55 protein-coding genes (2 of these 55 cut by a window edge) are annotated in these 56,389 nt (G+C 72.4%); 23 read left to right on the top strand and 32 right to left on the bottom strand.

Going from position 1 to position 56,389, the window contains the following annotated elements; all coding sequences use genetic code 11:
• A protein-coding gene (locus tag AB0N27_RS22680; RefSeq protein ID WP_364373134.1) for an NB-ARC domain-containing protein crosses the window boundary here: on the bottom strand, positions 1–968 show its beginning. 1,873 nt of this gene lie to the left of the window's left edge; 968 of the gene's 2,841 nt are visible here — the first part of the coding sequence; the start codon lies at positions 966–968; its stop codon lies off the left edge, out of view.
• Between the two features lie 152 nt (positions 969–1,120).
• Positions 1,121–1,342 (bottom strand): zinc ribbon domain-containing protein, encoded by a 222-nt coding sequence (locus tag AB0N27_RS22675; RefSeq protein ID WP_364373131.1) that lies wholly within the window; start codon positions 1,340–1,342, stop codon positions 1,121–1,123.
• A gap of 54 nt (positions 1,343–1,396) precedes the next feature.
• On the opposite strand from AB0N27_RS22675, the gene AB0N27_RS22670 reads away from it, so the two are divergent.
• From AB0N27_RS22670 to AB0N27_RS22660, 3 genes are all read left to right on the top strand, one after another.
• Positions 1,397–2,791, top strand: coding sequence for a lytic murein transglycosylase (locus AB0N27_RS22670; RefSeq protein ID WP_364373128.1), 1,395 nt, complete (start codon positions 1,397–1,399; stop codon positions 2,789–2,791).
• A gap of 72 nt (positions 2,792–2,863) precedes the next feature.
• Entirely contained in the window at positions 2,864–3,880 is a 1,017-nt protein-coding gene (locus tag AB0N27_RS22665; protein WP_364373394.1) for a GNAT family N-acetyltransferase, read from the top strand.
• A 92-nt stretch (positions 3,881–3,972) separates the two neighbouring features.
• Complete coding sequence (locus AB0N27_RS22660; RefSeq protein ID WP_364373125.1) at positions 3,973–7,251, top strand: lamin tail domain-containing protein; 3,279 nt, start codon at positions 3,973–3,975, stop codon at positions 7,249–7,251.
• A 90-nt stretch (positions 7,252–7,341) separates the two neighbouring features.
• Here the strand turns inward: AB0N27_RS22660 and AB0N27_RS22655 are convergent, their stop codons facing one another.
• Together AB0N27_RS22655 and AB0N27_RS22650 are read right to left on the bottom strand one after the other, a co-directional pair.
• Complete coding sequence (locus tag AB0N27_RS22655; protein ID WP_364373122.1) at positions 7,342–7,701, bottom strand: XRE family transcriptional regulator; 360 nt, start codon at positions 7,699–7,701, stop codon at positions 7,342–7,344.
• A gap of 478 nt (positions 7,702–8,179) precedes the next feature.
• Positions 8,180–8,527 carry a MerR family transcriptional regulator gene (locus tag AB0N27_RS22650; protein ID WP_364373119.1) on the bottom strand — a complete coding sequence of 116 codons (348 nt, stop codon included), beginning with the start codon at positions 8,525–8,527 and terminating at the stop codon, positions 8,180–8,182.
• A gap of 57 nt (positions 8,528–8,584) precedes the next feature.
• Here AB0N27_RS22650 and AB0N27_RS22645 point away from each other — a divergent pair, with 57 nt between their 5' ends.
• The gene (locus AB0N27_RS22645) at positions 8,585–9,160 is read left to right on the top strand and encodes an NAD(P)H-dependent oxidoreductase (RefSeq protein WP_364373116.1); all 576 of its coding nucleotides are present in this window, start codon (positions 8,585–8,587) and stop codon (positions 9,158–9,160) included.
• Positions 9,161–9,169: 9 nt separating this feature from the next.
• A complete protein-coding gene (locus AB0N27_RS22640; RefSeq protein WP_364373113.1) occupies positions 9,170–10,696 on the top strand; it encodes a DHA2 family efflux MFS transporter permease subunit in 1,527 nt (508 codons plus the stop codon).
• On the opposite strand, the gene hemB is transcribed toward AB0N27_RS22640, so the two are convergent.
• From hemB to AB0N27_RS22615, 5 genes are read right to left on the bottom strand one after another with little or no spacing between them, the layout of a single operon-like run.
• Positions 10,647–11,630, bottom strand: a complete 984-nt coding sequence (gene hemB, locus AB0N27_RS22635; RefSeq protein ID WP_364373110.1) for a porphobilinogen synthase — start codon at positions 11,628–11,630, stop codon at positions 10,647–10,649. The two genes, AB0N27_RS22640 and hemB, sit on opposite strands and share 50 nt — an antisense overlap.
• Positions 11,631–11,650: 20 nt before the next feature.
• Positions 11,651–13,231, bottom strand: a complete 1,581-nt coding sequence (locus AB0N27_RS22630; protein ID WP_364373107.1) for a uroporphyrinogen-III synthase — start codon at positions 13,229–13,231, stop codon at positions 11,651–11,653.
• Complete coding sequence (gene hemC, locus AB0N27_RS22625) at positions 13,228–14,196, bottom strand: hydroxymethylbilane synthase (protein WP_364373104.1); 969 nt, start codon at positions 14,194–14,196, stop codon at positions 13,228–13,230. The genes AB0N27_RS22630 and hemC overlap by 4 nt, the downstream gene beginning before the upstream one ends.
• A complete protein-coding gene (locus AB0N27_RS22620; RefSeq protein WP_364373101.1) occupies positions 14,193–15,590 on the bottom strand; it encodes a glutamyl-tRNA reductase in 1,398 nt (465 codons plus the stop codon). Before AB0N27_RS22620 ends, hemC begins: the two co-directional genes overlap by 4 nt.
• Positions 15,587–16,324, bottom strand: coding sequence for a redox-sensing transcriptional repressor Rex (locus AB0N27_RS22615; RefSeq protein WP_364373098.1), 738 nt, complete (start codon positions 16,322–16,324; stop codon positions 15,587–15,589). Before AB0N27_RS22615 ends, AB0N27_RS22620 begins: the two co-directional genes overlap by 4 nt.
• Positions 16,325–16,693: 369 nt before the next feature.
• On the opposite strand from AB0N27_RS22615, the gene AB0N27_RS22610 reads away from it, so the two are divergent.
• Both AB0N27_RS22610 and AB0N27_RS22605 read left to right on the top strand, forming a co-directional pair.
• A complete protein-coding gene (locus AB0N27_RS22610) occupies positions 16,694–17,995 on the top strand; it encodes a sensor histidine kinase (RefSeq protein WP_364373095.1) in 1,302 nt (433 codons plus the stop codon).
• A gap of 40 nt (positions 17,996–18,035) precedes the next feature.
• The gene (locus AB0N27_RS22605) at positions 18,036–18,689 is read left to right on the top strand and encodes a response regulator transcription factor (protein ID WP_364373092.1); all 654 of its coding nucleotides are present in this window, start codon (positions 18,036–18,038) and stop codon (positions 18,687–18,689) included.
• Here the strand turns inward: AB0N27_RS22605 and AB0N27_RS22600 are convergent.
• The 3 genes from AB0N27_RS22600 to AB0N27_RS22590 are packed head-to-tail and all read right to left on the bottom strand — an operon-like array spanning position 18,670 to position 21,228.
• Positions 18,670–19,335, bottom strand: a complete 666-nt coding sequence (locus tag AB0N27_RS22600) for an HAD hydrolase-like protein (protein WP_364373089.1) — start codon at positions 19,333–19,335, stop codon at positions 18,670–18,672. The two genes, AB0N27_RS22605 and AB0N27_RS22600, sit on opposite strands and share 20 nt — an antisense overlap.
• A 20-nt stretch (positions 19,336–19,355) precedes the next feature.
• On the bottom strand, positions 19,356–19,610 hold the full coding sequence (locus AB0N27_RS22595) for a glutaredoxin family protein (protein ID WP_364373086.1): 255 nt from the start codon (positions 19,608–19,610) through the stop codon (positions 19,356–19,358).
• Complete coding sequence (locus AB0N27_RS22590) at positions 19,600–21,228, bottom strand: AMP-binding protein (protein ID WP_364373083.1); 1,629 nt, start codon at positions 21,226–21,228, stop codon at positions 19,600–19,602. Before AB0N27_RS22590 ends, AB0N27_RS22595 begins: the two co-directional genes overlap by 11 nt.
• Before the next feature lie 574 nt (positions 21,229–21,802).
• Here AB0N27_RS22590 and AB0N27_RS22585 point away from each other — a divergent pair.
• The 3 genes from AB0N27_RS22585 to AB0N27_RS22575 all read left to right on the top strand — a co-directional run bounded on the left by AB0N27_RS22585 (position 21,803) and on the right by AB0N27_RS22575 (position 24,922).
• The gene (locus AB0N27_RS22585) at positions 21,803–22,759 is read left to right on the top strand and encodes an ECF subfamily RNA polymerase sigma factor, BldN family (RefSeq protein ID WP_364373080.1); all 957 of its coding nucleotides are present in this window, start codon (positions 21,803–21,805) and stop codon (positions 22,757–22,759) included.
• 288 nt (positions 22,760–23,047) lie between these two features.
• Positions 23,048–23,926, top strand: a complete 879-nt coding sequence (locus AB0N27_RS22580) for a DUF5667 domain-containing protein (RefSeq protein WP_364373077.1) — start codon at positions 23,048–23,050, stop codon at positions 23,924–23,926.
• Between the two features lie 120 nt (positions 23,927–24,046).
• Entirely contained in the window at positions 24,047–24,922 is an 876-nt protein-coding gene (locus AB0N27_RS22575) for an HAD-IB family hydrolase (RefSeq protein WP_364373074.1), read from the top strand.
• 9 nt (positions 24,923–24,931) lie between these two features.
• On the opposite strand, the gene AB0N27_RS22570 is transcribed toward AB0N27_RS22575, so the two are convergent.
• The 10 genes from AB0N27_RS22570 to AB0N27_RS22525 all read right to left on the bottom strand — a co-directional run bounded on the left by AB0N27_RS22570 (position 24,932) and on the right by AB0N27_RS22525 (position 34,594).
• Complete coding sequence (locus tag AB0N27_RS22570) at positions 24,932–25,741, bottom strand: lysophospholipid acyltransferase family protein (protein WP_244296021.1); 810 nt, start codon at positions 25,739–25,741, stop codon at positions 24,932–24,934.
• 326 nt (positions 25,742–26,067) lie between these two features.
• Positions 26,068–27,144: an NAD-dependent epimerase/dehydratase family protein gene (locus tag AB0N27_RS22565; RefSeq protein ID WP_364373071.1), complete on the bottom strand. Its 1,077-nt coding sequence runs from the start codon at positions 27,142–27,144 to the stop codon at positions 26,068–26,070.
• A gap of 161 nt (positions 27,145–27,305) precedes the next feature.
• Positions 27,306–27,407 (bottom strand): AURKAIP1/COX24 domain-containing protein, encoded by a 102-nt coding sequence (locus tag AB0N27_RS22560; protein ID WP_007465623.1) that lies wholly within the window; start codon positions 27,405–27,407, stop codon positions 27,306–27,308.
• Between the two features lie 214 nt (positions 27,408–27,621).
• Positions 27,622–27,831, bottom strand: coding sequence for a helix-turn-helix domain-containing protein (locus tag AB0N27_RS22555; RefSeq protein WP_007465625.1), 210 nt, complete (start codon positions 27,829–27,831; stop codon positions 27,622–27,624).
• 202 nt (positions 27,832–28,033) lie between these two features.
• On the bottom strand, positions 28,034–29,218 hold the full coding sequence (locus tag AB0N27_RS22550) for an ABC transporter permease (RefSeq protein ID WP_364373067.1): 1,185 nt from the start codon (positions 29,216–29,218) through the stop codon (positions 28,034–28,036).
• Positions 29,215–30,132 (bottom strand): ABC transporter ATP-binding protein, encoded by a 918-nt coding sequence (locus tag AB0N27_RS22545; protein WP_364373064.1) that lies wholly within the window; start codon positions 30,130–30,132, stop codon positions 29,215–29,217. The genes AB0N27_RS22550 and AB0N27_RS22545 overlap by 4 nt, the downstream gene beginning before the upstream one ends.
• Complete coding sequence (locus AB0N27_RS22540) at positions 30,129–31,523, bottom strand: efflux RND transporter periplasmic adaptor subunit (RefSeq protein WP_364373390.1); 1,395 nt, start codon at positions 31,521–31,523, stop codon at positions 30,129–30,131. The genes AB0N27_RS22545 and AB0N27_RS22540 overlap by 4 nt, the downstream gene beginning before the upstream one ends.
• On the bottom strand, positions 31,520–32,809 hold the full coding sequence (locus AB0N27_RS22535; protein WP_364373061.1) for a hypothetical protein: 1,290 nt from the start codon (positions 32,807–32,809) through the stop codon (positions 31,520–31,522). The genes AB0N27_RS22540 and AB0N27_RS22535 overlap by 4 nt, the downstream gene beginning before the upstream one ends.
• Positions 32,810–32,863: 54 nt before the next feature.
• Positions 32,864–33,664, bottom strand: a complete 801-nt coding sequence (locus AB0N27_RS22530) for an alpha/beta hydrolase (protein WP_364373058.1) — start codon at positions 33,662–33,664, stop codon at positions 32,864–32,866.
• A gap of 9 nt (positions 33,665–33,673) precedes the next feature.
• Positions 33,674–34,594: a proline dehydrogenase family protein gene (locus AB0N27_RS22525; RefSeq protein ID WP_364373055.1), complete on the bottom strand. Its 921-nt coding sequence runs from the start codon at positions 34,592–34,594 to the stop codon at positions 33,674–33,676.
• Here AB0N27_RS22525 and AB0N27_RS22520 point away from each other — a divergent pair.
• Genes AB0N27_RS22520 through AB0N27_RS22510 form a run of 3 tightly spaced genes read left to right on the top strand, consistent with a single transcriptional unit; the run spans position 34,593 to position 36,748 of the window.
• A complete protein-coding gene (locus tag AB0N27_RS22520) occupies positions 34,593–34,973 on the top strand; it encodes a hypothetical protein (protein WP_364373052.1) in 381 nt (126 codons plus the stop codon). The two genes, AB0N27_RS22525 and AB0N27_RS22520, sit on opposite strands and share 2 nt — an antisense overlap.
• Before the next feature lies 1 nt (position 34,974).
• Complete coding sequence (locus AB0N27_RS22515) at positions 34,975–36,141, top strand: glutathionylspermidine synthase family protein (protein ID WP_364373049.1); 1,167 nt, start codon at positions 34,975–34,977, stop codon at positions 36,139–36,141.
• A 19-nt stretch (positions 36,142–36,160) separates the two neighbouring features.
• On the top strand, positions 36,161–36,748 hold the full coding sequence (locus tag AB0N27_RS22510; protein WP_364373046.1) for a CGNR zinc finger domain-containing protein: 588 nt from the start codon (positions 36,161–36,163) through the stop codon (positions 36,746–36,748).
• A gap of 27 nt (positions 36,749–36,775) precedes the next feature.
• On the opposite strand, the gene AB0N27_RS22505 is transcribed toward AB0N27_RS22510, so the two are convergent.
• On the bottom strand, positions 36,776–37,582 hold the full coding sequence (locus tag AB0N27_RS22505; protein WP_364373044.1) for a sugar phosphate isomerase/epimerase: 807 nt from the start codon (positions 37,580–37,582) through the stop codon (positions 36,776–36,778).
• A 27-nt stretch (positions 37,583–37,609) separates the two neighbouring features.
• Entirely contained in the window at positions 37,610–38,554 is a 945-nt protein-coding gene (locus tag AB0N27_RS22500; RefSeq protein ID WP_364373041.1) for a Ppx/GppA phosphatase family protein, read from the bottom strand.
• A gap of 80 nt (positions 38,555–38,634) precedes the next feature.
• On the opposite strand from AB0N27_RS22500, the gene AB0N27_RS22495 reads away from it, so the two are divergent.
• Complete coding sequence (locus tag AB0N27_RS22495) at positions 38,635–39,432, top strand: hypothetical protein (protein ID WP_364373387.1); 798 nt, start codon at positions 38,635–38,637, stop codon at positions 39,430–39,432.
• Here the strand turns inward: AB0N27_RS22495 and AB0N27_RS22490 are convergent.
• Positions 39,429–40,022, bottom strand: coding sequence for a TetR/AcrR family transcriptional regulator (locus tag AB0N27_RS22490; RefSeq protein ID WP_364373038.1), 594 nt, complete (start codon positions 40,020–40,022; stop codon positions 39,429–39,431). The two genes, AB0N27_RS22495 and AB0N27_RS22490, sit on opposite strands and share 4 nt — an antisense overlap.
• Before the next feature lie 548 nt (positions 40,023–40,570).
• Between AB0N27_RS22490 and AB0N27_RS22485 the strand changes: the two genes are divergently transcribed.
• Entirely contained in the window at positions 40,571–41,224 is a 654-nt protein-coding gene (locus tag AB0N27_RS22485; RefSeq protein ID WP_364373035.1) for an NAD(P)-binding domain-containing protein, read from the top strand.
• Positions 41,225–41,285: 61 nt separating this feature from the next.
• On the opposite strand, the gene AB0N27_RS22480 is transcribed toward AB0N27_RS22485, so the two are convergent.
• A complete protein-coding gene (locus AB0N27_RS22480) occupies positions 41,286–41,969 on the bottom strand; it encodes a response regulator transcription factor (protein ID WP_364373032.1) in 684 nt (227 codons plus the stop codon).
• Between the two features lie 24 nt (positions 41,970–41,993).
• The gene (locus AB0N27_RS22475; RefSeq protein WP_364373029.1) at positions 41,994–43,220 is read right to left on the bottom strand and encodes an ATP-binding protein; all 1,227 of its coding nucleotides are present in this window, start codon (positions 43,218–43,220) and stop codon (positions 41,994–41,996) included.
• Positions 43,221–43,423: 203 nt separating this feature from the next.
• Here AB0N27_RS22475 and phoU point away from each other — a divergent pair, with 203 nt between their 5' ends.
• The gene (gene phoU / locus AB0N27_RS22470) at positions 43,424–44,077 is read left to right on the top strand and encodes a phosphate signaling complex protein PhoU (protein WP_364373026.1); all 654 of its coding nucleotides are present in this window, start codon (positions 43,424–43,426) and stop codon (positions 44,075–44,077) included.
• A gap of 47 nt (positions 44,078–44,124) precedes the next feature.
• Here the strand turns inward: phoU and AB0N27_RS22465 are convergent, their stop codons facing one another.
• Positions 44,125–44,892, bottom strand: coding sequence for a phosphoglyceromutase (locus tag AB0N27_RS22465; protein WP_364373023.1), 768 nt, complete (start codon positions 44,890–44,892; stop codon positions 44,125–44,127).
• A 154-nt stretch (positions 44,893–45,046) separates the two neighbouring features.
• Between AB0N27_RS22465 and AB0N27_RS22460 the strand changes: the two genes are divergently transcribed.
• Together AB0N27_RS22460 and AB0N27_RS22455 are read left to right on the top strand one after the other, a co-directional pair.
• Positions 45,047–46,330 (top strand): MFS transporter, encoded by a 1,284-nt coding sequence (locus AB0N27_RS22460; RefSeq protein ID WP_364373020.1) that lies wholly within the window; start codon positions 45,047–45,049, stop codon positions 46,328–46,330.
• A 47-nt stretch (positions 46,331–46,377) separates the two neighbouring features.
• Positions 46,378–47,652 (top strand): MFS transporter, encoded by a 1,275-nt coding sequence (locus tag AB0N27_RS22455; RefSeq protein WP_364373017.1) that lies wholly within the window; start codon positions 46,378–46,380, stop codon positions 47,650–47,652.
• Positions 47,653–48,027: 375 nt separating this feature from the next.
• On the opposite strand, the gene AB0N27_RS22450 is transcribed toward AB0N27_RS22455, so the two are convergent.
• Positions 48,028–48,351: a hypothetical protein gene (locus AB0N27_RS22450; RefSeq protein WP_364373014.1), complete on the bottom strand. Its 324-nt coding sequence runs from the start codon at positions 48,349–48,351 to the stop codon at positions 48,028–48,030.
• Between the two features lie 25 nt (positions 48,352–48,376).
• On the opposite strand from AB0N27_RS22450, the gene AB0N27_RS22445 reads away from it, so the two are divergent.
• The gene (locus AB0N27_RS22445) at positions 48,377–49,081 is read left to right on the top strand and encodes a hypothetical protein (RefSeq protein WP_364373011.1); all 705 of its coding nucleotides are present in this window, start codon (positions 48,377–48,379) and stop codon (positions 49,079–49,081) included.
• A gap of 119 nt (positions 49,082–49,200) precedes the next feature.
• Here the strand turns inward: AB0N27_RS22445 and AB0N27_RS22440 are convergent, their stop codons facing one another.
• Together AB0N27_RS22440 and mshA are read right to left on the bottom strand one after the other, a co-directional pair.
• Positions 49,201–49,716, bottom strand: coding sequence for a YbjN domain-containing protein (locus tag AB0N27_RS22440; protein ID WP_364373008.1), 516 nt, complete (start codon positions 49,714–49,716; stop codon positions 49,201–49,203).
• A gap of 74 nt (positions 49,717–49,790) precedes the next feature.
• Entirely contained in the window at positions 49,791–51,260 is a 1,470-nt protein-coding gene (gene mshA / locus AB0N27_RS22435) for a D-inositol-3-phosphate glycosyltransferase (protein WP_364373384.1), read from the bottom strand.
• A gap of 98 nt (positions 51,261–51,358) precedes the next feature.
• Between mshA and AB0N27_RS22430 the strand changes: the two genes are divergently transcribed.
• Positions 51,359–52,129: an SDR family oxidoreductase gene (locus AB0N27_RS22430; RefSeq protein WP_364373005.1), complete on the top strand. Its 771-nt coding sequence runs from the start codon at positions 51,359–51,361 to the stop codon at positions 52,127–52,129.
• Positions 52,126–52,914 carry a class I SAM-dependent methyltransferase gene (locus tag AB0N27_RS22425; RefSeq protein ID WP_364373002.1) on the top strand — a complete coding sequence of 263 codons (789 nt, stop codon included), beginning with the start codon at positions 52,126–52,128 and terminating at the stop codon, positions 52,912–52,914. The genes AB0N27_RS22430 and AB0N27_RS22425 overlap by 4 nt, the downstream gene beginning before the upstream one ends.
• Before the next feature lie 177 nt (positions 52,915–53,091).
• Here AB0N27_RS22425 and AB0N27_RS22420 read toward each other — a convergent pair whose 3' ends face one another.
• Complete coding sequence (locus tag AB0N27_RS22420) at positions 53,092–54,174, bottom strand: UDP-N-acetylmuramate dehydrogenase (RefSeq protein WP_364372999.1); 1,083 nt, start codon at positions 54,172–54,174, stop codon at positions 53,092–53,094.
• 69 nt (positions 54,175–54,243) lie between these two features.
• Here AB0N27_RS22420 and AB0N27_RS22415 point away from each other — a divergent pair, with 69 nt between their 5' ends.
• Positions 54,244–55,002 carry a maleylpyruvate isomerase family mycothiol-dependent enzyme gene (locus AB0N27_RS22415; protein WP_364372996.1) on the top strand — a complete coding sequence of 253 codons (759 nt, stop codon included), beginning with the start codon at positions 54,244–54,246 and terminating at the stop codon, positions 55,000–55,002.
• Positions 55,003–55,183: 181 nt separating this feature from the next.
• Positions 55,184–56,389, top strand: partial view of an extracellular solute-binding protein gene (locus AB0N27_RS22410; RefSeq protein ID WP_364372993.1) — the 5' portion only. It continues 102 nt past the right edge of the window; 1,206 of the gene's 1,308 nt are visible here — the first part of the coding sequence; its start codon is at positions 55,184–55,186; the stop codon falls past the right edge of the window.

The raw sequence follows: 56,389 nt of genomic DNA, 5'->3' as shown, positions 1-56,389 counted from the left end.
CCCTCCCCACCGGAGAGCAGCCGCGCGATGACCTCCGCGCACGCGGCCGGCTGCGTGTCGCAGGTGTCCAGCACGACAAGCATCCGACGACCGGCCGCGTACTCGACGAGGGTGTCCAGCATCGGGCGGCCCGGCTCCGGTCGCAGCCCGAGCACGGCGGCGATGGCGAACGCCACCAACCCCGGATCGGTCACCGAGGCGATGTCGACGAACCACACCCCGTCCGGGTACGCCTCGACCATCCCGCTGGCCAGCTCAACCGCGAGTCGGGTCTTACCAGCCCCACCGGCACCCAGCACGGTGACCAGGCGGTGCCGTTCCACCAGCAGGCCCAGCTCGACGCGTTCGGCCTGCCGGCCGACGAAGGAGGTCACCTGCGTGGGCAGGTTGTGCGCCACCGCGTCGGCGGTGCGGGGACGGGGGAACTGCCGCTCCAGGCCCGGTGCGACGAGCTGGAACAGCCGCTCCCGGTCGTCGAACCCGCGTAGCCGGTGCAGGCCCAGGTCGAGCAGGGTGGCACCGGCGGGCAGCGGGTCGGCCCGGCGGGCGGTCGACGCAGAGCAGAGCACCTGCCCGCCGTGCGCCGCCGAGGCCACCCGGGCCGCCCGGTGCACCTCGGGGCTTGCGTACTCCCCGTCGCGCGGCTCCGCGTAGCCGGTGTGCAGGCCCATCCGCACCCGGGGCGCGGCGTCAGGCGTGGGCCATTCGTGGTTCGCCAACGCGCGCTGCGCGGTCAGGCAGGCGGTCAGGGCCGCCGTCGCGTCGTCGAAGGCCAGGAAGAACGAGTCGCCCTCGGTCAACAGCTCCGAGCCGCCGGTGCAGGCGAGCGTCCGGCGCAGCAGCCGGCGGTGTTCGGCGAGCACCGGGCGGTAGTCCGGGCCGAGCAGCTGGGCCAGCCGGGTCGAGCCCTCGATATCGGTGAACACGAAGGTCACCCAACCGCTCGGGAGCTGGATCCGTGGCGACATGCGTGGAACCTCCGCCCGTGACGTCGGGTTCATGCTGCCTGAGTCCGAGCGGTCACGCATCGTGAGAACGGCCGGCCCGGTGCCGCCTCAAAGTGCCACTCGAACCCGTTCCCGGCAAGGGCAGCCCACCAGTCGGCGGCGAACCGGCCCGTTCAGCAACCGCAGGCGCCGCCGCAGCAACCGCCCCCACCCGGGGCGGCGGCACCACCGGACGGACCAGCCACGCCCCGGCCGGTGACCGCGATCGCGGACAGAAGCTTGACCGTGTCGGCATGTCCCTGCGGACAGGCCGCCGGCTCGCCGGCTGCCGCCATTGGACGGTTGACCTCGAAGGTGTCGCCGCAGGCGCGGCATCGGAACTCGTACCGGGGCATGGCATCAGGGTACGTGGACCTGACGCCCGGCGGGGCATGGGTAATACTCGACGGGTGGTGGACGGCGAGGACGAAACGCGTGTACGACCGCTACGACCGTCCGCGCCGCTGGACGGCCCGTTGGACGGTTCGGGAGCCGCGCCGGATCCGGCTCCCAGGGTGGTGCCCCGCCCTCGCCGTCCCTGGCTGAGCGGAAGCTCCACCACCACGTCCCCGACGGCCGACACGCCGAGCGGTGAACCGAAGGCCGTCGAGCCGACCGCGGACCCGGCGAAGGCGGCAACCGGATCGGACGCCTCCGCGCCGATCGGCGGACCGGCTGCCGCGAGCGCGGCGACCGAACCGAAGGCCACGGCCCCGAAGGCGGAGCCCGCGAAGGCCGAGACCGAGAAGGCCGCGACCGGCACGGCCGAGGGTGCGGCCGATGCCCCGGTCACAGACCTGGCCGTGACCACTGTGGACGCGACGCCGGTTCCGGCGGTCGCCGATCCCGGGCGACGTCGCCGGGTGCCGTTCGCGCACGCCGTACGGCTGCCACCGCCACGCCAGGCCGCGACGACCGCCGCCCGGGCGACCCGGGACTGGGCCCGCCGGCCCAGTGGCCGGCTCACCCTGCCCGGCGTGTTCCTGCTGGCCCTGGTGGCCGCGACCGCCGCGGCGGGCGCGCTGCTCGTGCCCGCCACCATCCGCGCCCCCCGACCGGTCGCCGCCGACTCGTCCGAGACACCGACCGCCGCCGCTCCGCCGGTCGGCCTGCCCTCCGGCGGGCTGCCCACCGCCCTGCCCAGCGGCGGCGTACCCACCGGCGGGCCAACCGGTGGGTACCCCACCGGCGGATTCCCGACCGGCCCGGCCGTTCCGCCGGTGGTCGGCGGACGACCCTCGGACGCGCTCGCCGGCTGGGCCCAGCAGATCGGCGCCAAGGTCGGTGTCCCGCCGGCCGCCATGCAGGCGTACGGCTACGCCGAGCTGGTGCTCGCCCAGACCAACCGCAGTTGCGCGTTGAGCTGGACCACGCTTGCCGCGATCGGTCTGATCGAGTCGGGGCACGGCTCGCACAACGGTGCCCGGCTGGGACAGGACGGCAGGGCGCTGCCGGAGATCATCGGTGAGCCGCTGGACGGCAACGGCGGCCGGATGCGGATCATCGACACCGACCGCGGCGCCCTCGACAAGGACACCACCTTCGACCACGCGATCGGGCCCATGCAGTTCATCCCGACCACCTGGCAGGAGATCGGCGCGGACGCGGACAACGACGGGCGCAAGGACCCGCACGACATCGACGACGCCGCCCTGGCAGCCGCGAACTACCTCTGCAAGGGCGGGCGCAACCTGAGCATCCCGGGCGACTGGTGGAACGCGATCCTGTCGTACAACGACGTGCGCCGGTACGCCCAGGACGTCTACGACGCCGCAAACCGGTACGGACGGGCCAGCCGCACGTGAAGTGATCGTTCACATACATTGGAGAACTGGACACTTCCCCCGGGCTGCTGTTAGCGGCAAGCTAGACGGGTGATGGTGCGCGAGTGGGACCCCAGGACCGCGTCGTCCGCCGAGATCGCGTCGCTGCTGGACACGCTGAACGCGGTTCTGGCGGCCGATCTGCCGCAGGACCCGCCCTGGCGGGAGACGTCCCTGCGGGAATACCTCGCCGAGGTGATGCCCGGCGAACGGCGGATCTCCTGGATCGCCCAGGCCGACCCGACCGACGTCGCCGACCCGGGCGCGATTCTCGGCCAGGTGCACGTGCTGCTCCTCGGCGACATCGGCGTGCTCGAGGTGCTGGTGCACCCGTCGGTCCGACGCTCCGGGCTCGGCCGTGACCTGGTGCTGCGCGCCGCGCGCCGGGTCTACCAGGAGGGCTTCCAGTCGATCGGGGTGGAGGTCGTCGGCGACACGCCGGCGGTGGGCTTCTACGAGTCGCTCGGCTTTACCCGGGAGTACGTGGAGACGCGAAGCGTCCTCGACCTGTCGGCTGTCGACTGGCCCGAGTTGGCCGAGATGGCCACCGGCGTCGCGGCGGGTTACCACCTGGAGTTCTTCCCCGGCGGGCCGCCGGATGACCTGATCGAGGCGTACGCGCGGGCCAAGGCCGAGGTGCGCGACGTCGACGACGGCGAGTTGCGGCCCAGCTCGTACGACCCGCAGCGGCTGCGGGACAGCCTGGACACCCTGCACCGGCGGGGCATGAAGCCGTACATCGTGCTGGCCCGGCACGAGCAGAGCGGCGAGGTGGCCGGCCTGACCGAGGTGGTGGTGCCGGCGCAGCACCCGACCCGCGCCGACCAGTACGACACGATCGTCGCGCAGGACCACAGGGGTTACGGCATCGACCGGGCGATCAAGGCCCGGATGCTGCTGGAGCTGCGGTCAGCCGAGCCGAAGCTGGTCGAGGTGCAGACCTGGAACGCGCAGGCCAACGAGGCGATGCTCAAGGTCAACGCGGAGCTGGGTTACCGGCCCGACCGGGACTGGTGCGAATACAGCGTCGACGTCGCCGAGCTGGTGCACCGCCTCGACCCGCCGCGCTGAGGAATTCACGAAACTGTCCGATGGGGGATGGACGATGGACAGTCGGGCACCTTAACGTGCGTTGACCCCCGTCCACCCATCGTGGAGGCCCCATGCGCCCGCGCCGCTCAATAGCCGCGCTCGCGACCGCCACCGCCGCCGTGACAGTCACGGCGCTCGGCGTCGCACCCACCGCGGCCAGCGCCGCGCCCACCGACCTGTTCATCTCGGAGTACGTCGAGGGATCGTCGAACAACAAGGCGATCGAGCTGTTCAACGGCACCGGCGCCGCTGTCGACCTGACCGCCGGCGGCTACCAGTTGCAGCTCTACTTCAACGGCTCCACCACGGCCACCACCATCGCGTTGACCGGGAGCGTGGCCGCCGGCGACGCGTTCGTGTTCGCCAGCGCGTCGGCTTCTGCCGCCGTCCTCGCCCAGGCCGACCAGACCACCGGGGCGAGCCTGTTCAACGGCGACGACGCGATAGTGCTGCGCCGGGGCACCACGGTGCTCGACTCGATCGGCCAGGTGGGTGTCGACCCGGGCGCCGAGTGGGGTGCCGGTGCGACAAGCACCGCGGACAACACGCTGCGCCGGCTGGCGAGCGTGACAGCCGGAGACACCGACCCGTCGGACGCGTTCGACCCCGCCGCCCAGTGGGCCGGCCTGCCCGTCGACACGTTCGACGGGCTCGGCGCGCACACCGTGGACGGCGGCGGCCCGGTCGACGTACCGGCCACGCTGACCTGCGGCGGGCCACTGGTCACGGCGGCAGGCACGGCCGCGAGCCGCGAGGTCACCGCCACCGATTCCGACGACACGATCGTCGACCTGGCGGTCACCGCGATCAGCCCGAGCCCGACCTCCGGCTCGATCACCCGTACCGCGTTCACCCCGGCCGACGGGGTGGGCGGCACCGCCCGTGCCACGATCAGCGCGAGCGCCGACCTCGCCGCTGGGGCGTACACCGTCACCGTGACCTCTACCGACGCGGGCGGTGGCACCGCCACCTGCGCGCTGGCCGTGCAGGTGACCCGGGAGCTGACCGTCGGGGAGGTGCAGGGTCCGACCACCGACGCCGAGTCCGGCCCCGCCGACAGGTCACCGCTCGCACCGGCGAGCGGCAACGGCACCAGCAGCACGATGTACGACGTACGCGGCGTGATCACCCAGTTGACGCTTGCCCGCACGTCGGCCGGGGCGGAGCAGCACGGGTTCTTCCTGCAGAGCCGCACCGGCGACACCGACGGCGACCCGACCAGTTCCGACGGCGTCTTCGTGTTCATGGGCGCGTTCACGTCGCTGATCGGCGGGTACGTGCCGACCGTCGGCGACGAGGTGGTGCTCCGGGCCCGGGTGTCGGAGTACTACAACTTCACCCAGCTCTCCGGCGCCTCGCTGGTCCGCCGGATCGCCGCCGGCCTGGACGTGGACACGGCTGTCGCGGTGACCGACGCGGTGCCTCCTGTCGAACTGACCGAAGCGCAGCGCTGGTGGGAGCGGTACGAGGGCGCCCGTCTGCGGGTACGTGCCGGCAGCGGCGCGGTGAGCGGCCGGGATGTCTTCTCGTCCACCGCCGACGCCGAGTTGTGGGTGATCGACCGGGACGACCCGCTGCTGGACCGCGCCGATCCGTACTCCCGGCGGGTCTTCCGGGATTCGCACCCGCTGGACAACGACCCGACCCGCCGCTTCGACGACGGCAACGGTCAGCGGGTGCTGCTCGGCAGCATGGGTGTGAAGGCCACCGCCGGGGACAGCACGGCGCTGCTCCCGCCGGCGCACACCTTCGACACGCTGCGCGCGGACGCGGTGGGCGGCGTCTACTACTCGTTCGAGAAGTACGGCGTCCAGGTCGAGCGGGCGGAGTTCGACGCCGGGGCGGACCCGTCGAGGAACAACCCGCCGAAGGCCGCGGACCGGTCCCAGGAGGTGGCGGTCGCCACGTACAACGTGGAGAACCTGTACGACTACCGCGACGACCCGTTCGACGGCTGCGACTTCGCCGGCAACGTCGGCTGCACGGGTGTTTCCCCGCCGTTCGACTACGTGCCGAGCAGCGAGGCGGACTATCGGGAGCACCTGACGTCGCTCGCCGACCAGATCGTCAAGGATTTGCACGCGCCCGACCTGATCCTGGTGCAGGAGGCCGAGGACCAGGACATCTGCACCGTCTCCGGTACGGCGTTGGCCTGCGGCGACACCGACAACGCCGACGGCGCTCCGGACAGCATCCAGGAGTTGGCGCTCGCGGTGGCGGCGGCCGGCGGGCCGGCGTACGCCGCGACCTATGACCGGACCGGCGCGGACGCCCGCGGGATCACCGCCGCGTTCCTGTACCGCACCGACCGGCTGTCGTTGGCGGCCGCGACGGCGAACGACCCGCTGCTCGGCTCGGCGCCAACGGTCCAGTACCGGGCCCCGGGACTGCCGGGCAACGCCGACGTGCAGAACCCGAAGGCCCTGAACGCGGTGCTGCCGGCCGATGTGGACACGTCGACCGGAAAGGACGGGAACAACGTCTTCACCAGGGCACCGCAGCTGGGCAAGTTCACGGTCGCCGCGGCACCCGGCGCTGCCGAGCGGTTCACCCTGTACGCGCTGAGCAACCACTACTCCTCCGGCCCGGACGGCCGGATCGGGCAGCGGCGGGAGCAGGCGGCGTACGGCGCGGCTATCGTCACCGCGATCGAGGCGGCCGATCAGAGCGCCCGGGTGGTGTACGGCGGGGACCTGAACGTCTTCCCCCGCCCGGACGATCCGATCGCCACCGGCGCGCAGCCGACGCCGTCGGACCAGCTCGCCCCGCTCTACGAGGCCGGCCTGCACAACCTGTGGGACACCCTCGTCGCGCAGGTGCCCGCCTCGGCCTACTCGTACAGCTTCGAGGGGCAGGCGCAGACGCTCGACCACCTGTTCGTCAACGACGCGCTCTACGGTGACCTGGTGCAGGTGCGCGCGGCGCACGTCAACGCCGACTGGCCGGCGGAGTTCACGGGTGACGGGTCGCGGGGCTCCAGCGACCACGACCCACAGGTGGCCCGTTTCCGCTCCCGGGCGTCGTTGACCGTCACCGACACGTCGGTGGTCGAGGGCGACCAGGGCACCCGTCAGCTCACCTTCACGGCGACGGTGTCCCGCCCGTTGTCCCAGCCGGTGCTGCTCTGCGCCGCGACAGTCGGCGTCACGGCGCAGGCGGGCTCGGACTTCGACGCGTACGCCGGTTGCCGGGTGTTGGCCGCCGGTCAGACGTCGGTGGCCTTCCCGGTGACGGTGCGGGGTGACCGCAGGCGCGAGTCGGACGAGCGGCTGACCCTGCTGGTGGCCGGTGTACCCGGTCTGCGGCTGGCCGATCCGCTGGCGATCGGCACGATCACCAACGACGACTGATCCGCAAGGCGCCGTCAGCGGCCCGCCGTCCGGGTTTCTCCCCGGGCGGCGGGCCGCTCTTCGTTGGCTCCGTCTCTCAAAGGCCGGGGTTCAGTAGTACTCCTGGACTGTTGGCGGGGGCGGGATGTGCCGGTGCTGCGCCACTCGCACCTCCCACTGGCTGCGCCGTCGTCGCGCCTCTCGATCGACGGAACTGCGATGGTAGGTCTCCGGAGGCCGGGCCAGCCCGTAGCGGTCCCCCCACCACTCCCCCGGCTCCGGGTCGAGGATGGTGTCGAGGTGCGAGGGGTAACGCCGACCCGCACCGTCGTGGACGTCTTCCCGGTCAACCATCGGCTGGACAATCCGGCCTTCCTGATCCACCACGACCAGGTAGAGGCCGCCCGCGCCGAGCAGGCGTTCCAGTACCGCAAGGCTCGGTGTCAGGCTGCCCGCCTCGATCCGCCCCACCGTCGAGGGTGACACCTGGCGAAGCGGGCCAGCCGAAGTTGACTCAGCCCGACGAGCCGACGTGCGCGGCGAACCAGACCGGCGATGGGGAACCGACCGATGGTAGGGCCAGGGGGAGGAGGAGGCTCGAGCGCCGACGTCATCTCACCACCATCACCCGCGCCGACACCCGGGCTCAATCCCTGTGGATAAACCTGTGGATGATCCGAGGTCGGGCAGGGGTGAGGGCAGGAGCAGGGCGGGGCGGGGCGGGGGCGGGGGCATCGTTCGCAGCCTTTGCTCTGCTTCAACGCACGCAACTGTTGGAGTCCTAAAGTGTTGCGTCCGTTGAAGCAGAGCAAAGGGCGCGCGAAGGGGCAACGGACCTCCTCGGGCAGGTTGTCCGGATGAGTCGTCCTGATGGCTTCGGCGACGGGACCTGGATGCTGGAGAGCCACGTGCCCGCGGACGACCAGCGGCGGATCGGGGCCCGGGCGAGTCAGAGGTCGCAGAGGCGGCGACCGGAGCCGATGTCGTCCAGTGCCGCGTGCAGGTCGCGGATACGCAGCTCGGCCTCCGCGGTCAGCCGATCGTGCAGGCCCTGCCAGTCGGCCAACTGGGGGTCGGGTGGCAGGGCCGCGAGCAGGTCGCGGATCTCGTTGACGGTCAGGCCGACGCGCTGGGCCACCCGCGCCACCCTGATCCGGCAGGCCGCGTCGGTGTCGAAGCGCCGCTGGTTGCCGCCGGTGCGGGAAGCCACGATGAGGCCCTGCCGCTCGTAGAACCGCACGGCGGAGCCGCTGACCCCGCTCTCGCGGGCCACCTCGCCGACAGTCAACGTGCCCATCGCCACTCCCCCGCCGCCATTGACTTCACCATTAGTTCAAGTCCTAGCGTCCGAGGCATGACTACGCAAGAGGGCAGCGCACCGCCGACCGTCGCCGTGCTCGTCGGGAGCGTCAGGCAACCTCGGATAGGCCGCTCGATCGCCGACTGGTTCGTCGCCCACGGGAGCCGCCGCACGGACGTCGACCTGGATCTCGTGGACCTCGCCGAGGTGGCGCTGCCATTCGCCGACACCCCTCCCGGGGGCAATTCGGCCAGCCCGATCAGTGCCCGGTTGGCGGCCGCCGACGCGTTCGTGGTGGTGACACCCGAGTACAACCACAGCTTTCCGGCCGCCCTGAAGAACGCCATCGACTGGCACTACCAGGAGTGGGTCCGCAAGCCGGTGGCCTTCGTGTCGTACGGCGCCGGCTCCGGCGGCATCCGCGCGGTCGAGCAACTCCGGTTGGTCTTCGCCGAGGTGCAGGCCGCCACGACCCGCTCCGGGGTCGTGCTCCGGGCTCCCTGGGAACGACTCGACGTCGCCGGTCGGCTGGTCGACGACGAGCCGCTGCGGCAGGCCGCCGACGGCACGCTGAGCGAGCTGGCCTGGTGGGCCGAGGCGCTGCGGACCGCCCGCCGGGCCCGGCCCTGAGCCGCCGACATGGACGCGTCCGCGCGGCGGCTCGGCTGGTACCTGACCCTGGGTGGTCTGCTCGCGGTGATCGACACCACGGTCACCGTGGTGGCCCTGCCGAGGCTGGTCGACGACCTCGACACCAACCTCACCACGATCGGCTGGGTCACCAGCGGCTATGCGCTCGCCCTGGTCGCGGTGATGCCCACCGCCGCCTGGGCCATCGGCCGCTTCGGCGCCCGCCGCACCTACCTGACCGCGCTGCTGCTGTTCACGGCCGGCTCCGTGTTGGCCGGGGCCGCCTGGAGCGTCGGGTCGCTGATCACGTTCCGGGTCCTCCAGGGGCTCGGCGGCGGACTGCTCAATCCGGTCGGGATGGCCGTCGCGCTCGCCGCGGCGCCGCCCGAACGGCGAGGACGGATGATGAGCCTGCTCGGCCTTCCGGTGCTTGTCGGGCCCCTGATCGGGCCGGTGCTGGGTGGCCTGCTGCTCGATCACGCGTCCTGGCGGTGGATCTTCTGGATCAACCTGCCGGTGGGGTTGTTGGCGATGGTGCTCGGCCGGTCGGTGCTGCCGGTCGCCGACCCGCGACGACAACGAGTCCGGCTGGACGTCGTCGGGTTGCTGCTGCTCTGCCCCGGTCTGGCGCTGGCGGTGTACGGGCTCAGCGTCACAGGCGAGCGGGGCGGGGTCGTCACCGCATCCGTGCTGCTACCGCTCGCGTTCGGCGCCTTGCTGGTGGTCACCTTCGCCTGGCGGGCCGGCCGGGTACGGCAACCACTGCTGCGCCTGGCCGTGCTGCGCGCGCCGGGGATGTCCCCCGGCGCCGCGACTGTGGCGTTCTTCGCCGCCGGATACTTCGGGTCGTTCCTGATCATCCCGGCCTACGTGCAGGTGGTACGCGGTGACTCGGCCACCCTGGCCGGGGTGATCGGCATTCCGCAGGCGCTCACCACCGGGCTGATGCTCCAGGTCGCGACCCGGCTCGTCGACCGGGTCTCGGCGCGGCGGGTGGTCGGGCTCGGCATCGCTACGGCGGTGGCCGGCACTGTGGCTCGGGTGCTGGTGCTCGACGCCGACACGTCGTACCCGCTGCTGGCCACGCTGGGTGCGGTCATCGGCCTGGGCATGGGCGCGACGCTCATGCCGACGATGACCGCTGCCAGCCGGTCGCTCTCGCCCGATGACCTGCCGTCCGGCTCCACGCTGCTCACCACCGTGTCGCACACGTCGGTCGCGGCCGGCACTGCGCTGATCGCCGCCGCCCTGTCCTGGCTGGCGGCCCGGCTCGCCCCGAGCCTGGAAGGCGGGGGCATCACGGCCGCCAACCGGCTCGACCCGGCCAGCCGGCTCGGCCTCGCGCCGGAACTGGCGCAGGCCACCCGGCTCGCGCTGGCGGTGTCGGCCGTGCTGCTGGCGCTGGCCTGGTTGACCAGCCGGCGGCTTCCGAGCGCCGTCGCGGGTGCCGACGAGATGGCCGCTCCGGCGCGACCCGCGGGGTCGGTCAGTAGCGCTGGCGGAGCAGCCCGGCGGCCTCGACCGCCCAGTAGGTGAGGATGATCTGGGCACCCGCCCGCTTGATCGAGGTGAGCGTCTCCAGCATCACCCGCTCCCGGTCGATCCAGCCGTTCGCGGCGGCCGCCTCTACCATCGCGTACTCGCCGGAGACCTGGTAGGCGGCGACCGGGACGTCCACCGCGGCCCGCACCGCCGACACCACGTCGAGGTACGGCAGCGCCGGCTTCACCATCACCAGGTCGGCGCCCTCGGCGACGTCGAGCGCCACCTCACGCAGCGACTCGCGCAGGTTGGCCGGGTCCTGCTGGTAGGTGCGCCGGTCGCCCTCCAGCGCCGACTCCACCGCCTCCCGGAACGGACCGTAGAACGCGGAGGCGTACTTCACGGCGTACGCCAGCACTGCCACGTCCTGGTGTCCGGCGGCGTCGAGCGCCCGGCGCACCACGCCGACCTGGCCGTCCATCATTCCGGACGGCCCGACCATGCCGACCCCGGCGGCGGCCTGGGCCACCGCCATCTCGGCGTACGCGGCCAGGGTGGCGTCGTTGTCCACCTCGCCGTCGGGGGTGAGCAGCCCGCAGTGCCCGTGCGAGGTGAACTCGTCCAGGCACAGGTCGCTCATCACCACTGTGGCGTCGCCGACCTCGGCCACCACGTCGCGGATGGCGACGTTGAGGATGCCGTTCGGGTCGATGCCGCCGGAGCCGGTCGGGTCCCGCCGTTCCGGAACGCCGAAGAGCATGATCCCGCCGACGCCGGCCCGGACCGCCTCGGCGGCCGCCTTGCGCAGCGACTCCCGGGAGTGCTGGAGCACCCCCGGGAGCGAGCCGATGGCGCGCGGCTCGGTCAGTCCTTCCTTGACGAACATCGGCACGACCAGTTCGGCCGGGTCGACCCGGGTCTCGGACACCAGCCGGCGGATCGCCTGGTTACGGCGCAGCCGGCGAGGCCGGATCTCGGGGAACGACATGGCAGAGCCTCCTCGAACGACTACCGGAAGCGCAGAGCGGTCGGGCCCTGCACCTTCGAGCCGCGGCGCTGCTTGGCAGGCATGGCAGCCAGCTTCTCGCGCAGCTCGACGGCGTAGGCGGCGAGCGCCTCCACCAGGTCGGGCACCGAGGCGTGCGGCGGCTGGACGTCGACCCGCAGGCCGAACTCCGTCGCGGTCTCCGCCGTCTTGGGCCCGATAACGGCAACAACGGTACGGGCGTGCGGCTTCCCCGCGATACCGACCAGGTTGCGCACCGTCGAGCTGGACGTGAAGAGCACCGCGTCGAACCCGCCCGACTTGATCGCGTCGCGGATCTCGGCGGGCGGCGGAGCGGCGCGCACCGTCCGGTACGCGGTCACGTCGTCGACCTCCCAGCCGCGCTCGGTCAGCCCGGCGGCCAGCGTCTCGGTGGCGATGTCGGCGCGGGGCAGCAGCACCCGGCCCACCGGGTCGAGGATCTCGTCGTGCGGCGAGAACTCGGCCAGCAGCCCCTCGGAGGACTGCTCCCCGGCGGGGATCAGCTCCGGCTGGATGCCGAACGCGCGCACCGCGTCCGCCGTCGCCTCACCGATGCAGGCGATCTTGACGCCGCCGAAGTGCCGGGCGTCCAGGCCGTGCTCGGCGAACTTCTCCCAGACCGCGCGGACCGCGTTCACCGACGTGAAGATCACCCAGGCGTACCGGCCGTCGACCAGGCCCTTGACCGCCCGCTCCATCTGCGCCGGGGTACGCGGCGGCTCGACCGCGATGGTCGGCACCTCGCACGGGATCGCCCCGTACGCCCGCAGCCGGGCGCTCATCGCGCCAGCCTGCTCCTTGGTACGCGGTACGAGCACCTTCCAGCCGTACAGCGGACGGTTCTCCCACCAGCTCAGCTTGTCGCGCTGGCCCACGCCCGCGCCGACGGTGAGCACCACCCGGCCGGTGAAGCCGAGCGCGGCGGCCACGAAGCTGTCCACCGTCGACGTGGTCGTGTACTGGGTCTCACCGGTGCCGTCGCCTGTCACGCCGACCCCGGTCGTGCCGTCGACCCCGGCGGCCAGCAGCCCGTCCCGGACGGCGGCGAGATCACCGGCGTCCACGGCAAGCGCGAGCGAGCCCCGGCCGACGGCAGCGGCGAGCGCCTCGAAGTCCAGTGCGCTGACGTCCTCGACGTCGGCGGCGGTACGAACACCCGGCAGGGGAACACCCGCATAGGTGGCCACGCCCTCGGCCTGGCCGACGCCCGGCACCACCTCGAAGTGGGCGGCGGTCCGGGCCACCGCCTGCACCTCCTTGACCACCGAGTCGTGGCCGAACGGGTCACCGGCGACCAGGTGCACCGCGTTCAACCCGGAGCGGGCCGCGGAGATCAGCACCTTCGCCACGTCCCCCGGCGCGCCTTCGGCAGGGGTGAACTCGGCGTCGTCTCTGGCCTCGGCGCGAACGACGGAGAGCAGCGACTCGGGGACTCCCCGGTCGTAGATCACCTGGTCGGCGTCGACCAGGGCGTCGTGCGCCCGACGGGTCAGCAGGCCCGGGTCGCCGGGGCCAGCCCCGACGAACGCGATACGGCCGACGGGCTTACGGGTGCGGGTCATTCTGTGCTCCCAAATTGCTGGGTCCCCGGGCCGGTGTGTCCTTCGTGGCCGAGGATCGAGTCGGCGCCGAGGTCGAGGAGTTCGGCGGCGAGTGCCTTACCGATCTCCGCCGCGTCGGCGGGCGTTCCGGTGCGGGACAGCCGAAGGTCACGAGTGCCATCCGGACTGATCACCGCCCCGCGCAGGTAGATCTCATCGCCGGCGTCACCTTCGGCGAGTTCCGCATAGGCGGCGACGGGTGCGCTGCACCCGGCCTCCAGGGTTGCCAGCAACGCGCGCTCCGCGGTGACCGCGGCGCGCGACGGTGCATGGTCGAGCGCACCGAGCAGCTCGACCAGGTCCTGATCGTCGACCCGGCACTCCACGGCCAGCGCGCCCTGGGCGGGCGCGGGCAGCATGAGCATCGGGTCGAGCGTCTCGGTGATCGCGTCGGTCCGACCGATCCGGGCCAGACCGGCCCGGGCCAGCACCACCGCGTCGAGGTCGGCCTCGGGGCCGAGCACCCGCGCCAGGCGGGTGTCGATGTTGCCGCGGATCGGGGTGACCTCCAGTTGCAGCCCGAGGGCGTGCAGCTGGGCGATGCGGCGCAGCGCGCCGGTGCCCACGGTGGCCCCGGGCGGCAGCTCGGCGAGCGTCCGCCCGCCCTTGGCGATCAGCGCGTCGCGCGGGTCCTCTCGGGCCGGCACTGCCGCGATGTGCAGCCCGGCGGCGCCGGCCGTGGGCAGATCCTTGTAGGAGTGCACGGCGAAGTCGATAGTCCGGGCGGTCAGCGCGTCACGCAGTGCGGAGACGAACACCCCGACGCCGAGCCGGTGCACCGGCGCGTTGGAGCGGTCACCGGCGGTGACCACCTCGACCAGCTCGACCGGTCGGCCGGTGGCGGCGATCAACGCCTCGGCGACGTGGCCGGACTGGGCCATCGCCAGGGCGCTGCCCCGGGTGCCGAGGCGCAGGGGGGCGGTCAACGTGCACCTCCGGTGGGCGGGATCTGGTCGGCGGAGTCCGTACCGAGCACCGGGTCGGTGCCGGCGAACACGGCGCCCAGGTCGGGGGACAGCACCTCGGGGACGGTGTCCACGGGTGAGGTCTGCGGCACCTGGAGGTCGAACAGTTCGCGCAGCAGGGCCGCGTACTGGTCGCCGCCGGGCTCGGCGGCCAACTGGCGGACCTTCACTGTGGGCTGGTGCAGGAGCCGCTGCACGACCCGGTGCACCGTACGGGCGACCTCGGCGCGCTGGTCGTCGTCGAGGTCGGGTCGGCGCTGGGCGAGCCGGCGCAGCTCGGCGGTGACCACGTCGTCGGCCCGGCCGCGCAGCGCGGCCACTGTGGGCGCCACGTCGGCGCCGCGCAGCCAGGTGAGGAAACTCTCCACCTCGCCGAGGACGATCCGCTCGACGGCTGCGGCGTCCGCGGCGGCGGGACCGTCGGCGAGCAGCGCCGCCATGCGGTCGATGTCGATCACCTCGACACCGGGCAGGTCGGCGACGCCCTCCTCGACGTCGCGCGGGACGGCCAGGTCGAGCAGGACCAGCGGGCCCCGGGCCCGGTCCCGCTCGGCGAGCGCCGCGCCGACCACCGCCCGGGTGAGGACCGGTTCGGTGGAGGCGGTGGCGGCCACTACGATGTCCACTGTGGATAGGGTGTCGGCCAGCTCGGTCATCGGCGCGGCGCCCGCCCCGTACGACTCGGCGAGCCGCAGGGCCCGGTCGGCGCCACGATTGGTGACGGTGAGCGGCCCCGCGCCCAGGCGGGACAGGGTGGCCACCCCGAGCGAGCCCATCGCGCCGGCGCCGACCACCAGGGCCGGCCGGCCCTCGAGGTCGCCGTCGAGATACTCGGCGGCCAACTCCAGCGCGGCGGTGACGACGCTCTGGCCGGCCCGGTCGATGCCGGTCTCGGCGTGGGCGCGCTTGCCCACCCGCAGCGACTGCTGCATCAGCTCGTGCAGCAGGCGGCCGGCCGAGTCGGCGCCGGTGGCCCAGTGGTACGCGTCACGCAACTGGCCGAGGATCTGCGCCTCGCCCACGACCATCGAGTCCAGGCCGCTGGCGACCCGGAAGACGTGGTCCACGGCGGCGGTGTCGTAGTGCACGTACAGGTGACTGGCGAGCGCCGCCGGCGGGCAGCCGGCCTGCTCGGCCAGGACGGCGCAGATGTCACCGAGCCCACCGTGGAAACCGGACACGGCGGCGTAGACCTCCACCCGGTTGCAGGTGGAGACGAGCACCGCCTCGCTCACGTACGGCTGAGCGACCAGGCGGTCAAGTGTGCGGGTGAGGTCGGCGGGGGGCACGGCCAGCTGCTCCAGCGTGGCGACCGGGGCGGTCCGGTAGGACGCGCCGACGACGAGCAGTTTCACGTGCCGATCGCCTCCTGGGTTTCGGTGGCCGCGAGCCCGCCGGGAAGGGCGGTGAGCGAGGCCTTGCGGTGCTCGTGGAAAGACAGGATCTGCAGCTCGATGGCGAGGTCGACCTTGCGCACGTCGACCCCCTCCGGCACCGAGAGTACGCACGGCGCGAAGTTGAGGATGCTCGTCACGCCGACCGCGACCAGTTGGTCGGCGACGCGCTGGGCGGCGGCGGCGGGGGTGGCGATCACGCCTATCGCGATGGACTCCTGCACGGCGATCTCCGGCAGTTCGTCGACATGCCGTACGACCAGGCCGTTGATCTCCTCACCGACCCGGGAGGGGTCGGCGTCGAGCAGTGCGGCGATCCGGAAGCCCCGGCTGGCGAAGCCGTCGTAGCCGGCCAGAGCGTGACCGAGGTTACCCACGCCGACCAGGGCGACAGCCCTGCGCTGGGTGAGCCCGAGCACGTACTCGATCTGTTCGATCAGCAGGGCGACGTCGTAGCCGACGCCCCGGGTGCCGTACGAGCCGAGGTGGGAGAGGTCCTTGCGGAGCTTGGCGGAGTTGACGCCGGCGGCGGCGGAGAGGCCCTCGCTGGAGACGGTCTCGTGCCCGCCGTCGGCGAGGTTGTGCAGGGCACGCAGGTATTCGGGGAGCCGCGCGACGGTCGCCTCGGGAAGGTCCGGGAGCGCGGGTACGGCACCGGCACGGCCGGGCGCGCCTGGGTGACGGTGCTGACTCATGAGACTCCGTGCGGTGCGATCCTCGGCCAACTCCGCTGGTGGGCCGCTTATGGACTCCCGCTGGCGACCGAGATTGCCGGCTGTGCTAGCAGGGCGCGTCGGAATCACAGCGTAGGCGCTTGTGAAGACGTGCACAAATCGCGATCTTGCCGCTGCGCGCCGCGACTCCACCAGCACCTCCATTCCACAAGATCGATTCAGTGCTCCGCGACCCCGCGTCGCCCGGGGCGATTATTGCTCAATCCCGACTTCTCTGACCAATCCCGCGTTGCGCCCGGCAGTGTCGGCCCACGGGGTAGGGACAGCCCTACGGGAGAGAGGCGGGACTTCGGGATGGGGACAGGCAGCCCGGATGCCTAGCCTTTGGGCATGACCGCCGTTGCCGCCAGTGAGAAACCGACACTGGCACCGAGCATCCCCCGCCAGCTCTTCGTCGACTCCGGGTACGTGCTGATCGGCCTGCCCCTGGCGGTGGCCAGCTTCGTCGTCCTTGCCGTGGGGCTCGTGGTAGGCGTGGGACTGGTGGTCACGGTGATCGGCCTGCCGATCCTCAGCGGCACCCTGTACGCCGCCCGTGGACTGGCCGACATCGAGCGTCTGCGGCTGCCCGCGGTGCTGCGGCAGCCGCGGATCCGACCGCACTACCGGCTGGCCGAGGCGGGGGCGAACGCCTGGCGGCGGATCTTCGTGCCGATGCGCGACGCCCAGTCCTGGCTCGACCTGACACACGGCGTGCTGCGGCTGATCGTGGCGGCGATCACGTTCGTGGTGACCCTGTCCTGGTGGGCTGCGGCGGTCACCGGCTCGTTGTACTGGGCGTACGACTGGGCGCTGCCCCGGGCCGACGGCGAGGGTGACCAGGATCTGCCGCAACTGCTCGGCCTTGGTGACTCGACCACCGCCCGGATCGGGTTGAACACCGCTATCGGTGTGTTCTTCCTGATCACGCTGCCGATCGTGATCAGGGGCTGCGCGCTGCTCCAGGCCAGCTTCGCCAAGGCCATGCTGACCGGGGTGGCCGAGATGCGGGACCGGATCACAGTGCTGGAGGAGCAGAAGCGGGCAGCCGTCTCCGCCGAGGCGTCCGCGCTGCGCCGGCTGGAACGCGACATCCACGACGGCCCCCAGCAGCGTCTGGTCCGCCTGGCGATGGACCTGAGCCGGGCCCGGATGCAGCTCGCCACCGACCCGGAGGCGGCCGGCCGGACCATCGACGAGGCGGTCACCCAGACCAGGGACACGCTTGCCGAGCTGCGGGCCCTGTCCCGGGGGATCGCCCCGCCCATCCTTGTCGACAGGGGCCTGCCCAGCGCCCTGGCCGCCCTCGCCGGCCGAGGGCTGATCCCCATCGAACTCCAGGTGGATCCGCAGCTCGGCACGCCTGGCGGCCGGCTCGACCCGGCTGTGGAGAACACCGCGTACTTCGTGGTGGCCGAGGCGCTCACCAACATCGCCAAGCACAGCAGGGCCACCGACGCCCTGGTCGCGGTGGCCCGGCAGGGCACCCACCTCCAGGTACGGGTGGGCGACGACGGGCAGGGCGGCGCGCACCTGGCCAAGGGGCACGGGCTGGCCGGCATCGCCGACCGGGTGCGGGCGGCCGGCGGCGAACTAGCGGTGGTCAGCCCCGCCGGTGGCCCGACCGAGATCCGCGCCGAGCTGCCCCTGTGAACCGACGAGGACCGCACCCGACGTGGTAGACAACACAGCCATGCGCATCGTGATCGCCGACGACGCCGTCCTGCTCCGGGAGGGGCTGGTGCGGCTGCTGACCGAGAGTGGACACCAGGTGGTGGCCGCCGTCGGGGACGGCGAGGCCCTCGTCGAGGCGGTGGTGGAGCACCAGCCCGACGTGTCGATAGTCGACGTGCGGATGCCCCCGACACACACCGACGAGGGTCTGCGGGCCGCGGTCGAGGCGCGGCGGCTGGTGCCGCGTACGCCGATCCTGGTGCTCTCCCAGTACGTCGAGGTGTCGTACGCCGATGATCTGCTCGCCACCACCGGCGGCGCCGGCGGCGGAATCGGATACCTGTTGAAGGACCGGGTGGCCGCGATCGACGAGTTCCTCGACGCGCTGCGGCGGGTGGCGGCGGGCGGCACCGTGCTCGACCCGGAGGTGGTCGGTCAGCTCTTCGCGCGACGCCGCCGCGACGAGCCGTTGCGCGAGTTGACCCCGCGCGAGCGGGAGGTGCTGGCCCTGATGGCCGAGGGGCGTTCGAACACGGCAATCGCCCGCGCGCTGGTGGTCAGCGACGGCGCGGTGGAGAAGCACGTCCGCAACATCTTCACCAAGCTCACGCTCCCACCGGACACCGAACAGCACCGCCGGGTGCTCGCCGTCCTCACCTATCTGCGGAGCTGATCTCCCGCCCGGCCAGGGCCACCGCGTCGGTGAGGGTGTCAGCCACCGGGTGGCCGGAGGCGCGCAGCCGGGCCGGATCGGTGAACCCGCCGGTGTAGAGCACCGCCCGGCCGCCGACCGCGAGCGCCGCGTCGGCGTCGTCGACGGAGTCGCCGATCAGCACCACGTCGCCGCCGTCCACGCCCAGTTCGGCCAGGTGCGCCTGGAGTGACTCGGCCTTGCGGTCACCGCCGACCGTCGCCCGCAGCCCGTCGACCCGGGTGAAGTGGCTGGTCAACCCGAAGGTGTGCACGGTGGGCACCAGCTCCTCGTGGAACCACATGGAGAGCAGGCTCTGGCTGCCCGGCCAGGCCGCCATCGCGGTCCGCGCGTCGGCGGCCAGCTCGCAGGTGGTCAACCCGTTGCGGTACGCGTCGTGGAAGATCCGGTCCAGCCGGGCGAACGACTCGTCGTCCACGGCCTGGCCGAGCACCTCGGCGTAGTAGTCGGCGATCGGCCGACGGAACCGCACCCGGTGCTCGTCGAGGGTGACCGCCGGGCCACCGACACTGGCGAACGCGACGTTCGTGGAGGCGACCACCAGGCTGAGGTCGTTGAGCAGTGTGCCGTTCCAGTCCCACACCAGGTGGGGGCGCGCGGGGGTCATCAGTGCACCTTAGGCAGCGCTCAGAGTTGCGGCGTGGTCAGGTCCCGCAGCAAGCGTTCCTCCTCGACCCGCCAGTAGCCGTGCTCCTTGCCGTCGAGCATCACCACGGGCAGCCGGTCGCCGTACTCGCGCTCCAGCTCCACGTCGTCGGACACGTCCCACTCGACCCACTTGTCGCCGGTGACCGCCACCACGCGGTCGAGGGCCGCCTTGGCGTCGTCGCACAGGTGGCAACCGGGCCGGGTGATCAGGGCGAGCCGGGCGTCAGTGGCCATCGGTTACCTCCGTGCGGGTGTCGGCGGATGGGGGCGGGCCGGCCGGCGTCGCCGACCGGAGCTGGATCTTGCGTACCTTGCCGATCGCCGAGTGGGGCAGGGCGTCGACGAACTCGACGGCGGTCGGGCACTTGAACCGGGCCAGGTTGCGCGCGCAGTGGGCGAGCAGCTCCTCGCCTGTCACCGGCCGTCCCTGCGCCGGCACCACGTACGCCCGAACAGTCTCGCCGGTCCGTGGGTGCGGCACACCCAGTACCGCCGACTCGGCCACCCCGGGGTGCCCGGCGAGCACCAGCTCGACCTCGTGCGGATAGACGTTGAACCCGTTGACCAGGATCAGTTCGCCGAGCCGGTCGACGAGGAACAGATCGCCGTCCTCGTCGGCGTACGCGACGTCGCCGGTGCCCCACCAGCCGGCGGCGTTCGGGCCGTCCCGTCCGTCCGGCCAGTAGCCGGTGAACAGGTTGGGGCCGGCCACCACGATCTGACCCGGGTCGGTGCCCGGCGTCACGTCGGAGATGTCCAGCTCATCCGGGTCGTCGTCGGGGACTGCCACGCCGTCGCGCCACAGGTCGGCGCCGTCCGGGTCGACGAGGCGCAGCCGTACGCCGGGCAGCGGCCGGCCGATCGAGCCGGCCTTGGCGACCCCGCCGACCAGGGTGGAGGTGAGCACCGGCGCGGTCTCGGTGAGGCCGTACCCGATGTGCACGACATGGCCGGTGGTCTCGGTGAAGCGCGCCGCGACGGCGGGATCCAGGGGCGCCGCGCCACAGACCGCGACCCGCACGGAGGCGGTGGCCGCGCGGGCGGTGGCGGTGTCGGCCCAGGTCAGGAACATCGACGGTACGCCTACCAGCACGCTGACCCGGTGCCGGGCGATCTCGTCGAGCCCGGCGGTCGGCCCCGGTTCGTCGAGCAGCACACCTGTCGCGCCATGGTGGACGACCGCGCCGAGCCCCGAGTTGAGCCCGTACGCGTGGAACAGCGGCAGCGCCAGCAGAACGGTGTCCGTCGGACCGACGACCGGCGGGTCGATCCGGTCGACCTGCTCGTGGTTGGCCAGTAGCGCCCGGTGCGGGAGCATCGCTCCCTTGGGGTGCCCCTCGGTGCCCGAGGTGTAGAGAAGGACGGCCAGGTCGTCGCCGCCCCGGCGCGGGCGCGGAGCGGGCCCGTCGGCGGCCGATTGCGGCGGTGCGCCGTACACGGCGGTGAGCGCGGGCAGTTCGGCGGACACCTCGGCGACCTGGGCCCGTACGCGGTCGGTGCCGATCAACACCGACGTGGCGGAGTCGGCAAGCACGTGCCGCAGTTCCGGGGCGGTGAGGCCGGGGTTGACCGGCACGGCGACCAGGCCGGCGCGCAGGGCGCCGAGCAGGCCGATCACGAAGTCGGGGGTGTTGGGCAGCGCGATCGCGACGCGGGGCGGCGTGTCGCCGGGGGCGGTGTGCGGCGCGACGGCGGTCAGGCCACGCGCGGCGGCGTCGACCGCGGCGTCCAGGTCGGACCAGGTGATGCTCTGCTCGCGCCAGTGCAGCGCGGGCCGGTCACCGTGGTCGAGAGCCGCCCGGTGGACCCGGTCGGCGAGGTTCGGCGCGGGGTTCTCCGCTGCGTCCTGCACGGTGGTCGAGTCTGGCACAGCGGACGGCGACAGGCCACGCCCGACGGAGGGGGCCGGCACGCCCCGCAAGTCCCGTCGGGGGGACTGGCCACTGTGCCACCGGCGGACCGGCCGGGTCCTGCCGATGGGACGGGTGACGCCGTCGTACGACGGCTCGGCCGGCGTACGACGACCATCGGACGCGGCGGGGCGACCGAACGGACAACGGACCCCGACCAGGGGATCCATCCTGGATCACCGCGCCGGAGGAAAGTCAATCGCACACGACGGACAACCGGTCCGGCACCGGTGCGACGGAGCGGGAAATACTTCCGCCCTGTGTAACGGACTTGCCACGCGCGGGTGACGTTGGCCCTATCATCACTCGGGTCGGCTCACCCCATTTGCCGTGAGTCGACACCCCTCAGCCCGAGGAGGCCCCCGTGCCTGTGAGCGCATTGGACCAGCACCTCAAGGGGTACTGCCGCCCGTCGGCACACCCCGGAACCGTCCTGCCCGACCGCAAGCCCGGTCGGTCGACCCCGACGACCCGCAGACCGGCCCGTCCGGCGACCACCGGGACGGGGGCGACACGGTGACCACCTTCGGTTACGCGGAACGCCCGGTCGGCGTGACCGGTCAGCCGACCCGCTCCCCGGTCAACGAGCGGCCGGCGGTCCGCGCTCCCGTGGACGACTCGCACGGCAACGCCGCGCGGGGCGATGGCGCGGCGCAACGGACCCGCAGCCGGCCCCACCACAACGAGCCACCGCCACGGCCGGCGGTGCCGGGCGGCAATGCGAAGCCGGCCGGCGGTCGGGTCGTCGTACCCGCCCGGCCGACCATGCCGACGCAGGGTCGTCGGATGGGCGACACGCCGACGGCGACCACCGATCCGGCGGCCGGTGAGACGGCGGTGATTCCGGCGGTGCCGGCCAGCACCGCCACCACGCCGACCGGCTTCCCGAGCCGGCCGGACCCGTCCGACCCCGCCACCGAGGTATGGACGCTCATCGAGCGGGCCCAGGCCGGCGAGTCCGAGGCGTTCGGTCTGATCTACGACAGGTACGTGGACACCGTGTTCCGGTTCGTCTACTTCCGGGTCGGCAACCGGCAGCTCGCCGAGGACCTCACCTCGGACACGTTCCTGCGTGCGCTCAAGCGGATCGGCAGCTTCACCTGGCAGGGCCGCGACCTGGGCGCCTGGCTGGTGACCATCGCCCGCAACCTGGTGGCGGACCACTTCAAGTCCGGCAGGTACCGGCTGGAGGTCACCACAGGCGACGTTCTCGACGCCGACCGGGAGGACCGGGGCCCGGAGGGCAGCCCGGAGGCGGCGGTTGTCGAGCACATCACGAACGTCGCGTTGCTGACCGCCGTGAAGCAGTTGAATCCTGAGCAGCAGGAGTGCATCGTGCTCCGGTTCCTCCAGGGGTTCTCGGTGGCCGAGACGGCCCGTGCCATGGGCAAGAACGAGGGCGCCATCAAGGCTCTCCAGTACCGGGCCGTCCGGGCGCTCGCCCGACTCCTCCCCGACGGCTTCCAGCCGTAGCCCGCGTCGGCGGGACCGATGGATGTCGATCGACATCCGCGCAGCTCAGGGTCGGTCCCGCCAGGTGATGACAATCACTTTCTGTGATTTTCGCTCCGCCAGGCCCGTAACCCGTGCCCGGTCCGCCGCGTTTCTCCGGGTGCGACCGGTGGTTGCCCGGCAGGCCCGGGTCTCCGAGGTCCGACCGGCACGCCGGCGGCACCTCACCTCCGTGGTGTCACATTGCCGCCCGGTCGCTGGCAACGACGGCGGCCGACCGGCCGTGACCAGCGAGAGGAGGTGCCTGCGGTGGACAACACCCTCTTCTCCCGCCGGCGCGCCGAGCGCTTCGCGCAGCTTCTCGACGAGGCCAACGGCGCCCGGCGGCACCACGTCCGGTCCCGGGTGGACGGTCAGCTCGCGCCGCTCGTCGCGGTGGGCCAACGGCTCAGCGTCGACCCCCCGGCGGTCGAGGTGGACCCCGAGTTCCGCACCGGCCTGCGAGCGATGCTGCTCGCCACTGCCGAGCGGGACGGGTTGGGCAACGCCCCGGCGGCCAGCGAGACGGTCACCGCGCGTCCCGCCGCCACCGCCCGGGGGCCGCTGCTCCCGGCGGCCACCGCGCGACGGGCCCGTGCCCGCGCTGCGATCCTGGTCGGCGTCGCCGCCGGGGCCATCGCCGTCTCCGGCATTTCCGCCGCCAGCGAGGACGCGGTCCCCGGCGACGCCCTGTACGGGATGAAGCGCTCGACCGAACGGGCCCAGCTCGCCCTGGCCAGCTCGGACATCAGCCGCGGCCAGCTCTTCCTGGACTTCGCCCGCACCCGGCTCGGTGAGGCCGCCAAGCTCCGCGGCGACCGGATCGGCTACAGCACCGTCCTCGACGACATGGACGCCGACACCCGGCAGGGTGTCCGTCTGCTGACCTCGGCGGCCGTGCAACGAGCCGAGTCCGGCAGCCTGGACACCGTCAACACCTTCGTCACCGGTCAGCGCCGGGCGGTGTCGAACCTGCTCGACGGGGCCAACCGGGCCGACCGGGAGCGGACCCGCCAGTCGCTGGCGCTGCTGGACAGCATCCGGGAGCGCTCGGACGCCCTGCGCGCCTCGATCGCCTGCGGGCTGCCGGCCCCGGCGGGCAGCGACGCCCTCGGCCCCGCCCCCACCGCCTGCCCCGGCACCCGCTGACCCCTATACCCCAGGTCAGACCGGCTCCGCCGCAGTTCGTCGCGTGCCCAGCCGGTCAACCAGGCGGGCCGGCTACCCTCGCTGGAGGCATCTGCCGTACCGGGTGAGGAAGGGAGTCGCGTGGCGCGCAGCCGCAAGGTGACGGTCAGTACCGACGCCCACGGTCACACCGCCGGCTGGGCGGAGACCGACCTGGCGCCGGTGACGCCACCCGTACCGGACCCGAGCGCCGCGGCCTTCTTCGACGTGGACAACACGATGATGCAGGGCGCCTCGATTTACTGGTTCGCCCGGGGGCTGGCAGCCCGCAACTACTTCACGACCGCCGACCTGGCCCGGTTCGCCTGGCAGCAGCTCCGGTTCCGGGTGCTGGCCCGGGAGCACGCGGGCGACATGTCGGTGGCCAAGGAGGCCGCGTTGGCCTTCGTGCAGGACTGGCGGGTGGACGACGTGGAACGCCTGTCGGAGGAGATCTTCGACGAGCTGATGGCTCCCCGGATCTGGGCCGGCACCCGGCGACTGGCCCAGGGGCACCTGGACGCCGGTCAGCGGGTCTGGCTGGTGAGCGCCGCTCCGGTGGAGATCGGCCGGGTCATCGCCACCCGGCTCGGCCTCACCGGTGCGATCGGCACGGTGGCCGAGGTGGTCGACGGGGCGTACACCGGACGGTTGGTGGGTGACCTGATGCACGGGCCGGCGAAGGCCGAGGCGGTCACCCAGCTCGCGGCCGTGGAGGGGCTGGACCTGACCCGCTGCGCGGCCTACAGCGACTCGGCGAACGACCTGCCGCTGCTGTCGGCCGTGGGTCGGGCGGTGGCCGTGAACCCGGACGGCACGCTGCTGCGGCAGGCCCGGAAGCACGGCTGGGAGGTACGGGACTTCCGCACCGGCCGCCGAGCGGTCAAGATCGCCGTACCGTCGACGGCGGCTGCCGGGCTGGTCGCCGGCGCGGTCACGGCCGGGCTGGCGATGCAGCGCCGTCGCCGCGCCGACTGACTGCCGCGCTCAGGGGCCGAACGGGTCGGGGCGTCGCTCCAGCAGCGTGTGCAGGGTCTGCTGGATCGTCTCGCGGACCTGGTCGGCGAGATTGAACACCACAAGCGGGTCGTCCGCCGAGTCGGTCAGGTGGGCGGTGGGGATCGGCGGGCAGAACTCGATGAGCCACTTGCTGGGCAGCGGCACCATGCCCAGCGGCCCGAGCCACGGGAAGGTGGGCGTGACCGGGAAGTACGGGAGCTTGAGCAGCCGCGCGAGGGGCTTGAGGTCGGCGAGCATGGGATAGATCTCCTCGCCGCCGACGATGGCGACAGGCACGATCGGGGTGCCGGTGCGCAGCGCCGCCGAGACGAAACCGCCACGGCCGAACCGTTGCAGCTTGTACCGGTCGGCGTAGAGCTTCCCGATGCCCTTGAAGCCCTCAGGGAACACGCCGACCAGCTCACCGCCGCCGAGCAGCCGTTCCGCGTCCGGGTTGCACGCCACAGTGCCGCCGGTCTTGCGGGCGATCTCCGAAACGACTGGCATCCGGAACACCAGGTCGGCACCGAGCAGCCGCAGGTAGCGGTGCGCGGGGTGCTTGTCGTGCAGCGCCGCCGAGAGGATCAACGCGTCCAACGCCACAGTGCCCGAGTGGTTGCCGACCACCAGGGCGGGCCCGTCGACGGGCACATGCTCCACGCCCGTGACCTCGGTGCGGAACCAGTCCCGGTAGAGCAGGCGCAGCAACGGGTGGAAGACCGCGTCGGTCAGATCGGGGTCGAAGCCGAATTCGTCCACCTCGTAGTCGCCGGAGAGTCGCCGACGCAGGAACGCCAGGCCGTTGGCGACCCGACGGTCCCACTGGTCACCCGGCCGGTCCGGGACGGCCGGCCGGGTGCCGCCGGGCCTCCCGCCGGTGGCCGGCTCGCCACCCGTGGCCGCCGGCTCGTCGGTGGCCGGGTCGCCACCCGCCGGCTCGTCGGTGGCCGCGGTGTCGACCTCGTCGGCCGGCTTCGGGGTCGGGGTCGGGGCGACCTGGGCCGCCGGTCGGTGTCCGTTGCGCCGCGCCGGCTCCGCGTCCGGCGCGGGCACCCCCTGCGGTACGTCGAACCGGCCGATCCCCTGCGGCTCCTGCCCCGGCCCGGTCACGCTGCCACCCTCGCTCACGACGACCGCTCCCGCACCGCGTCACGGACCTGACGGATGCCGTCCAGGACGAGCTGCTCGGCGGTGGCCAACTGTCCCCGGGTGACCACCACCCCGCCGTGGTGGGCGCGGATGAAGTCGTCGAACGCGGCGGCGGTGGAGCGGGGCGTGAAGCCGTACTCCTGCTCCAACCGGGTCGTGTCGACGACGCGGCCGTGCACGAAGAGGTCGACCTGGTCCAGACCGTACCTGCCGAAACCCATGTTGCGGGCCAGCGCGGCGGCGCCCGAGAGCCCCGGCTCCAGCACCGGTACGGCCACCCGACCGGCCCGCCGGATCGCCTGGGACAGCGACAACACGCCCGGACCGGCCACGTTGTACGTGCCGGGGTGGTCCTCCACGATCGACCGGTGCAGCACCTCCAACGCGTCGTCGAAGTGCAGGAACTGCAGGCGCGGGTCGCGGCCGAAGACGGTGGGCACGAACGGCTGCGAGAAGTAGCGGGTCAACGTGGTGTCGGCGGTCGAGCCGATGAACGGGGCGAACCGCAGCACCGTCGCCGTGACGTCGGGCCGGCGGCGGCGGAAGCCGCGAACGTACCCCTCGACGTCCAGGATGTCGCGGCCGAAGCCGCCGCGCGGCACCTCACGCGGCTCGGTCTCCTCGGTGAACACGGCCGGGTCCCGGAACGACACCCCGTACGCGGCGGTGGAGGAGCGGACCACGAGCTTGCGCAGCCGGGGTGCCCGTTGACAGGCGGCGAGCAGCTGCATCGTGCCGATGACGTTCTGGTCCTTCATGCCCGACCGGCCGCCGAGCTGCGGATCGGGGGCGCTGACCAGCGCGAGGTGCACCACCGCGTCGACGTCCAGGTCGGCGAGGATTCCGCCGAGCGAGCCGGCGTCGACGCGGATCCGTTCGACCCGGTCCAGCAGGTCGGTGAACTCGGCGCCGGCATCCGGGGCGTCCACCCCGATGACCCGCTCGATCCGTGGGTCGGCTGCCAGGCGGGCCGCCACGTGGGCACCCAGGTAGCGGCTCACCCCGGTGACGACGACGACCCCCGGAGCACCTGAGGTGCTACCGGGGGTCATCTGACGCACCTACGCCGGCAGGAGAGATCGAGCCGGGACGACCACGGCCTGATCACCTGAGCCTCCGGAGGTCGACAGTTTGGCAAGTGACGCCGGACGCCGGGCCGCCGGAACTCCGGCGCAGCATGTGCCGCCGGCCTGTCCGCCCAGCCCGGCGGCGATCACTTGCCGAGACGGCGACGCTGGACGCGGGTCTTGCGCAGCAGCTTGCGGTGCTTCTTCTTAGCCATGCGCTTACGGCGCTTCTTGACCACCGAGCCCATACGACAGCCTTTCGATACAACGTGCGGGGCGGACCGGATGACACCACGCAGGTGGCGACGGTGACCGCTTGCGGACAACGGACCGGACCAGTCTGGGCGGCAGGGAGCACCGGTGGGGTCTCGGTCGGGCTCCAGGGTAGCTGGAGAGCGTCAGCAGGACCAACGCGCCCCCGTCGATGCCGCTCACGTCGCACTCGATCGGCGCGCCGCTGGCTCAGGCGGTCTCCTGAAAGGCGCCCCGAAGATATTCGTGGACCGCGTGCTCGGGCACCCGGAAGGACCGGCCGACCCGGACGGCGGTGAGCTCACCGCTGTGCACGAGGCGATAGACGGTCATCTTCGACACCCGCATGACCGTTGCCACCTCGGCGACGGTCAGGAACTTGACCTCCGACAGCCGTCCGTCGGACTGTGACCCGGCCATGGCTCACCGACCCATCCCATGCCCGGCGCGTGCCAACCCGACGGATGCTCCGGGCCGGGCGGCGACGCGCGTGTTACCAGTACGGTAGCGGGGCCGCTGTGACCGGCGCGATCCCTTCGTACAACTGATCATGTTTTGGTCGCCTGTTCACCCGATCCGGACTGCCGTTATCTCCCCCACCGCGCCCGTCGTCCGGTTGGGGTCACTCGGCGCGCAGCGCGACCACCGGGTCGAGCCGGCCGGCGCGCTGCGCGGGGACCACCCCGAAGACGATGCCCACGGCCGCCGACACGCCGAAGGCGAGCGCCAGCGACCACCAGGTGATCGCCGCCGGGATCGGCGACAGCGCGTCCACCAGCAGCGCGGTGCCGACTCCCAACGCCATCCCGGTCAGCCCGCCGATCGTGGTGAGCAGCACGGCCTCCAGCAGGAACTGCACGCCGATGTCCTTGGGGCGGGCGCCGACGGCCTTGCGCAGCCCGATCTCCCGGGTGCGTTCCCGGACGCTCACCAGCATGATGTTCGAGACGCCGACCCCACCGACGAGCAGTGAGATGCCGGCGATGGCCGCGAGCACCCCGGTGAGGACACCGAGGATGTCGCCGAGCACCCCGAGGATCTGCTGCTGGGTGACCGCGCTGAACTCGGTGTCCGGGTGCCGCCGGTTCAGTTCGGCGACGATCCGCTCGCCCAGCTCGTCGATCCGCTCCCGGTCCGGCGCCTTCACGGCGATGCCGTCGACCCGTTGGGTGCCCCAGAGCCGCTGCGCGGCGGTCACCGGGACGTGCACCTCGTCGTCGCGGTCGACGCCGAGGCTCTGCCCCAGCGGCGCGAAGACGCCGATGACGCGGAACCGCACCCCGGCCAGCGTCACCTGCTGGCCCAGCGGATCCCGGTCCGGGAACAGGGCGCGGGCCACCGAGTCGCCGAGCACCGCCACCCGCCGGCTGGTGTCCACGTCCGTGCCGGTGAGGTAGCGCCCCCGGGCCAGCGAGCGGGTGAACACCGCGGGGGTGGTCTCCAGGACGCCCTGCACGGTGGTGAAGTCGGAACGGGCGCCGGCGCGGGCGGTCGCCCCCGAGGCGACGGTGACCGCCACCCGCTCGGGATCGCCGACCACGCGGGTCACCGCGTCCACGTCCTTGAGGGTCAACGGTGAGACGACAGGCGCGGTGCCCACCTCGATCTTGCCGGGGACGACGAGCAGCAGGTTGGAGCCGAGCCCCTCGACCTGCTGCTCCACCTTCTGTTTGGTGCCGGTGCCGATGGCCACCAGCAGCACCACCGAAGCCACCCCGATGATCACGCCGAGCATGGTGAGGGCGCTACGGAGGCGATTGGCCCGCAGCGCGTCCAGGGCCACCCGCCACGCCTCGGCGACCCTCACGCCGCACCGCCCTCGGGTTCGCCCCGACCGGCCTCACGCGTGTCGGCTCCGGCGTGACTCGGGCCGGGCTCGCGCGGAAGGCGCCCGGTGGCTCCGGCGGCGCCACCGGAGCCACCGGACGGGTGCCCCGGGCCGCTTCCGGAAACGGACCGGGGCTCCGCGCTGGGAGCGGGCACCAGTGTCTCAGGTCGACCGTGATCGACGGGCAGCGGCCGATCATGAGCGGCGCTGTCCGCCACGACCACGCCGTCGCGCATCGTGATCCGCCGCTGAGCGCGGGCCGCCACCTCCTGGTCGTGGGTGACCATCACCAACGCGACCCCGGACTCGGCGTTCAGGCGTTCCAACAGTTCCAGCACGGCGGCCCCGGTGACGCTGTCCAGGTTGCCGGTGGGCTCGTCGGCCAGCAGCACCGTCGGCTCGGTGACGAGCGCCCGGGCGATGGCCACCCGCTGCTGCTCGCCGCCGGACATCTGGTTGGGCCGGTGGTCGAGGCGGTGGCCGAGACCGACCCGGCCCAGCATCGCCGCCGCCCGCTCCCGACGCTGCCGGGCCGACACACCCCGGTAGACAAGCGGCAACGCCACGTTCTCCACAGCCGAGGTACGCGGCAGCAGGTGGAACGCCTGGAAGACGAACCCGATGGTCTCGTTGCGCAGGGTGGCCATCTCGGGCGGGGACAGGGCGTTGACGTCCCGGCCACCGATCACGAGCCGACCGCCGGTGGGCCGGTCCAGCCCACCCAGCAGGTGCATGAGTGTGGACTTGCCCGAGCCGGACGGCCCGACCAGCGCCACGTAGTCACCCGGCTGCACTGTCAACGACACCCCGCGCAGCGCCTCCACCGACACCCCGTCGAGCTGGTACGTCCGGGACACGTCCACCGCCTCGATGGCCGGTGGGGATCCGGTCACCGGACCTCCTGGCCGTCACGGACCTGGTCGGTGCCGCGCACCACGATCCGGTCGCCGGGCTGCACGCCGTTGAGGATCTGCACCAGATCGGACCCCTGGACGCCGACGGTCACCGGTGCCCGGCCCGCCCTGCCGTCGCGGACCACCCAGACCGCGTCGCGACCGTCGGCGGAGAACACCGCCGAGGCGGGGACGGTCACCGCGTCGGCGGCCTCGCGTACCCGCAGGTGCACGATCGCGTTCATGCCGGGGCGGGGCGCCGGGGCGGGCTCGTCCTCGGCCAGCTTCCCCGCGCCAAGCGTGAGGCGTACCCGGTAGGTGACCCCGCCCTGCGCGGAGCTTGTCGGAAGCACGTCGACCGACCGGACGGTGGCGTCGTAGCTGGCACCCGTGACGGCGTCCAACTCGACGGTGGCCGGTACGCCGGTGCGGACCAGCAGCACGTCCGTCTCGTCCACCTCGGCGAGCAGCCCCAACTGCCCGGTGTCCACCACGGTCAGCACCGGCGTGCCGGCGGTGACCTGACCGCCGACGGTTACCGCGTCGTCCACCCCGGCCGGCGGCCCACCCTGGCTGGGGGCCAGCACGGACGGGTCGATGCCCGCCCCACCGGCCTGCTCCAACAGCCCGGCCAGGCCTGCGTCCGCGGCACCGCCGGCACGGGTGCCGCCCGGCTGCACCACCCCGGCGATCGGGGCGCGCAGCGTCAACGCGTCGACAGTCGCCTTCGCCAGGTCGTACGCCTGCTGGGCCTGGAGCCGCTGGGCCGCGGAGAGCGCGCCGACCGCGGAACTCAGCCCGTTGATCCCCCGCTGCACCGCGCGGACCGCCTGGTCGGCGCTGCGCGCGGCGGCCGCGTACTGCCGCTGCGCCGACGTCACCTGGGTCAGCAGCGCGTCGCGCAACTGCGGGTCGGCGATCTTCTCGGCGGCCTTGCGGGCGGCGTCGAACGCCTCGTCGGCGGCCTTGTCGGTGCTGCGTCGGCTGCCGGTCAGGTCGCCGGTGGAGGCACCCCGGCCGGCGCGCTTCGCGGCGGTCAGCGCCTCCTTCGCCTGGCGCAGGCGCTGCTGAGCGGACGGCGAGTCGACCACCGCGAGGACCTGGCCGCGCCTCACCTGTTGTCCAGGCTGGACGCGCAGGCTGGACAGGGTGCCGTCGGCGGGAGCCGTCAGGGTGGCGGCGGCCCGGGCCGTCACCGTCGCCGGGGCGTCGATCACCTCGGTGACCGGGTTGCGGGCGGCGGACGCCAGCGCGAGGTCGGGATCGTCGTCGCCGCAGGACGCGGCGGTGGTGGCGGTGAGGACGACGACGGCGGTCAGGGCGACGAGCAGGCGGGAGCTGCGCACCAATCGATCGTACGGCTCGCCGTCACGGCGACCGGGAGCCGTCAGGAGGCGGTGGCGCGGATGGACGCCACGCACTCGTCGTGCAGCGTCGACCACTGCTCCCCGAACGCCTCCTCGGCTGCGGCGTCGAGGGTCCTGCGGTCGTGCACCACGGCCTTGAAGAAGGCGAGCAGCCGCTGCGGCCCGTACCTGTCGAGAAGGTGCCGCACGGCGAGGTAGCCGACCCCGTAGCTGCCGCCGACCCGCTCGGCGGACGCGTCATCGGCCGGGGTGACGCCGTCCAACTTGCCGTCCCAGCCGCCCTTGACCAGTTTGCGCACCTCGGCGAGGCCCTCGTACCTGTCGACGGGCTGACCGCCGGCGCCCGCGTACTCGGCAAGCCCCTCGACCAACCACCAGGTCAACTTGCCCGGGTAGCCGCGCGCCGGCAGGGACGCCGCGTGGGTCAGCTCGTGCCGGAGCAGGTCGTCGGTGCCGCTGCTGCTCAACCCGTCCGCGTTGAGGACCACCTCGTGGTGGCCACCGCCCACGGTGACCGCGTACCCGCCGGTCCACTGTGGGCGCCCGCCGCCGTACCAGCGCTGCCACTCGGCGCGGCCGGCGTAGAAGATCCGGTAGCGGTCCGGCCGGGTGCCGGTGACCACGTACCCGTCGGCGACCGTGGCCGCCGCCTCGGCCTGGGCGAGCAGGCCCGGCAGTTTGCCGCGCAGCGCCGGCGTGGTGGCGACGATGGTCCGCGCGCCTACCGCCACGGCCAGATCGCTGATCTCCCACGGCCGGGTGCCGGTCTCCGCCGACTTGGATTCCTCCATGGCGACGAGCAGCGGCCGGTCGCCGTTCTCGCGCCAGCGGGTGCCGATCAGCACCGGGCTGGGCTGGCAGCCCGGCGCCACAAAGCAGTACTGGAAGCGCACCAACTGCCGCCACTCGCCGGGCCTGCCGACGACAGGCGCGGGAAGGCCGCTCGGTTCGGCACGCCAGACGGTCACCTGGAGCGCGCGCAGCGCGGCGAAGCGGCGGCGCAGGTCGGGGTGCGCGGCCGGGTCGGCGATGGAGAGGTAACCGGCGCGGTCCCCGCCGAGCAGGGCCGTGGACTGCCGCTGAAGCTGGGCCGTCATCCGGTCGGACAGCCCACGGGCGACGGCTGTCGCCGGGTCGTCCGTCGCCGAGGCGCCGATCCGGCTGATCGTCGGTCGGCCCGCGGATTCGCGGATCACCCCGACGATCAGCAGTGCCGGCAGACCGCAGCCCAGGACCAGGACGATCACCAGAAACGCCGTCCACAGCGGCCACAGCCGCTGCGGTGCCGGGCGCTGCTCCCCGTCAATCACCCGCCGAAGGGTACGACCATCGCGCCGCTCGGGCGAGGCCGGCCCCGGCGGGCCCTAGCCATTGGTACACACCGCAAGGAAGGCGAGCAGCTCCTCGGCTGTCCGCTGTGGCTGGTCGGCGTGCGGATAGTGCCCGGCCTCCGCGATCATCCGGGCCTCGGCGACGCGGTAGAGCCGGCGGGCCGCCCGCGCCTCGGCGCCCGGGTCCGGGAAGTCGGGGTCCCGGGAGCCCATCAGCACCAGCACCGGTTGCCGCACCCGTGCGGCGCGGCTGGTCCAGTGCGGCCCGACCGGTGCGATCACCCCGCGCGTCGCAGCCAACCGGCCGGGCTCGCGCAGGGTGGCCACCATCGCCCGCCGGTACGCCGCGTCGTCGGCGGGCCGGTGCACCGGGAACAGCGTCCTGTGGAACATCCCGAACAGTCGCGGGCTGCGCAGCACGGCCCGCTGCGTCAGGCGCAGCAGCGGGTTCACCGCCGGCTGACCGACGAACGCGCCGATCTGCACGAGGCCGGAGACCAGTTCGGGCGCGTCGGTGGCGGCGAAGACCACCGCCGCGGCGCTGGACGAGCTGCCGACCAGCACTGCCGGGCCGGCGTCGAGGTCGCGGACCACGGCCAGCAGGTCGCCGCCGACCTCGGCCGGCGCGTACGAGGGCCAGCCGACGCTGGACTCCCCGTGCCCCCGCACGTCCACCGAGGCGACCCGGTGACCGGCGGCCACCAGCAGTGGCACGAGGTGCCGGAAACTCGCCCTGGTCTCCCCCATGCCGTGCGCGAGGACGACAAGCGGCCCGTCGCCGTGCACCTCGTACGCGATGTGCCCGCCGTCGCGCCGCACCCGGCCGGTCGTCACAGCCCCGGGCTACTTCTTGGAGACCAGGGCGCGGCCGAAGAACACCAGGTTGGCGGGACGCTCGGCGAGGCGGCGCATCAGGTAGCCGTACCACTGGTCGCCGTACGGGACGTAGGTGCGCACGGTGTAGCCCTCGCCGGCCAACCGGGCCTGCTCCTCCGGGCGGATGCCGTAGAGCATCTGGAACTCGAAGCGCTCCGGCCCCCTGTCGAACCAGCGCGCCCGGTCCTCACCGATGGCGATCATCCGCGGGTCGTGGGTCGCCAGCATCGGGTAGCCGTCGCCCGACATCAGGATGTTCATGCAGCGCACGTACGACCTGTCCACCTCGCGGGTCGACTGGTACGCCACCGACTCGGGCTCCTTGTAGGCGCCCTTGCACAGCCGGACCCGCGACCCGGCGTACGCCAGCTCCCGGCAGTCCGACTCGGTCCGCCGCAGGTACGCCTGGAGCACCGCGCCCGTCGACGGGAAGTCCTTGCGAAGCCGGCCCAGCACCTCGAGCGTCGAGTCGGTGGTGGTGTGGTCCTCCATGTCCAGGGTGACTGTGGTACCCGCCGCGTCGGCGGCCGCGCAGATCGCCCGCGCGTTGTCGTACGCCAACTCCTCGTCGAACATCTGGCCGAGGGCGGAGAGCTTCACGCTCACCTCGGCCGCCGGGGTGAGCCCCGCACCGGCGAGCATCTTGAGCAACCTCAGGTACTCGTCCCGGGTGGCGGTCGCCTGCTCGGGGGTGACGGTGTCCTCGCCGAGGTGGTCGAGGGTGACCGCGAGGCCGTCGTCGACGAGCACGCGGGTCGCGCGCAACGCGTCGTCGGTGGCGGCGCCGGCGACGAACCGGCGGACGACGTCCCGGCTGTACGGGGCGGTCGCGACGAGCCGCTCGACCTGGGATGACCGGGACGCGGCGAGGATGACGGAACGGAGCATGAGCCGAGCGTATCGCCCCTGCCAGGGGCTCCGCCGAGGGGCGGCCGGGCCGCTCGACGCGGGGGGCGGGGCGGCGGTGGTGGCGCCGATCGGCTACAACGATGCCGTGGACCAACGCCCCCGCCGCCGGCTCCGGTCGGCCTCCGTGCAGCTCGGCGCGCTCACCGCTCTCGCGCTCGCCCTCTCCGGCTGCAACATGACCTCGGACGACGACGATGACGACGACTGCGCTCTCGGGCCGGTAGGAGGCGGCGAAACCGTCGCGCTGGCGATGCGGGTGCCCGCCCCGGCCGCCGGTCGCGCCGCCCCGGAGCCGACCACCGCGGCCCTGCCCGATCGCGGCGGGTTCGGCACCCACCTCGCCTCCTGCGGGGGTTGAGGTGCGCCGCGAGACGGTCACGCCGCGCGAGGACTGGGACGCCACCATCAGGTCCCAGGGGCTCGTCTACGTCGACACCGAACTGCCCGACGGCGGCATCATGTCGTACTGGGACGAGACCGCCGCGTACGCCTTCGACCTGGACGAGGTGCTGCGGCTGGAGGAGGCCACCGAGGAGCTGCACCGGATGTCGGTGGCCGCCGCCGAGCACGTGGTGGCGCAGCGCCGGTACGCCGAGTTCGGCATCCCCGAGTGGGCGGCCGAGGCGGTGGCCCGGTCGCTGCGGGAGACGCCACCCACCCTCTACGGGCGCTTCGACCTGGCGTACGACGGCACCTGGCCCCCGAAGATGCTCGAGTACAACGCGGACACCCCCACCGCGCTCGTCGAGGCGAGCATCATCCAGTGGTACTGGCTGGAGCAGACCCGACCCGAGCTGGACCAGTGGAACAGCCTGCACGAGCGGCTGGTCGGCGCCTGGGCCAAGATCGGGGCCGGGTTGCACGACCCGCTGGTGCACGTGCTCTGGTCGAACGAGGAGGAGTCCGGCGAGGACCACATGACCGCCGGCTACCTCGCCGAGACCGCACGGCAGGCCGGCCTGAGCGCCGAGCTGCAACCCATCCAGGACATCGGCTGGGACGGCCGCCGCTTCGTCGACGCCGACGACCGCCCGGTGACCACCTGTTTCAAGCTCTACCCGTGGGAGTGGATGCTTGCCGAGCCGTACGGGCCGGCGGCGCTGGCCCCGGGCACCCCCACCACCTGGATCGAGCCGGCCTGGAAGCTGCTGCTGTCCAACAAGGCGCTGCTGGCCGTCCTCTGGGAGCTGTACCCCGGTCACGAGTACCTGCTGCCGGCGTACCTCGACTCGCCGCGCGGCATGACGGAGTACGTGGCCAAGCCGCTCCTGGGCCGGGAGGGCGGTTCGGTGCGCATCGTCACCGCCGATGAGGAGATCACCAACCCGGGCATCTACGGCGACGAGGGCTGGTGCTACCAGGAGTTCCGGGCGTTGCCGCAGTTCGACGGCAATCGGGTGGTGCTGGGCAGCTGGATCGTCGACGGCGAGTCGGCAGGGGTGGGGGTGCGCGAGAGCGCCAGTCTGATCACCGACGGCTACGCGCGGTTCCTGCCGCACTACATCGACGCGCCACGCACCCCGTGAGTCGTCTACCGTTGGGGGCGTGAACTTCGACGCGTACGCCCGGACCGGCGTTGACCTGGTCAACGCCCGCCTGGACGACCTCGACGACCTGCGGGCTCTCTTCCCCGACGAGAACGCCTGGATGCGCGACGAGGTCGCGGAACGGGACGTCACGATCTTCCGACGGGCCCAGAAGCGGCTGCGTGACGTCTTCGAGTACGGCACCTCGGGGCGTGACGCGCAGGCGGTGACCGAGCTGAACGCGCTGCTCGAGGCGTTCCCGGTCCAGCCGCGCATCTCCGGGCACGACTCCAGCGACTGGCACATGCACGTGACCAGCCGGGGTGCCTCGGTCAGCGCCGAGTACCTGGCGGGCGCGGTCTGGGGGCTGTCGGTCTGGCTCTGCGAGTACGGCAGTGCCCGGTTCGGGGTCTGCGCCGACGAGCGGTGCGGCAACGTCTACCTGGACACGTCGTCGAACTGCTGCCGGCGGTTCTGCTCCGAACGCTGCGCGACCCGGTCGCACGTGGCCGCGCACCGGGCCCGCAAGCGGGCCGCCGTGGGCGAGCAGGTGACTGTCGCCGCCCAGCCCACAAGCGGCGCCGACTCCCTCACCCCCGTCAGCTGACCCCACCGCCCGGTGGGTGACGGGCGGTCAGGCGTCGACCGGGGACGGCGCCGTCAGGTGCTGGCGGGCGAACTCCAGTGCGGCGCGCAGGTCCGCTTCGCGCACCGCGCGGCTCTTCGCGCCCCGCGTCGCTACCTCCACCGCCACCGACCCGGTGAAGCCCCGCCCGGCCAGCGAGGAGAGCAGCTCGCCGCAGGGCTGGGTGCCGCGCCCGGGCACCAGGTGCTCGTCGCGGCCCTCGCCGGTGCCGTCGCCGAGGTGCACGTGCGCCAACCCGGCGCCCATCCGGTCGGCCATGTCGAGGGGGTCGCTGTGCGACGCCGCGCAGTGCGACAGGTCAAGGGTGTACGACGGGTAGCCGGTGTCGGTCGGGTCCCAGCCGGGGACGTACGGGACGAACTGCCGGCCCGCCATCCGCACCGGGTACATGTTCTCCACGGCGAAGTGCAGCCCGGTGAACCGTTCCGCGACAGTGGCCAGACCCTCGGTGAAGTGCCGCGCGTAGTCGCGCTGCCAGGTGAACGGCGGATGCACCACGACCGTGGGCGCCCCCAGCGATTCGGCCAGCTCGGCGGCCCTGCGCAGCCGCTCCCACGGGTCCGGGCTCCACACCCGCTGGGTGACCAGCAGGCAGGGCGCGTGCACGGACAGCACAGGCACGCCGTAGTGCGCCGACAGGCCTCGTAGAGCGCCCGCGTCCTGGCTCACGACGTCCGTCCAGACCATCACCTCGACGCCGTCGTAGCCGAGCGCCGCGGCCAGTTGGAACGCCGCCGCGGTCGGCTCGGGGAAGACCGACGAGCTGGATAGGAGCACCGGAACGCGGGAAGTCACATCAGCCAGCGTAGCCCGGTGCCGCGATCAGATCGGTTCGAGTTGATCCAATCGGCGGAGGATGACGCCCTCGCGCAGCGCCCACGGGCAGATGTCGAGCGAGTCCAGATCCAGGCGGCGCATCACCGCCTCGGCGACCACGGCGCCGGCAAGCAACTGGTGGGCACGGCCCGCGCCGACCCCCTCCAACTCCATCAACTGGGCCGGCGGGATGTGCCTGATGAACCCGATGACCTGCCGCAACCCGGCCCGGGTCAGGCTGCGCCGCACCCAGAGCCCGGCCCCGGACGGCGCCGCCCCGGCCAGTCGGGCCAGGGTGCGGAAAGTCTTCGAGGTGGCCACCGCCCGGTCCCAACCCACCTCGGTCATCTGGTCGACGACCTTGTCCAGCCGGCCGTCCACGTACTCCCGCAGCTTGTCGACGGCCTCGGCGGACGGCGGCGTCGCGCTGTCCGGTGCGACCCGCAGCCGCTCCCGGGTCAGTCGCCCGGCGCCCAGCGGCAGCGAGACCGCGACGTCCGGGTCCTCGTCGATGCCGGCGGCGATCTCCAGCGAACCGCCGCCGATGTCCAGCACCAGCAGCCGACCGGCCGACCAGCCGAACCAGCGCCGCACGGCCAGGAAGGTCATCCGCGCCTCGTCCGCGCCGGAGAGCACCGCGAGACGTACGCCTGTCTCCTCCCGGACCCGGGCAAGCACGTCGGCGGCGTTCGTGGCGTCGCGCACCGCGGAGGTGGCGAACGCGATGAGGTCGTCGGCGTCCAGCCCGGTGGACGCCGTCTTGGCCATGCCCACGGCCTTGACCAGGCCGTCCGCGCCCGCCTCGGTCAACGCGCCGTCGGGGCCGATCTGCTCGGCCAGCCGGAGCACCACCTTCTCGGAGTGCGCGGGCCACGGGTGCGCGCCGTGGTGCGCGTCCACCACCAGCAGGTGCACCGTGTTGGATCCGACGTCGAGGACACCCAGTCGCATGGTGAAGACCCTAGGTGCAACTCGTTTGCGCGGCTCGGCGGCCCGCGGACGGCACCGCGCGTACGCTGGTCCGGGTGACGATGGAGCTCCGCGTGCTGGTGGACGATCCGGGCGACCCGCGCAGCCGAGAGGTGCCACTGGACTTTCCCCGGGAGTGGATCGAGTTCGCCGACCCGGCGGACGAGAGCCACCTGATCCGGGCCGACCTGACCTGGCTGCTGTCCCGCTGGACCTGCATCTTTGGTAGGGGCTGCCACGGCATCATCGCCGGCCGGTCCGCCGACGGCTGCTGTTCACACGGGGCGTTCTTCACCGACTCTGACGACGAGAAGCGGGTCCGCGGCGCCGTCCGGCGGCTCACCCCCGCGACCTGGCAGCACTTCCGACGTGGGTTCAAGAACTGGACCGACGAGGACACCATCGACGGCAAGACGCCGGCCCGCCGCACCGCCACCCAGGGCGCCGAGGGGCCGTGCGTGTTCCTCAACGACGCCGACTTCCCCGGCGGGGGCGGCTGCGCGCTGCACGCCCAGGCGCTCCGCGACGGGGTGCACCCGCTGGAGTACAAGCCGGACGTCTGCTGGCAGCTCCCGATCCGGCGGGATCAGGACTGGGTCAAGCGTCCGGACAACTCCAAGGTGCTGGTCTCCACCCTGTCGGAGTTCGACAGGCGCGGCTGGGGTGCCGGCGGGCACGACCTGGACTGGTGGTGCACCTCCTCGACGGACGCGCACGTGGGCACCGAGCCGATGTACCTGTCGTACGGGCCGGAGTTGACCGCGTTGATCGGCGCGGCGGCGTACGAGCGGCTGGCCGAGCTGTGCGCGGCCCGGGTGAGGCAGGGCATGGTTGCCCCGCACCCCGCCGACGGACTCTAGCCGACCCCCGGCGCACCGAGGGCGGCGTCGACCAGCGTGCGGGCGCTCTGCCGGGTGGCCTCGGCGATCGCCGGGTCGCCGTCCAGCACCCCGCTGGCGAGCCCGCCGTCGAGCAGCAGGGTGAGCTGCCGGGCGAGCAGTTCCGGATTGGCCGCGCCGGCCCTGCGTGCCAGCTCGGTCACCCAGGCCCTGACGACTGTCTTGTGCTCGACCGTCCGGGCGTGCACCGGGCCGCCGGCCGGTGACTCGGCGGCCGTGTTGATGAACGCACAGCCGTGGTACCCGTCGCGGCGACAGGCCCCGGTCAGGGCGTCGAACATCCCGACCAACTGGTCACGCGGGTCGTCGCCGGCCTCCCTGGCCGCCGCCCGTAGCGCGCCGAACCACGCCTGGTCGACCCGGTCGAGGTACGCCAACACGAGGTCGTCCTTGCGCGGAAAGTGCTTGTAGAGCGTCGCCTTTGCCACGCCCGACTCGGCGATGACCGTGTCCACCCCCACGCCGCGTGGCCCGTGCGCGTAGAACAGCCGGAACGCGGTGTCCAGGATCCGGTCCCGGGCCGAGCCTGCCGGCGTACGACGCTCGGGCATCGGCACCTCCCTCGCGGTGGCTGGTGGCAGGCATGATCTTACAGACAGCTCGGTCTACAGACAGCTCGGTCTACCGACAGATCGGTCTACAGACCGCTCGCCTGCGACCGCTCGTCGTGCCCGCCGCAGGGCCCGGGGCTCGGGATGACCGCGGCTCCTGTCGAGCTGCCCCAGATATGGGGCTGAGGCATGGCGGGCTGAGTCCACCGACACCGCACCGCACCATGCCACCGGCACCGCGCCGCGCCACCACATTGCACCGGCACCGGCATCGGCATCGGCATCGCACTGTGCCACCGGCAGGCACCGCGCCGCACCATCGGCACCGCACCGCACCGCACCGCACCGCACCGCACCGCGCGGCGGGGCGCGGCGGGGCGCGGCGGGGCGCGGCGCCGATCTGGCCGCCCCATTCGTGGGGCAGCTCGACAGGCGATGAAAGGTAGGTGCCCAGCCGCCTCCCGACGGGGCAGTAGCAGACAGACCTGTCTGTTAGCCTGCGGGCAATTGGCGCGAGGCCACCGCGCCCGAGTGGAGGATCGATCGACATGCGCATCGCAGTTTTCGGCACCGGCTCGGTGGGGCAGGCCATCGCGGCCCGCACGGCGGAGCTGGGCCACCAGGTCACCGTCGGCACCCGGGACGTTGCGGCCACCCGCGCCGGCGCGTACGCCGCCTGGGCCGCCGAGCATCCCGAGGTCGGCTTGGCGACGATGGCCGTGGCAACGGCCGACGCCGAGCTGGTCGTCAACGCCACAAGCGGCACCGGCTCCCTGCCGGCGCTCACCGCGGCGGGGGCGGCGAACCTGTCCGGCAAGGTCCTGCTCGACATCGCCAACCCGCTCGACTTCGGCGCGGGCTTCCCACCCAGTCTGACGGTGGACGACACCGACTCCCTGGCCGAGCGGATCCAGCGGGAGTTCCCGCAGGCCAAGGTCGTCAAGGCACTCAACACGCTCACCGCCGAGCTGATGGTGCGCCCGCGCCAGCTCGCCGACGGCGACCACAGCGTCTTCGTCTCCGGCGACGACGCGGAGGCGAAGCGGACCGTCACCGACCTGCTCGTCAGCTTCGGGCACACCGACGTGATCGACCTCGGTGACCTCTCCACCGCCCGGGGAACCGAGATGCTGATGCCCCTCTGGCTGCGGCTCTACGGCCGGCTCGACACCGCCATCTTCAACCTCAAGGTCGTCCGCTGAGCGGACGCCGACAGCCCGAAGGGGGTCCACGCCTGGCGTGGACCCCCTTCGAGTCGGCCGATCACGGCTCGAACTTGTAGCCCAGCCCCCGGACGGTGACGATGAAGCGCGGCGCGGACGGCTCCGGTTCGATCTTCGAGCGGAGGCGCTTGACGTGCACGTCAAGCGTCTTGGTGTCACCGACGTAGTCGGCGCCCCAGACCCGGTCGATGAGCTGCCCACGGGTCAACACCCGGCCGGCGTTACGCAGCAGCAGCTCCAGCAGCTCGAACTCCTTCAGCGGCAACTGCACGGCGCCGCCCTCGACGGTCACCACGTGCCGTTCGATGTCCATCCGCACCGGTCCGGCGGCGAGCGTCGGAGCGCCGGCGTCGGTGACCTCCGGGCTCTGCCGGCGCAGCACCGCGCGGATCCGGGCGACCAGTTCCCGGGGCGAGTACGGCTTGGTGACGTAGTCGTCGGCGCCGATCTCCAACCCGACCACCTTGTCGATCTCGCTGTCCCGGGCGGTCACCATGATGATCGGCACGGCCGACCGCTGCCGGAGCTGCCGGCAGACCTCGGTCCCCGACATCTCGGGCAACATCAGGTCGAGCAACACGATGTCGGCGCCGGTCCGGTCGAACTCGGTGAGGGCATCGGTGCCGGTCGCAGCGACCGACACCTCGAAGCCCTCCTTACGGAGCATGTACGACAAGGCGTCGGAGAACGACTCCTCGTCCTCGACCACGAGAACGCGGCTCAACGGGGATTTCCTTTCCATGTGCTGTCAGACCTGCCGTAGCTCGGCCGGACCGGTCTCGATCCCAACCGGCGGCAGTGTCGCCAACAGGTCGTCCGGTGGACGTGCGGGCAACCGGAGGGTGAACGTCGATCCACCACCAAGAGTGCTCGACACCTCAACCCGTCCGCCATGGTTGCTCGCGATGTGTTTGACGATGGCCAGGCCGAGCCCGGTGCCGCCGGTGGAACGTGAGCGGGCCTGGTCGGCCCGGTAGAACCGTTCGAAGATCCGGTCCACGTCGGTAGGGGCGATACCGATGCCCTGGTCGGCGACCGCGATCTCGACATGCTCGTCACCCCCGCGCAGGGTGACCCGTACCGAGGTGTCCTCGGCCGAATAGTTGATGGCGTTCTCCACCAGGTTCGCCACGGCCGTGGCGAGCTGGGTGTCGCTGCCGTACACGGTGAGGCCACGCTCGCCGTCCACCGTCACCTCGACGCCCCGCGCGGAGGCCGTGGTGCGGGTCCGGTCGACCACCTCCGCGATCACCCAGTCCAGCGCGACAGGCTCCGCCGGCGGCTGCGGCTCGGCGCCCTGCAACCGGGTCAACTCCAGCAGCTCCTGCACCAGCCGGCCCAGCCGGGTCGACTCGTGCTGGATGCGCTCGGCGAACCGCCGGGCGGCGACCAGGTCCTCGGAGAGGTCGGGCGCCGCGGCCTCGGCCGGTTCGGTGGCGTCCAGCAACGCCTCGGCGAGCAGTTGGAGCGCGCCGATCGGGGTCTTGAGCTCGTGGCTCACGTTGGCCACGAAGTCACGTCGCACCCGAGCCAGCCTGTGTGACTCGGTCACGTCGACCGCCTCCACCGCGATGAAACCGTTGCCGATGCCTATCGCCCGCAGGTGCACGCCGAGCGGGTTCTCCCCCGCGCTGTCGCGGCCCCGGGGCAGGTCCAGCTCGATCTCGCGCCGCACGCCGGTGCGCCGCACCTGGCCGGCGAGGGTACGGATCAACGGGTGCGCGGCGATCGTGCCCGGGGTGCCGCCGGCACGCAGCAGACCCATCGCGCGGGCGGCCGGGTTGATCAGCACGGGTACGTCGTCGTTGTCCAGCACCACGACACCGGCCCGGAGCGAGTCGATCGTCCGGCGGCCGAGCCCGGCCTGCTGCTCGTCGGCTATCGCGGGCCTCCCCAGAATCCGGGGCAGCATGAATCCGACGGCCAACCCGGCCGCCAACGCCACGGCCACCACGACCGCCACCGCCCACTCCACCCGGCGATCGTAGGGTCATTGTTAACCTGGCTACCACACAGAACGGGACGAACCACCCGCACTTCGAGGAATGTTCACCCCCGCGTCTGGCGTCGTTCACCGTGGTTCATCCGGGGTCCGTCCGCGCCACCTACCGTTGGCGTCGCACCTGCTCAACACAGCGCCGGCACCCCGTCGGCGGCGACCGACCACAGGACGTGATGATGCGCGACGAGTTCCGGGCCGACCTCCAGATCGTCAGCCAACTGCTGGTGGACATGGCGGAGGGTGTCCGCGCCGCCATGCGCCAGGCCACCCGGGCCCTGCTCACCGCCGACCGGCAGGCCGCCGAGACGGTCATCGAGCGGGACGCCGAGATCGACGACCTCTACCGACACGTCGAGGAGCGGGTCTGCGACCTGCTCGCCCGTCAGGCGCCGGTGGCGTCCGACCTGCGGGCGATGATCACCGCGTTGCACGTCGCCGCCGACCTGGAGCGGATGGGTGACCTCGCCGACCACGTGGCGAAGACGGCGCTGCGCAGGCACCCGTCGCCCGCCGTGCCGGCGGAGCTGCGCACCGTCTTCACCGAGATGTCCGACATCGCCGACCGGATGGCGGCGAAGATCGGTTCGGTGCTGGCGAAGCCCGACGTCGACCTCGCAGGTGAACTGGACCGCGACGACGACGCCATGGACGAGCTGCACAAGAGCCTGTTCTCGGTGCTGCTCGGCGACGACTGGCCGTACGGGGTGGAGACCGCGATCGACGCCACCCTGCTCGGCCGCTTCTACGAGCGCTTCGCCGACCACGCGGTGAACGCCGGCGAGCACGTGATCTTCCTGATCACGGGGGAGAACAAGCCGGCAGGCAACTGACCCGACGAAAAAGGGGCCCCGAGGTGCGGGGCCCCTTTCTCGTGCTGTCAGCGGCCCTGGTTGGCGACCGCGGCGGCGGCTTCCTTAGCCGCCGTCGGGTCCAGGTACGTGCCGCCCAAGCTGAGCGGACGCAGGTGCGGGTCGAGGTCGTAGCGCAGCGGAATGCCGGTGGGGATGTTCAGCTTGGCGATCGCCTCGTCGGAGATCTGGTCGAGGTGCTTGACCAGGGCGCGCAGCGAGTTGCCATGTGCGGCCACCAGCACCGTCCGGCCGGCCAGGATGTCCGGCACGATCGAGTCGTACCAGTAGGGCAGCATCCGCTCGACGACGTCCTTGAGGCACTCGGTACGCGGCATCAGCTCGGTCGGCAGCAGCGCGTACCGCGGGTCGCCGACCTGCGACCACTCGTCGTTGTCGTCGATCGGCGGAGGCGGCGTGTCGTACGACCGGCGCCAGAGCATGAACTGCTCCTCGCCGTACTCGTCAAGGGTCTGCTTCTTGTTCTTGCCCTGCAGGGCGCCGTAGTGCCGTTCGTTGAGCCGCCACGACCGACGTACCGCGATCCAGTGCCGGTCGGCGGCGTTCAGCGCCAGCTCGGCGGTGCGGATCGCCCGGCGCATCACGCTCGTGTGCACGACGTCCGGCAGCAGGTTGTGCTCGCGCAGCAGCTCGCCGCCGCGCCGCGCCTCGCCCTCGCCCTTCTCGGTCAGGTCGACGTCGACCCAGCCGGTGAAGAGGTTCTTGGCGTTCCAGTCACTCTCGCCGTGCCGCAGCAGGACCAGCGTCCCGATGGTGGGCCCCTCGCTCGCAGTCATGCGGATCATCCTGCCTCAACCCGGTACGGGACACGCGGGCACCCGTCGTGACGACCACCACGTGAAAAAGCGGGTGACCTCTCGATCAACGCGCCACTAGGGTCGTAAGGCGCTGTAGTCAGACCGGTCATTACCATTGCAAGCGGGGCACGACGTGCGGACGATGCGGAGCTGGTTCCGGGACACCACAGGTGGCCTACCGACCACCTTCTGGTACCTGTGGACCGGGACCCTGATCAACCGGCTCGGCTCGTTCGTCCTCGTCTTCCTCGCCATCTACCTGACCCAGGAACGCGGGTTCTCCGCCTCCCAGGCCGGCCTGGTGCTGGGGTTGTGGGGCGTCGGCGGCGCGGTAGGCACCACCGCCGGCGGGACGCTCGCCGACCGGTGGGGACGCCGACCCACGCTGCTGACCGCCCACGTCGGCGCGGCAGCCATGATGCTCGCGCTGGGCCTGGCCCGGGACCTCTGGGCGGTGGCGCTGGGTGCCCTGCTGCTCGGCCTGTTCGCCGAGGCGGCCCGACCCGCGTTCGGCGCCATGATGATCGACGTGGTGCCGGCGAAGGACCGGCTGCGGGCGTTCTCACTCAACTACTGGGCGATCAACCTCGGCTTCGCCTGCGCGGCGATCCTCGCCGGCCTGGCCGCGCAGGCGGACTACCTGCTGCTGTTCGTGGTCGACGCCGGCACCATGCTGATCACCGCGCTGATCATCTTCGTCAGGGTGCCAGAGACCCGCGACGCCGGACCCGCCGCCGGAGTCACGGCACGGGCCCCGCGCGGTGCCCTGCGGACGATCCTCAGCGACCGCGTCTACCTCGGGTTCGTGGCGCTGAACCTGTTCGCCGCGCTCGTCTTCCTCCAGCACATCTCCATGCTGCCGATCGCCATGGGCGACGACGGCCTGAGCCCGGCCACCTACGGCTCGGTGATCGCGCTCAACGGCATCCTGATCGTGGTCGGCCAGCTTTTCGTACCCCGGCTGATCCGGGGCCGCAGCCGCTCCCACGTGCTCGCGCTGGCCGCCGTGGTGATGGGGGTCGGTTTCGGGCTTACCGCGTTCGCCGGCACCGCCTGGTTCTACGGCCTCACCGTGCTGATCTGGACGGTCGGCGAGATGCTGAACTCCCCGTCCAACTCCACCCTGATCGCCGAGCTGTCCCCGGCCGAGCTGCGGGGCCGCTACCAGGGCGTCTTCTCCCTCTCCTGGCAGATCGCGGGCGCCAGCGCGCCGATCCTCGGCGGCCTGGTGCGCGAGCACGCCGGCAACGACACACTCTGGTACGCCTGCGCGGTGATCGGCGCCCTGACGGCGGTGGCCCATCTGGTGTCCGGGCCGGCCCGGGAACGGCGGGCCGCCGAGCTGCGCCGCTCCGGTGAGGCATTGGCCCCGGCGGGCACCGCCCGGACGACGCAGCCCACCGAGGCGGTCGCCTGAACCACCCGCCCCGATACTGTTAGGAAGCCGAACTGTAGGGAGGTCGGGTGCGGGCGCTGCGCCAATGGTGGGACGACACTGCCGGCGGGCTCCCCGCCACCTTCTGGTACCTCTGGGCCGGCCTGCTCATCAACCGGGCCGGCGCGTTCGCGATGCTCTTCCTGTCGCTCTACCTCACCGACGCGCGCGGAGCCAGCGAGGCGGTGGCCGGCACGGTCGTCGGCGCGTACGGTGCCGGCGGGGCGGCCGGTTCGTTGCTCGGCGGGGTACTGGCCGACCGCTGGGGCCGCCGGGCCACTCTGCTCGCCGCGCACCTGGTCACCGCCGGCCTGATGGTCGCGATGGCGTTCAGCCGGCCACTCGGGCTGATCGCGGCGCTGGCCGCCATGGCCGGGGTGGCGCACTCGATGTCCAGCCCGGCCCTCGTCGCGGCGATCGTCGACGTCGTGCCCGCGCACCGCCGCTCCCGCGCGTTCAACCTGCAGTTCTGGGCGTTCAACCTGGGCATGGCTGCCGCCTCGTTGCTCGCCGGCCTACTGGCCGAGGCGAGCTTCACGGCGCTGTTCCTCGTCGACGCGGGCGCCACAGTGACCGCCGCCGCCGTCATCGCCTGGAAAGTGCCGGAGACCCTGCGACGGGCCGCACCGGCCGTCGATCTCGGGCCACCTGCCCACTCCGGCCGGACCCGCCGTCCCGGCCTGCACACCGCGCTCACCGACCGGACCTTCCTGACCTTCGTCGGGCTCACCTTCGTGCTGGCGGTCCTCACCCTCCAGACCTCGACGATCATGCCGCTGGCGATGCGGTCGGACGGTCTGGGCCCGTCGGCGTACGGGTTGGTGGCCGCCCTCGGCGGTGCGTTGATCGTCATCGGGCAACTGTTCGTGCCCCGGCTGATCGACAGGCACCGCAAGGACGTGGTGCTGGCGGTGTCCACCGCGCTGCTCGCGCTCGGTTTCGGTGTGCTCGCCGTCGCCGACCACCTCGCGATCTACCTCGGCGCCGCCGTCATCTGGACGGTCGGGTCGATGCTCGCCGCCCCACCCAACGCGCAGATCAACGCCGACCTCGCGCCGCCGCACCTGCGGGCTCGGTACCAGTCGGTCTTCTACCTGACGTTCCCGGCCGCCGCGTTCGTCGCTCCCACGCTCGGCGGGGTGAGTCTGCAGTACCTCGGTGACCGGCACTGGCTCATCGTCGGCGGGCTGGGGCTGCTGGCCGCGCTCGGCCACCTGCTCGCCGGGCCGCCCCGGGAGCGGCACGTCGCCGCGCTGCGCCGGGCCGCGGGCCGGGAGCCGGCGGATCGCGTCCCGACCGCCTGAGGGGGTACGCACGACGCAAAGCGCCCACCACGTCCCGAAGGTCATGGTGGGCGCCCGCCGGTGGGGCCGGCGGCGGCGGGCAACACTCACCCCCGTAAGCATCGCCCGCTCACGCCGCCGGTCCAAACAGGTGGCCACCGTCCCCCAACGGTTTGTCCACCCGTCCCCTCGCACCTCGCCTGGTGCGCGGATCTGATCGATCCGCCGCTCCCCCGAACGTTTCCAAGCGTGGCGCGGTGCAATAAAGTTAGTTCGCCCGGATTCTGGATTCAACCCAGACCGGCTGTCTCGCCGATCACAACTGGCGAGTATCCCCAGTTCGGGCGTCGCTCTCTGGCAACAGCCGCATACCCCTGCGGCATTCCCGCAAACACCTCACCCGTCCTCACGATCGGGTGACTCGGTCCGGAAGAAATTGCTCTGCCGGCCGTCCCGCATCTGCTCCTGGTAGATCAGGTTCAGCCGTCGCAGGTCGAACGTGTGGAACCACTCATCCCAGGTGATTTCACGGATCCGGCTGCTCTCCCGGTAACCGGGAATGTTGAACGTCAGCACCCCGGCCCGGCCGTCCCGTTCGGTACCGGCGATGGTGGCCGGCTTCGCACCACGCTCCCGGGCCCACCGCTGGATCACCTCGTGGTTCGCGGTGATCAGACTCCGACCTGGCCGCTCCGGCCGGTCGGCGATCGACGAAATCACCTGCGAACTGCGGACCGAGCGGCCGGTGCCCCGACCGGTCCGGATCCCACCGGCGGCCGTACCCCCTGTCGACCGGGTCGTCGCGCGCTTCGCGGGCGCCCGCTTCGCCGCCGGGCGTGCCGGAGCCTTGCGTGCCGGCGCCTTACGCGCGGGCGAGCCCGCCGTCGACTTCCGCGCGGCGGTGGTCCGCTTCGCGGCGGTGGTCTTCTTCGCCGCAGTGGTTTTCTTCGCCGCAGTGGTCTTCTTCGCCGCCGTGGTCTTCTTCGCGGCGGTGGTCCTCTTCGTCGCCGTCGTTCTCTTCGCGGCGGTGGTCCTCTTCGCCGCCGTGGTTCTCTTCGCGGCGGTGGTCTTCTTCGCGGCGGCGCGCTTCGCCGGCGCGCTCTTGTTCGCCGGTGCCGCCTTCGCCCGGCTCGACGCCGGCCGTGCCGCCGCCTTCTTCGTCGCGGCGGCGCGACCCGCCGACGCCCTGGTACCGCCGGCCCGACCCGCCGGGCCGGTGCTGCCCCGGCCCGCGCCGGCCCGCATCGATCGCACCAGCTGTTTCACAAGTTCCGGCTTGCGCAGGGCGGAGATCCCGGAGACACCGCGCTTGCGCAGTTGCCCCCGGATGTCGTCCACCCGCATCCGGGAGATCTCCGACTCGGAGACTCCAGGAGTACCAGGCGTCTGGTTACCTGCCTGTCGTTTGGTCCTGGTCGCAGTTCCGCCGCGACCCGAGCTGTTCCGCTGAGCCATGGGACGCTCCGCTCCTCGACACTCCGTCCTCGGCGCGCGGGGGTCCCTGCCGCACCGCGCGGTGCGGCATACCCGTCAGGAGCACTCCGAACCACAGGCCGCGGATCTGATGCGTCAGGTCGGGTCGGGACCGGACCCGGAGGGCTCGAAGAGATGGGCGAACGCGGCCAGATTCGCGGTCGACTCGCCGCGCTTGACCCGCCACTCGTACTCGCGCCTGATGGAGCTGCCGAAGCCGATCTCCAGCATGGTGTCGAACGACTCGTCGGAGTACGTGAGCACAGCCCCGAGCAGCCGGTCCAGCTCGTCGGCGTCCACCCCTGCCGGATTGACCCGCCCGGTCAGGTACACGTCGCCCACCGCGTCGGTGGAGAACGAGACGCCGTACATCCGGGCGTTGCGCTGCAACAGCCAGGCCCACAGCTCCTCGCGTCGCTCGTCCGGCTGGCGCATCACGAACGCCTCGACCCGCAGCGCGTGCTCACCCACGATCAGGTTGCAGATCGTCTTGAGCTTGTGGGTGCCCGGCAGGGTAACGGCGTACGAGCCGGGGCCCGTCGACTCCCAGGCCAGGTCCCGCTCGGCGCAGACCGACTCGATAAGACTCGCAAGATCGCTCTTCGGGCTCACCGGACCCACTCTACGACCGACGCGGTCACCCCACCCGGCGACGACCGGCGGCGCAAGTCACCAGGAGGCGGCGATCACCAGGAGCAGGAGAGCGCCGAATCGCCCACCAGGTCGGCGGCGAGGCGGGTGCGGTGCGCGTCGATCGCCTCGCCGTACACGTCGAGCAGGCCGGCGACCGTCCGTTCCCAGGAGAAGTGCCGGGCGTGCTGCTCGGCGCCCCGGGCCAGCGCGGCGCGGCGGGCCGGGTCGGGCAGCAGACGGCCCAACGCGAGCGCCCACTCGACCGGGTCGTGCCCGTCGATGAGCACCCCGCTCACCTGGTCGCGTACGGCGGTGACCAGCCCGCCCACGGCGGCGGCCAGCACCGGCGTGCCGCAGGCCTGCGCCTCCAGCGCCACCAGCCCGAACGATTCGTTGTGCGACGGCACCGCGACCACGTCGGCGGCCCGGTACAGCGCCGGCAGGTCGTCCCCGGTACGCGGCGGCAGGAACCGCACCCGGTCGGTCACCCCGAGCGTGGCGGCCAGCTCGATAAGCGCGGTCGGCCGGTCCAGGCCGCTGCCACTGGGACCACCGCAGATCACCACTGTCACCTGGCCGGCCAGGGCCGGATCGCGCTGTCGCAGCGCGGCCACCGCCCGGATCAGCACGTCGGGAGCCTTGAGCGGCTGGATCCGACCGACGAAGGCGACCACGTACCCCTCGACCGGCAGGCCCAGCCGGCGACGGGCGTCGCGGGTGGCCGCGGACCGCTCGCCCGGCACGGGCCGGAACCGGTCCAGGTCGACGCCCGGCTGCACCACGCTCACGCGGGCCGGGTCGGCGTCGTACCGATCGACAAGGTCGGCGGCCTCCACGCGGGTGTTGGCGACCAGCCGGTCCGCCTCCGCCACCACCTGCTCCTCGCCGATCACCCGGGCCTTCGGCTCCGGCCTGTCGTCGGCCGCGAGCTGGGCGTTCTTGACCTTCGCCAGGGTGTGCGCGGTGTGCACCAGCGGCACGCCCCAGCGCTCCTTGGCCAGCCAGCCGACCTGGCCGGAGAGCCAGTAGTGGGAGTGGATCAGGTCGTAGTGACCGGGCGGGCGGGACGCCTCGGCCCGCAGCACCCCTGCCGTGAAGGCGCAGAGCTGCCCGGGCAGCTCCTCCTTCGTCAGCCCCTCCAGCGGCCCGGAGGTGATGTGCCGGACCTGCACGCCGGGGGCCATCTCGACCACCGGAGGCAGGTCGCCGGAGGTAGCCCGGGTGAAGATCTCCACCTCGACGTTGGCCTCGGCCAGCCGCCGGGCGACCTCCAGGATGTAGACGTTCATCCCACCGGCATCACCCGTGCCGGGTTGGTGCAGCGGTGACGTGTGCACCGACAGGGTGGCGATCCGGCGGGGCCGGGGCCACGGTCGGGCACCTCGCTGACGACCGACGCCGGTGTGCATTTCCGCCACGTCCGCTCCTCTGTCACGGTTGATGCCGTCCCGCACGACCGGCGCTTCTCGGTCAACCTGTACGCCGGATGTCATCTTCCCCATCGGGCTACGGAAATGCGCCAGCGCGCCCGCCCGGGGTGACGGACCTCATCACCGGACGCCCGTCGATGCGGGCGACGCCCGGTCGGAGGCGGCCGCGCGGCCGGGGTGACAATGGCCCGATGACCTCTGTCGCCATCGTCACCGGAGCGTCCAGCGGGATCGGCGCGGCCACCGCCCGTCGCCTGGCCGCCGAGGGTTTCCACGTACTCGCCGCCGCCCGCCGCGCCGACCGGCTCGCCGACCTCGTCACCGAGATCACCGCCGCCGGCGGGCAGGCCACCGCGGTGACCTGCGACGTCACCTCGGACGAGTCGGTCGCCGGGCTGGCTGAGGCCGCCGCGCAGGCGCCCGGCCCGGTCACCCTGCTGGTCAACAACGCGGGCGGCGCGCGCGGGCTGGACCCGGTGGAGTCCGGCTCGATCGGCGACTGGCAGTGGATGTACGACGTGAACGTGCTCGGCACCCTCCGGGTCACCCAGGCACTGCTGCCGGCGCTGGAGGCGTCCGGCAACGGCACCATCGTGGTGGTCTCCTCCACCGCAGGCCTGACCGTCTACGAGGGCGGAGGCGGCTACACGGCCGCGAAGCACGCGCAGACGGCCATCGCGGGCACGCTCCGGCTGGAGTTGTGCGGCCGACCGTTGCGGGTCGTCGAGATCGACCCGGGCATGGTGAAGACCGACGAGTTCGGGCTGGTCCGCTTCGACGGGGACGCCGACCGGGCCGCCGCCGTCTACGCCGGAGTGCCCGACCCGCTCGTCGCCGACGACGTGGCGGACTGCATCGCCTGGTGCGCCACCCGCCCGCAGCACGTCAACGTGGACCGGCTTGTGGTCCGGCCACGGGCGCAGGCGGCCCAGCACAAGGTTCACCGGGTCGGCATGGGATGAGCCCGGCGGCGCGACGCCGACCGCTCGGAGTGGTCACCCGGGGTACGACAAACCCGAACCGGCTCCGCCGAGTGGACAACTGGATCGTCGCGACCTGCGCCGACCTGCTGCGGGACACCGCCGATCCGCTGGTGGTCGACCTCGGCTACGGCGCCACCCCGGTCACCGCCGTGGAACTGCGGGCCCGGCTGGCCGCGGCGGTACGTCCCGACGTACGCCTGGTCGGGCTGGAGATCGACCCGGCCCGGGTGGCCGCCGCCGCGCCGGCCGCCGACCCACCCGGGCTGACCTTCGCCCGCGGTGGGTTCGAACTGGCCGGGCTCCGGCCGGTGCTGGTCCGCGCGTTCAACGTGCTGCGCCAGTACGACGAGACCGACGTGACCGACGCCTGGCGGACGATGACCGCCGCGCTCGCCCCCGGCGGGGCGCTCGTCGAGGGCACCTGCGACGAGCTGGGCCGACTCGCCAGCTGGCTGCTGATCGACGCGGACGGCCCCCGGACGCTGACAGTGGCCGCGAAGCTCACCACGCTGGGCAGCCCCGCCGAGCTGGCCGAGCGGCTACCCAAGGCGCTGATCCACCGCAACGTCCCAGGCGAACCGGTCCACGACCTGATCCGGGCCCTGGACGACGCCTGGCAGACCGCCGCCCCCTACGCCACCTTCGGCCCCCGCCAACGCTGGGTACGGGCGGTGACCCACCTGAAGAACACCGGCTGGCCCGTCCTGCACACCCCCACCCGCTGGCGCCAAGGCGAGCTGACCCTCCCCTGGCCCCTCCCCTAACCGGCCCCAGCCCCAGCCCCAGCCCCAGCCCCAGCCCCAGCCCCAGCGATCTTGCGGTTTCGGTAGGCGTTCTGCCGCTCCGCTCCCGTTATGTCGCGACAGAAACTGCAAGATCGCGGCGTGACCCCCGGGAGGGAGGGAGGGAGGGAGGGAGGGCGGGCGGGAGGGAGGGCGGGGTCAGAGGGTGCAGTTGATGAGGACTGGTTCGGGGTGGAGGGTCACGCCGAAGCGGGCGTACACCTCGTCGCGGATGGTGGCGGCCAGGGTGAGCAGGTCAGCGGTGCTGGCGGTGCCGCTGTGGTTTATGAGGGCAAGGGTGTGTTTGCCGGAGATGGCCACGCCGTCCGGGCCGGGGTGCCCCTTCGCGAAGCCGGCCTTGTCGATCAACCAGGCGGCGCTCACCTTGACCATGCCGTCCGCGCCCGGCCAGTTCGGCGGGTCACCCAGGTCGGCGGCGCGTTCCCGTAGCGACTCGTACGTCGCCGGGTCGAGCACCGGGTTGGTGAAGAAGGAGCCGACCGAGCGGGTGTCCGGGTCGGCGGCGTCGAGCACCATGCCCTTGCCGGCGCGCAGGCGCAGCACGGCCGCGCGGGCGTCGGCTAGCGCCACCCGGTCGCCGACCTCGACGCCGAGCGCCCGGGCCAGTTCGGCGTACCGCACCGGGCCGGAGAGCGGGGACCTGGCGAGCCGGAAGTCGACGGAGAGGACCACCCAGCGATCCCGGTACTTGAAGATGCTGCCCCGGTAGGCGAATCCGCAGTCGGCGGCGGGGATGAGGTAGCGGGTGTCCTCGGCCCTGTCGTACACCTCGACTCCGACGATCGTCTCGGCGACCTCCTGGCCGTACGCGCCGACGTTCTGGATCGGGGTCGCGCCTGTCGAGCCGGGGACGCCGGAGAGGCATTCCAGGCCGGCCCAGCCGTTGGCGACGGTGGCGGCGACCAGGTCGTCCCACGGTTCGCCGGCCTCGACGCGTACGGTGACCGAGGTGGCGTCCTCGGCGACGACCCGCAGGCCCCGGGAGCGCACCAGGACGACGGTGCCGGCGAAGCCCGTGTCGCTGATCACCACGTTGCTGCCGCCGGCCAGGACGAGGATCGGTTCCTCGGCGGCCCGGACGGCCCGGACGATCTCGTCGGAGCTGGTCGCGGTCACGATCCGCCCGGCCGGCCCGCCCATCCGCAGCGTGGTGTAGCTGGCCAGTGGACCAGGGATGGCACGATCGGCTTCGGTTGTCGGCTGGGCGTAGGCGTCTGACACGTCTTTCACCTTAGGCTGAGGAGTAGCCGTGGCACCCACTGGTCGCCCGGCACCCCCGGGAGGATGGCGATGAGCAGACTGCAGGGCAGCAAGGATTTCTGGATCGGTGCGCTCCGGGCGGAGGGGCCCGCCTTCGCCGCGGCGGTGGCCGAGGCGCCGCCGGAGACACCGGTGCTGTCCTGTCCGGGCTGGACGGTCAACGATCTCACCTTGCACCTCGCCGGTATCTACCATTGGGTTTCTTCGTTCGCCGGTTCCGGTGTGACGAGCGCTCCGCCCCGCCGGGAACCTGTCGAGTTGGCGTCCGGTGTGAGCCCGTTGCAGTTCTGGCAGCAGGGCTACGAGAAGGTGATGACCGCCTTCGACGGTCTCGACCCGGAGGCGCCGGCGTGGAACTGGGCCCCGCAGCCGAAGCGGGCGGGTTTCTGGCCGCGCCGGATGGCGCACGAGACGGCTGTGCACCGCTGGGACGCGCAGCTCGCCATCGCCGCCGGTGAGCCGGTGGAGGCGAAGCTCGCGGCGGACGGGGTGAGCGAGGTGCTTGACACGTGGCTGCCGGCGGGCCGGCGGCAGGTGCCGGGCGACTGGCACGGCGTGGTGCAGCTCGCGGCGACGGACGCGGACCAGGAGTGGTATTTGCGGCTGCGCGGCCAGGGGGTAGCCCTGTTGGACACGGCGACCATCCTCGACCACGACGATCACCACGCCCGGGCGCAGGTCACCGGCACCGCGAGCGATCTGCTGCTGGCGCTCTGGGGTCGGGTGAGCTTCGAGACGTTGGACGTCACCGGGGACCGCACGCTGCTCGACGGTCTGCGTACCGGCTGACCGGACCGCCACGGCGCGGGCGTCACCTCACGGGGTGACGCCCGCGTCCGTGTTCCCGGGCTCTCCCGAAACTTCGAGAGAGCGCTCTCTTGACAAGCGTCGGACCTAGCCATCACCCTCCTCTGAGAGCGCTCTCTCACCTATACCGCCATCGACCACCTTGAGAGGGGTCCGAATCCCCATGGCAGTCTTCCCGCGCCGCCGCCTCGCAGCGGTGGCCCTCGCCGCCACCACCGCCCTGCTCGTCACCGCCGGCTGCGGCAGCGGCGACGAGCAGGGCGGAGACGGACCGGTCACACTGACCGTCGACGTCTTCGGCCAGTTCGGATACGAGCAGCTCTACCAGGAATACATGGCCGCGCACCCCGACGTGAAGATCGTCGAGCGGGGCACCGGCACCAACCTCGACGAGTACTCGCCGAAGCTCACCCAGTGGCTCGCCGCCGGCCGGGGCGCCGGCGACGTCGTCGCCATCGAGGAGGGCCTGCTGGTCGAGTACAAGGCCAACCCCGGCAACTTCGTCAACCTGCTGGACCACGGCGCCGCCGACCTCAAGGGCAACTTCCTCGAGTGGAAGTGGAACGCCGGCCTGACCGCCGACGGCAAGCAGCTCATCGGCCTCGGCACCGACGTCGGCGGCATCGCCATGTGCTACCGCAAGGACCTCTTCGAGAAGGCCGGCCTGCCCACCGAGCGGGACGAGGTGTCCAAGCTCTGGCCCACCTGGCAGGACTACATCGCCACCGGCGAGAAGTTCACCGCGGCCAAGACCGGGGCGTCCTTCCTCGATGCGGCCACCAACACGTTCAACACCATCCTGTTGCAGACCGCCGGCAACAGCAGCGGCTACAGCTACTACGACACCAGCGAGAAGCTGGTCGTCGACAGCAACCCGGCGGTGCGGCAGGCGTACGACACCACTATGGACATCATCGACTCGGGCCTCTCCGGCAAGTACGGCTCCTGGTCCGAGGAGTGGGTGTCGGCGTTCAAGCAGTCGAAGTTCGCCACCATCGCCTGCCCGGCCTGGATGACAGGCGTCATCGAGCAGAACTCCGGCCCGACCGCCAAGGGCAAGTGGGACATCGCCCGGGTGCCCGGCAACGGCGGCAACTGGGGTGGCTCGCACCTCGCCGTGCCGAAGCAGAGCAAGCACCAGGCCGAGGCGATCGAGCTGGCCAAGTTTCTCACCAGCGCCAAGGGACAGATCGGCGCGTTCAAGGCCAAGGGCCCGCTGCCCTCCTCGCCGCAGGCGCTCGACGACCCGGCGATCACCGGCGCGAAGAACGCGTACTTCTCCGACGCGCCGGTCGGCTCGATCTTCGGCAGCGGGGCGAAGAGCCTCAAGCCGGTCTACATGGGCCCGAAGAACCAGGCCGTCCGCACC

This window comes from Micromonospora sp. NPDC093244, assembly GCF_040683695.1.
Taxonomy (GTDB): domain Bacteria; phylum Actinomycetota; class Actinomycetes; order Mycobacteriales; family Micromonosporaceae; genus Micromonospora.
Note: the sequence above shows the minus strand (reverse complement) of the source record. Positions and strands in the feature narration are given on the sequence as shown.

Bases quoted from the DNA above. Each gene is read 5' to 3' on its own strand.
- AB0N27_RS22675 (WP_364373131.1), bottom strand. From the start codon at position 1,342: ATGCCCCGGTACGAGTTCCGATGCCGCGCCTGCGGCGACACCTTCGAG.
- AB0N27_RS22665 (WP_364373394.1), top strand. From the start codon at position 2,864: ATGGTGCGCGAGTGGGACCCCAGGACCGCGTCGTCCGCCGAGATCGCG.
- AB0N27_RS22660 (WP_364373125.1), top strand. From the start codon at position 3,973: ATGCGCCCGCGCCGCTCAATAGCCGCGCTCGCGACCGCCACCGCCGCC.
- AB0N27_RS22650 (WP_364373119.1), bottom strand. From the start codon at position 8,527: ATGGGCACGTTGACTGTCGGCGAGGTGGCCCGCGAGAGCGGGGTCAGC.
- AB0N27_RS22645 (WP_364373116.1), top strand. From the start codon at position 8,585: ATGACTACGCAAGAGGGCAGCGCACCGCCGACCGTCGCCGTGCTCGTC.
- AB0N27_RS22640 (WP_364373113.1), top strand. From the start codon at position 9,170: ATGGACGCGTCCGCGCGGCGGCTCGGCTGGTACCTGACCCTGGGTGGT.
- hemB (WP_364373110.1), bottom strand. From the start codon at position 11,630: ATGTCGTTCCCCGAGATCCGGCCTCGCCGGCTGCGCCGTAACCAGGCG.
- AB0N27_RS22630 (WP_364373107.1), bottom strand. From the start codon at position 13,231: ATGACCCGCACCCGTAAGCCCGTCGGCCGTATCGCGTTCGTCGGGGCT.
- AB0N27_RS22615 (WP_364373098.1), bottom strand. From the start codon at position 16,324: ATGAGTCAGCACCGTCACCCAGGCGCGCCCGGCCGTGCCGGTGCCGTA.
- AB0N27_RS22610 (WP_364373095.1), top strand. From the start codon at position 16,694: ATGACCGCCGTTGCCGCCAGTGAGAAACCGACACTGGCACCGAGCATC.
- AB0N27_RS22605 (WP_364373092.1), top strand. From the start codon at position 18,036: ATGCGCATCGTGATCGCCGACGACGCCGTCCTGCTCCGGGAGGGGCTG.
- AB0N27_RS22600 (WP_364373089.1), bottom strand. From the start codon at position 19,335: ATGACCCCCGCGCGCCCCCACCTGGTGTGGGACTGGAACGGCACACTG.
- AB0N27_RS22595 (WP_364373086.1), bottom strand. From the start codon at position 19,610: ATGGCCACTGACGCCCGGCTCGCCCTGATCACCCGGCCCGGTTGCCAC.
- AB0N27_RS22565 (WP_364373071.1), bottom strand. From the start codon at position 27,144: ATGACCCCCGGTAGCACCTCAGGTGCTCCGGGGGTCGTCGTCGTCACC.
- AB0N27_RS22560 (WP_007465623.1), bottom strand. From the start codon at position 27,407: ATGGGCTCGGTGGTCAAGAAGCGCCGTAAGCGCATGGCTAAGAAGAAG.
- AB0N27_RS22555 (WP_007465625.1), bottom strand. From the start codon at position 27,831: ATGGCCGGGTCACAGTCCGACGGACGGCTGTCGGAGGTCAAGTTCCTG.
- AB0N27_RS22520 (WP_364373052.1), top strand. From the start codon at position 34,593: ATGAGCCGAGCGTATCGCCCCTGCCAGGGGCTCCGCCGAGGGGCGGCC.
- AB0N27_RS22525 (WP_364373055.1), bottom strand. From the start codon at position 34,594: ATGCTCCGTTCCGTCATCCTCGCCGCGTCCCGGTCATCCCAGGTCGAG.
- AB0N27_RS22500 (WP_364373041.1), bottom strand. From the start codon at position 38,554: ATGCGACTGGGTGTCCTCGACGTCGGATCCAACACGGTGCACCTGCTG.
- AB0N27_RS22495 (WP_364373387.1), top strand. From the start codon at position 38,635: ATGGAGCTCCGCGTGCTGGTGGACGATCCGGGCGACCCGCGCAGCCGA.
- AB0N27_RS22490 (WP_364373038.1), bottom strand. From the start codon at position 40,022: ATGCCCGAGCGTCGTACGCCGGCAGGCTCGGCCCGGGACCGGATCCTG.
- AB0N27_RS22485 (WP_364373035.1), top strand. From the start codon at position 40,571: ATGCGCATCGCAGTTTTCGGCACCGGCTCGGTGGGGCAGGCCATCGCG.
- phoU (WP_364373026.1), top strand. From the start codon at position 43,424: ATGCGCGACGAGTTCCGGGCCGACCTCCAGATCGTCAGCCAACTGCTG.
- AB0N27_RS22465 (WP_364373023.1), bottom strand. From the start codon at position 44,892: ATGACTGCGAGCGAGGGGCCCACCATCGGGACGCTGGTCCTGCTGCGG.
- AB0N27_RS22430 (WP_364373005.1), top strand. From the start codon at position 51,359: ATGACCTCTGTCGCCATCGTCACCGGAGCGTCCAGCGGGATCGGCGCG.
- AB0N27_RS22425 (WP_364373002.1), top strand. From the start codon at position 52,126: ATGAGCCCGGCGGCGCGACGCCGACCGCTCGGAGTGGTCACCCGGGGT.
- AB0N27_RS22415 (WP_364372996.1), top strand. From the start codon at position 54,244: ATGAGCAGACTGCAGGGCAGCAAGGATTTCTGGATCGGTGCGCTCCGG.